Here is a 57,198-nt window from a genome sequence, read left to right as displayed (position 1 = left end):
GTCAGATTTACAGTCTGATCCCTTTGGCCACTCGGGAACCCCTCCACGATTTCACTTTCGTGTCTTTTAAATTGTAGGCAAATGGTGGAGGGAGAAGGATTCGAACCTTCGAAGGCGGAGCCGTCAGATTTACAGTCTGATCCCTTTGGCCACTCGGGAACCCCTCCTCAATTGCGGCCGCCATAGTAGTCAGAAACCTTTTTCATGTAAAGCCCGATTTTAAAAAAAGGGCTAAAGTTCGTGGTCATTTGGTCGATTAACTAACAACGAGTTGTTTTGTTGATGTTTTTTTATGCGCACTGATGTTTCCTTAATCAATGAACTGCAATTGGGCGAACGGCTTAATCTGGCTGTTGAGTCCCATCGCCGGGGGGAGTTTGCCCTGCTTTTGGCGTTGCTGTCTCAGGATGTGCGCGATTGGCCCCAGTTTCACCTGCATGACGATGTTGAAAAGGACACTGTCCTGCGGCAGCAATTTGATCTGCCTGCGCCTCAACCTTTGGTTGGGGACTTGAGTCAAGAACCTTCCCCGGTAGACAACAGTTATCATTTTATCAGTGAGGGCGAGCGCAGCTTTCAACTGGCCCAGGCCTTGATGCCCGAACCTTTGGTTATCAGGGGAAAGAGAGATAGCGGAATGCAGGTGGCGTTGGATAACTGCGATTGGCACACAAGGTTGCGCACGGAAGGCGCCCTAAACCAACCCAAGGTGGCGCTAATGGAGTTTGTAGACCAACTGTCTGAGCAACGCAGGTTGGCCGGTCTTTATCAAACTGCGTGAGTCTTGCCTCAGTCCGGGTCTTGTCTATGTCGTATAATGGTGAGTGCCTATCAGCATCGGAGACATATAGATGAAGAGTATTGAACAGGCTCAGGCCGCCAATGTGCAGGACACTTGTGCCGAGTGTGGCAGCTATGTGGATATAGGGACAGTGGTCGAAGAAGGAGACACCTTGCTTTCGTTGACTTTTCAAGGTGAGTCGGCAGTAGCCGATGCCGAGGCGCTAAAGCAATTGGCCGAAGGCCGCTTCGCCGATGTCAAGGCTGAGCTCTGCAACGATGAGCAGGCTGTCACCCTGGCGCTGACTTTTTCCTGTAGTGCCGAGAAAATGATTTTTCAGTTGGAAAACGGCTTGGCATAAGTGACTTAAGTAAATGGTCAAAGGTGGCCAGATCCGAAAGCTTGTGAGGCCGGCCATGGCAGGGTAAATGTAAGAAAGTATGAGTTATCTTGCTGGATATTATGTAAAAGTGTAATCTCGCGCAGAGAAGTGATAACAGGCCCGCGCATTCGGCGCGGGTTTCTTTAAGCCCGAAAGGGAACCTGAGGACATGTGTGAAGCGACGTAGGTATCAGCGATTGCTGGAGTTGTTGACCAACTCGGTTGCCAAGCAGCAGGGCGATTTCGCCAAGACGGCTGAACTGGCTACTGAGCTCTTGTGTCAGTACCTTGATGTGCAACACGCCAGTGTCTGGTCCTGGTCCAGGGATCAACATGTGCAGTTTGAAGTTGCCCGCTTTGGCTCAGGGCGACCTATTCAGACGCCCAGACCGCAACACCTCAGTCAAATACCCGCCTATATAGATCAACTCAAACAAAGACGCCACATTGACGCCAATGACGCGCTAGCAGATTGGCGGATGAGCGAGCTTGCCGAGGTCTACTTTAACGCCAACGGTATTGCCAGTGCCCTGGATATCGCTATCAGGATCAATGGCCACATTGAAGGCGTATTGAGCCTGGAGCGAACTATTGCCGGCGAACTCTGGAGCGATTTGGAAATCCACCTGGCATCGCAAGTCGCTGATCAACTGGCGCTGACTCTGGCGACTTATGATGCCTACCGTAAAGATGAACTACTGACGCTGTTTCAGTCGGCCGCGGAGCAGTCGGCCCAGGTCACCATGCTAATCAATCTGCACACAGAAGCGATTGAATACATCAACAGCGCCCATGAACAGATCACCGGTATCCCGAAAGAAAAAATGCTTGGTGCCAGCCTGAAGCAATTGGCCTTTTTTCATCAGCAACCCAAACAGGCTGAAATGACCCTGGCCAAAGTGCTGCGCGGTGAAGTGGCGACCGGTGAAGTGATGCTCAATCGTGAGCAGGGCCAGGAATACTGGCTAAGATACCATGCCAGTCAATTTATCACTCAGCGCGGTAACCATTATGTCTTGGTCTCCAGCGAAGATTGTACCGAGCAGCATAATTATCAGGCCGAACTTGAGCGCTTGGCCTGGCGTTGCAGCCTGACCGGACTATACAACCGCACCCATTTCAATCGTTTACTCGATAGAACCTATAGCGGGCAGTTGCTGTTGATCGATTTGATTGGTTTTAAACGCTTCAATGATACCTATGGGCATGAACAGGGTGATGCCTTGCTGATTGAAGTGGCCCGCCGTTTGAAACATTTTGCCTCTCTTTATCCCGGCTGCAATATTGCCAGGGTAGGCAGTGATGAGTTTGCCCTCCTGCTCGATGATAACAACGAGCTTGATATCGATGTTTGTTGTCATCGCCTCTATCAACAGTTGTGCAATCCCATCAATATCGGCCGTGAGCAAGTGGATCCCAAGCCGGCACTGGCGGCGGTGGACATTGCCGAAGTCGCCGAATTGGTAGCGCCGCTGACTTGTGCCGATATTGCGCTGCAATACGCCAAGAAGAAGCAGGGTACGGCAATCCAGTTTTTCAACAGCGCGTTGCTCAAGGCGTTCAAAGATGATGCCCAGATAGAAAGAGATCTGCACGCCGCCATTCGGGGCAGACAGTTTGAACTTTATTATCAGCCGCTTAAAGATTTGCAAAGCTGCAGTTACATAGGTGCCGAAGCACTGATCCGTTGGCACCATCCCAAGCGGGGAGTACTGTATCCCGGCGCCTTTATCGATATTGCCGAACAGTCTGGGCTTATCAATGCCATAGGTACCTGGGTGCTGGAGGCCGCCTGTCGCCAGCTTAATTTGTGGCAGCACCACAATATTAATATCGCCATGCATGTGAACGTGTCGGCGCGGCAGTTTTTCGGCAGCAATCTTTATGAGCAGGTGTGGCAACTGCTCAATCGTTACCGCTTGAAGCCAGGTACGCTTATTCTGGAGATCACCGAAACCGAGTTGATGGAAGATATACGCTATGCCACCAATCTATGCCAGGAGTTGGCAGATTTGGGGGTAGGGCTTGCCATTGATGATTTCGGTACGGGCTACAGTTCAATGCGCTATTTGAAACAGTTTCCCATCAGCAAGCTCAAGATAGACAGGTCTTTTATCTCAGATCTCAATATTAGCCGCGAGAGTCGCGAAATCGTCAGCGCGATTATCGCCATGGCCAAGGCGCTGAATATCTCTCTGACAGCAGAAGGAGTTGAAACCGCCGAGCAGGAACGTTTTCTCACATCCTGCATGTGTCATCAGGCCCAAGGGTTCCTGTACAGCCCGGCACTCAGAGAAGCTGAATTCAGCGCTTTCTTGCAGCAGAGTCAACCGCTGTTGCTGCACTGATTAGCCAGCCCAAGCTCACTCTGGCCAACTTGGGGCCGAACTTAAATAACTCCTAGCTAAATCCGTTTCAGACAGCAGTGTTTGAACTTGTGACCGCTGTTGCAAATGCAGGGTTCATTGCGTTTGGGATAGCTGACGGCGAACTGCTTGCCCTCGGTGTAAAACCAGTTGCCGGCCTCAAGTATAAATTTCGATTCTTCAAAAATAGCGTCCAACTGGCCATCGGCCAAATACCAGGCCTTGAAAGTGACTCTGGCCTGGGTTTGCCCCGGAGTCAAAGGTTCCCGCTCGACAATCTGCAGTCCCAGCCACTGAGTCTTTGGCATTTGTGCCAGGATTTGCGTCGTGAGTCCCTGTCGATAGTCCTGGTGATGGGTATCGATAAGATAGTCAAACTCCTGTTTGACAAAGGCGGCATAGCGGGAGCGCATCAACTGCTCTGGAGTAGCAGCTGTGTGCTGCTTAGTGTGCAGCGGCTGACAGCATTCGCAGTAGGGGAGCTTGGAGTGGCAAGGGCAAAGGGTATTGGTTGGCATCGGGATTTTCTGTTTCAATCTCTGTTTCAATCGTGAATGGTAAAAAGGCGCCGGCATCCCGGCTTGAGTTTCGCTCATAATAGCGCTTTGACGGCAGCCTTGCATTGAAAAGCGGCTATATTGCTAGGCCTTGGAAGCTTTGGTTAGTGGATGATGAAAATCATTACCAGATTGAGCATCAAAACACTGAACGCAAGCCCTATGGCAAAATGGATAAGGCGTCCTTTGGCAGGTAAAGCTTCTATCAGCTGCAGCGGGTAGTCAAAGAAAATGGCCAGATAAAGCAGGCTTCGTAAGGGATAGGCCGTACCCGAGAGCCGGTACTCCCGGCCGTTTTTCAGCTTAACTGTCACGGCGTGAGCTCGTTTGCGCTCAAGCTGATGATTGTCATGATAGCCCACCCAGTGGAACACCAGACTCGCAATATCCTCTTTGGCGACAGCGGTCGTTGCTCCCGTGAGATATTGAGGCAGGAGAATACAGGTTTGGTTTATCCTTATCTGCCGCTCGTCTTTGGCACTGCTTTTCACGCCTAACTGAGTCAGTATCCGGCCTTTGCGTACCTGGATATATATCAAAAACCAGATGACGCTACAGGCAGGGAGCAACAGCAACTGAACCTTTCCCATAAAAGGTGCCAGCAGTGTGGCCAGCACAATAACGGGAACTAGGCTCAAAAGCAGCGGCAGCTCTTTTCTCCAGGGCAAAGTAAAAAAGCTCAAAGAGATGGGCAAAGTGATTTCGCTCACCAAATCCAGGTTAGTGTATTTGCCGGTAAAGGTGCGATCGAACCATTTGCAATCGTTCAATAAGGCTTTGGATGGCGTCATCTGACTCATAATTCCTTTTATTTGTCGTGAACTTCAGCAAGAGAAGTGAACAAGGTAATCCGTCATTGTAATTGCAGCAAAAACGATAGCGCTCTTATATCCGTAGGGCACACTCTCAAGTACTGTCAACTACTTGGCATGAACGATTTCAATTTCAACACTGGGTGGGAGATCGCTGGCAGGGGGCACGGGGGCAAACTGCTCGCCATAATACAGGTTAGGTTGGGGTTTGGCGTTGAAATAATGCTCAGGCTCGGCGCGGTTGCTGGTATCAACATCCACTAACCAGTTACCTTTTTTATCTTTGTGGCTGACGATAACGATTTTACCGGCAAACTCGCTCATGGGTTCTTCAGTGTCTTTCGGCGGGTGAAAACGCACCAGATAATAGCCTATGTCAGTGGCGCTCTTGCCATGTGCCTGACGCTGAACAACCCTAAAATCCACATCTATTCTGGCTTGTTTATGGCGAATGCGGTCAAAGAACTTTTGATACAGTTTGAGTACGTTTTCACGCCCCTGAACTATGGCAAGGCTTTGCTGTTCAGGAATATAAGTGGCATCCTCGGCGTATATATCCTCCAAAGGAGCTGAGTCGAGTTCATTAAATGCCCGGTTGAACATGACATAGACACGATTAAGGGCTGCTTGGTCTTTATCCTGCAATTCGGCGGCCTTGAGGGGCTGAAGCACAGAAATCAGGCAAAAGAACAATAAGGTCAGGAATTTCATTAAAATCATCTAAGCAGGCTCATCTGACCTCACTATAATAGAAGCCCCTTGGTAACAGAAGATTGATTTCTTTACAAAGTGTGTAAACCTCGTCATAAGTTGGAGGAGTCGCATCATGAAAGCAGATGATCTGACACTTTTTATGCAAGAAATGGCCGATGTGGTGCCGCTCAAGCAACAAACCCAGGCCCAGACCAGAGCGAAACCTCTTTCCAGCGAGTCAAAACAGGCACGCAAAGCCGCCGCCGAGGCCCATGAGTACCTGCAGCGCCTGACCTTGGATTTAGCGCTGATCCCCAGAGTGAAACCCGATGATATGCTCAGCTACAAGCAGCAGGGGATCCAGGAGGCGGTATTCAAGAATTTACGTCTCGGCAAATACAAGATAGCCGCCGAGCTGGATATTCATGCCATGTCGGTGCGCCAGGCCAGAGATTATCTGCTCGGTTTCATTCAAGCTCAGGTGGCTTTGGGCCACCGCTGCGTGCTGGTGATCCATGGCAAAGGGCAGAATCGTAAGCCGTTTCCTGGGCTTATCAAAACCTGTGTCAACTTCTGGTTGTCGCAGATGGATGAAGTGCAAGCGTTTCACAGCGCTCAGCGCGAACACGGCGGCTATGGGGCCCTCTATGTGATGTTGCCTAAATCAGAAGCCAAACGGCTTGAATCCCGCGAGACCAACCACAAAGGAGCAGGCTTTCGCTGAGCTGTCTTTAACGGCGGTTTGCAGGCCTTGCAAGAGGCCGAGATTTAGTTTGACATAAGTGTAACCAATGTTTAATTTAAACGAGTGTTTTAAATTAACTAAGGTCACGGAATGGCAAGTCGATCTGATACCAAGACAAGAATTCTCGATGCCGCGGAGAAGCTGTTTGCCGAGCGGGGATTTTCAGAAACCTCCCTCAGGCTTATCACCAGCAAAGCAGAAGTGAATCTTGCATCTGTAAACTACCATTTTGGTTCCAAAAAAGAGCTCATTCGGGCGGTTTTGGCACGTTACCTGGACGTGTTTATGCCGTCGGCGTCCAACGCCATCAATGAGCTTATCGGCCGGGATAAACAAGCTTCTTTGGATGCCATTTTTTCCTCCCTGGTGGGACCGCTGCTTGAACTCAACAAAGTCCGCAACGAAGGAACCAGTATCTTCCTGCAACTGCTCGGTCGCGGTTACATCGAAAGCCAGGGGCACTTGCGCTGGTTTATTACCACCCACTATGGTGAGCATCTGGATCAGTTTGTTCAGGCTGTGTCCGGCAGTGCACCTCACATTCCGCCGGCAGAGATGTTCTGGCGCTTGCACTTTACCCTGGGAACCATAGTTTTCACCATGGCCTCGGCCGATGCGCTCAATGAGATAGCCGAAGCCGACTTTGGTGAACATAATGATATAGAGGCGGTCATCCGCAAGGTGATCCCCTACATGGCCGCCGGTGTGGCTGTGCCGCTGGTTTCTCAAGCAGAATAAAGGTCTGGTTATGAGTATTATCCTTCTAATAATTGTTGCCCTGATAGCGCTGTTCTTCGTGCGCAATATACGCCTGCAGTTCGTGACCCGGCCTGTATTGGCCTTCTTTCGTAAGGTGTTGCCGCCGCTTTCTGATACAGAGCGTGAAGCGATGGAGGCCGGTGATGTCTGGTGGGAAGCCGAACTGTTTCGTGGTAAACCCAACTGGGAAAGCCTGCACGCCTATGGCAAGCCGGCACTGAGCGCCGAAGAGAAAGACTTTATCGACCATCAGGTGATGACGGCGCTAAAAATGATTGATGACTATGACATAGTCAACAACCGCAAGGACTTACCGCCTGAGCTGTGGGAGTACTTCAAGAAAGAAGGCTTCTTTGCGCTGATCATCCCCAAAAAATACGGTGGCCGTGAGTTTTCTGCCTATGCCAACTCCACCATAGTCAGTAAGTTGGCGAGCCGCAGTGTCAGCGCCGCCGTGACTGTGATGGTACCCAACTCACTCGGTCCGGGTGAGCTGCTGACTCACTATGGTACCAAGGAGCAGAAAGAGCATTGGTTGCCGGCCTTGGCCAAAGGGGAAGAGATTCCTTGCTTTGCCCTGACCGGCCCCGAAGCCGGCTCAGATGCCGGTGCCATTCCCGATGAAGGGATAGTCTGCCGCGGTGAGTTCCAGGGCGAGGAAACTCTGGGGCTGAAGCTGAGCTGGAACAAGCGTTACATCACGCTGGCACCTGTGGCCACTGTGCTGGGGCTGGCATTTCAGATGCGTGACCCAGACGGGCTGTTGGGGGACAAGGTTAACTTGGGGATCACCTGCGCCCTGATCCCAACCGATCATCCCGGCGTGAAAATTGGCCGCCGTCACAATCCGCTCAATATGGCCTTTATGAATGGTACCACTCAAGGGGAAGAGGTGTTTATTCCGCTGGATTGGATCATAGGTGGCCCGCAATACGCCGGCCGCGGCTGGCGTATGCTGGTGGAGTGCCTCTCTGCCGGGCGTGGTATTTCACTGCCGGCGCTGGCGACGGCGTCAGGGCATATGGCGACCAAGACGACAACCGCCTACAGCTACGTGCGTAAACAGTTCGGCATGGCTATAGGCCAGTTTGAAGGGGTTCAGGAAGCGCTGGCAAGGATCATCGCCAACACCTATCAGCTGGAAGCGGCCCGTCGTCTGACAACCACAGGCATAGATCTCAAGGTTAAACCATCTGTGGTTACCGCGATTGCAAAATATCACATGACAGAGCTTGGCCGTCAGGTGATGAACGATGCCATGGATATTCAGTCCGGCAAGGGTATTCAGATGGGGCCAAAAAACTATCTGGCTCATGGCTATATGGCCAACCCTATCTCCATCACAGTGGAAGGGGCCAACATCCTGACCCGTAGTTTGATGATCTTCGGTCAGGGCGCGACCCGCTGTCATCCTTATGTGCTGGCCGAGATGGAAGCTGCCGGCATGGAAGACAACAGTGAAGCGCTGGAGCGTTTCGACTCCTTGCTGATGGGCCACATAGGTTATGCGCTGCGTAATGCCTTTGGCTCTTTGGGCAACGCCCTCAGCCGTAGCTATTTTGAGCGCTCACCCGTGAGTGGCGATACCCGCGACTATTACAAGCAGATGGCCCGTCTGTCCAAGGCGCTGGCGCTGGTGACTGACTTGTCGATGCTTATCTTGGGCGGCGATCTCAAGCGCAAGGAGATGATTTCGGCCAGACTCGGTGATGTGCTCAGTCAGCTGTATCTGGGCTCGGCCACATTGAAACTGTTTGAAGACAATGGCCGCCAGTTTGACGATCTGCCGATAGTCAAACATGTGATGGATACCCGATTGCAACTGGCTGCCAAGGCGCTTGAGCAGGCGATAGCCAACTTCCCCAATCGTCCGGTTGCCTGGGTCATGCGTGTGCTGGTATTCCCACTGGGGAACCACTTCAACGGCCCGAAAGACAGTCAGTCCATTGAGCTGGTCAAGAGCATGCTTAAACCGGGTCCGGCCCGTGACAGGCTGACCTTCCTCTGTCCTGAGTTTGACGGCGACACCAGTGGTATTGCCGAGGTGGAAGCGGCATTCAAGGCTCAATATCAGTGCCGTGAACTGCACGGCAAACTGAGAAAGGCACAAAAAGATGGCCGTTTGCCTGCCAAACTGGCGCCTTTATCTCTGTATCAGGCGGCATTGGACGCTGAGGTTATCAGTAAAGCCGAGTATGAGCAGTTGCTTGAGGCCGATAAGCTGCGGTTAGCGGCAATCAATGTCGATGACTTTGAAACTCTGTAATTGAGATTGATTGGTATGTGAATTTCAGTTTGGTAAGCCTGTCCCGGGCGGGCTTAGCTCTGATGTAAACAAAATCACCAAGCCTGAAACAGAACAAAAGCAGTAGAAATAAAAAAGGTACGCCTCGGCGTACCTTTTCTGTTTTGTTATCAGCTTAGCGCTATTGGCAAGCCATTAGGCTACGATCAACACCTTGCAGGTATTGGTGCCACCTACGGTTTCCATGGCATCACCCTTGGTCATGAGCACCATGTCACCACTCTCCAAGTATCCCTTGGCTTTGAGGCTTTCAAGGGCTTTTTTCGCCAGCTCATCGGCGGCATAAACGGTGGAGTCAAACTCAACCGGATAGACACCCCGATAGAGCGCCATCTTGGCCAAAGTAGGCTGATGACGGGCGAGGGCGAAGATAGGCAGCGCCGAGCTTATCCGTGACATCAACTTGGGCGTTGCACCGGATTCGGTCAGGGCGATAATCGCCTTCACACCCTGCATATGGTTGGCGGCATACATGGTAGACAGTGCTATGGTTTCTTCTATGGAGCTGAAGCTTTCATCCAGACGGTGCTTGGATACCCGCACACTGGGATGTGCTTCGGCGCCGAGACAAACCCTGGCCATGGCCTGAACCGTTTCTTCCGGATAATCCCCGGCAGCGGTCTCGGCAGAGAGCATCACTGCGTCTGTACCATCGAGTACGGCGTTGGCTACGTCCATGACTTCTGCGCGGGTAGGCATAGGACTGCTGATCATAGACTCCATCATCTGGGTCGCGGTGATCACCACCTTGTTGAGCTGACGCGAGCGGCTGATCAGTTTTTTCTGCACGGCAACCAGAGCCGGATCGCCGATTTCTACCCCCAGGTCACCGCGGGCAACCATGACGGCATCGGAGGCGAGGATCACATCGTCCATCGCTTCATCGGAAGCCACGGCTTCGGCGCGCTCTACCTTGGATACTATCAGGGCATTGCTGCCGGCCTTTTGCGCCAGTTCGCGGGCATAGTTAAGATCGGCGCCGCAGCGAGGGAAGGATACCGCCAGGTAATCGACCTGAATTTGTGCCGCAGTGACAATGTCCTGCTTGTCTTTATCTGTCAGCGCCGCGGCAGACAGACCACCGCCTTTCTTGTTGATCCCCTTGTTGTTGGACAGGGGACCGGCAACTGTCACGCTGGTATGTACCTTACGGCCTTCTACCTTTTCGACTTTCAGTTGTACCCGGCCATCGTCCAGCATCAGGATATCACCGACAACCACATCGTCCGGCAGTTCCTTGTAATCGATACCCACCTGGGTTTCATCGCCTTCGCCTTTACCCAGCTCGGCATCCAGAATGAATGGCTGGCCGAGATTGAGTTGGACTTTCTTATTGTCCTTGAAGGTGGAAACACGGATTTTCGGACCCTGAAGATCGCCGAGGATGGCAACGTGTACACCAAGCTCTTTCGCAATACTGCGAGCCTGGCTGGCGCGTTTTAGGTGATCTTCGGGGGAACCGTGGGAGAAGTTGAGGCGAACAACGTTGGCACCTGCTGCTATGATACGACGCAGGTTATCATCACGATCTGTGGCTGGGCCCAGCGTGGTAACGATCTTGGTTCTGCGGAACATAATATACTCCGTTTAAGTTTTAAAAAAATCTTACGCTATATTAACAGACATCGGCTCAATATGTAGGAAACTTACAGACAAAATGATCTAACTCAAAGTTTTATTTTTGTGAGTTACGGCTAATTTTAGGCGGGGCATGGGCAGTTGCCAATTTTGGTAACTGCCCTGGAGCTTACGGGAAAGGGGATTACAGCGGCTCGCTCTTATCGATGCGGGATTCTTTCAATACCTCTTTGACCCGCTTGAGACTTTCCCTGAAGCGTGGACCCCGGCGTAGCGTAAATCCGGTCGCCAGCACATCAATAATCACCAACTGAGCCAAACGTGACGCCATAGGCAGGTACATATCAGTGTCCTCTGGCACTTCCATGGTAACCGGCAGGGTACATTCCTGCGACAGCGGCGAGTGGCGCGCTGTTATCCCAATCACGGCAGCGCCGTTTTCTCTGGCCAATCTTGCTATATCGATCAAAGACTTGGTGCGGCCTGTGTGGGAAATCAGCACCACTACATCGCCTTCATCACTATTGATACAGCTCATGCGTTGCATCAACACATCATCGAAACATAAAACCGGTACATTAAAGCGGAAGAACTTGTTCTGGGCATCGTGTGCTACTGAGGCTGAGGCGCCAAGACCGAAGAAAGAGATCTTTTTCGCTTGAGTCAGTATGTCTACCGCCTTGTTGATGGCCGTGGTATCTATGCTCTGGCGTGCTGTATCCAGAGAAGCCATGGAAGATTCGAAGATCTTGGTGGTGTAAGACTCGGGTGTATCATCTTCCTCAACGTGACGACTGACGTAAGGGGTACCATTCGCGAGACTTTGGGCCAGATGTAATTTAAAATCCGGGAAACCTTTGGTATCCAAACGACGACAGAAGCGGTTGACTGTAGGCTCGCTGACATCCGCCATCTTGGCCAGAGTTGCTATGCTTGAGTGAATAGCTGTCTGGGGCGATGCCAGGATAACTTCGGCTACTTTGCGTTCTGACTTGCTGAAATGGGGGAGGTTTTTTTGAACCTTTTCTAGGGTATTCATACGCGTACGTCCGCTGGGTTGAAATTATGTAATTTTATTATTTCTTTGAGGCATGAGCACTACAAAGTAGGGTGCAAACCAATCTTGACGTAAGTCCTGTATATACCGGAATGAAAACAGGCTAACTTCAGAGATAAGAAGGTTTTAAGCAAGAAAAGCATACCAGATTATTGCCAAACCTGCCTAGACTGGCCTCATGGCTTTATTTGCAAATTATAGATGCATTTAATAAATACTGTTGTTATATTACAACAAAAGTGTGGAATTCTTCATCGCATAGCGGAACCACCACCGACAAAAGGAGAGCATTAAGCAATGGGCAAAACAACATCAGAGGCCAAAGCTTGTGATTTTGTACTCTTTGGTACCAAGGGCGACTTGGCAAGGCGCAAATTGTTGCCTTCGCTCTACCAGCTGGATAAGGCTGGTCTGCTCAATCGGGACACTAAGGTCATAGGTGTTGCCAAAGACGAATTCTCTGCCGAAGATTTTCGCGAACTGGTTAAAACAGCCCTGAGCACCTTTGTTAAAGAACCCCTGTGCGACACCACGCTTTCCCGCTTCCTCGAACGTTGCCATTATGTCGGCACCAATTTTACCGAATCTGAAGGATACAAAGCCTTCCACCAACTGCTCGAGCCTGCCAAGCGGGTGATGGTCAACTATTTTGCGACGCCTCCAGCCATCTTCGGTGATATCTGCCGTTGCCTGCATGAACAACAACTGATCCATCCCGATACCCGAGTGGTGCTGGAAAAGCCCATAGGCTCAGATCTGCAGTCATCAAGAGTGATCAATGACCAGGTTTCTGCCTACTTCAGTGAGAGTCAGGTCTATCGTATCGACCATTATCTGGGTAAAGAAACAGTACAGAACCTGATTGCTTTGCGTTTTGCCAATTCACTGTTTGCCTCCAAGTGGGATAACCGCACCATAGATCATGTACAGATCACAGTGGCCGAAGAGGTGGGCATTGAAGGGCGCTGGGGCTATTTCGACAAAGCCGGCCAGATGCGAGACATGATCCAGAACCACCTGTTGCAGGTGTTGACCTTGATTGCCATGGACCCCCCTGTGAACCTGGATGCCGATAGCATTCGCGATGAGAAAGTGAAGGTGCTCAAGTCGCTGCGTCCCATCAATCAGGACAATGTATTTGAAAACACTGTGCGCGGCCAGTATTCGGCCGGATTCCTCAAAGGATCGCCGGTTCCCGGTTACCTGGAGGAAGAGGGCGCCAACGTGGATTCCAACACAGAGACCTTTGTCGCCTTGCGCGTCGATATCGACAACTGGCGCTGGGCCGGGGTGCCTTTCTATCTGCGCAGCGGTAAACGTATGCCGTTCAAGAGTTCTGAAATTGTCATCTATTTCAAGAATCCACCCCATAACCTGTATCGTTCAAGCCATCGTAATCTGCCGCCCAATAAGCTGACCATTCGTCTGCAACCGCATGAGGGGGTCGAGATCCAGATGATGAACAAGGTGCCCGGGCTTGAGCAGAAACAGCGATTGCAAACCACCAAGCTGGATTTGAGCTTCTCCGACACCTTCAAGAACGAACGTATCGCCGATGCTTATGAACGTTTGTTGCTCGAAGCTATGCTGGGTAATCAGGCATTGTTTGTGCGCCGCGACGAAGTGGAGCAGGCTTGGACCTGGGTCGATGGCATTATTCAATCCTGGGAGATGAGCAACGAAAAGCCCAAGCCTTATCCTGCCGGCACCTGGGGGCCTGTGGCCTCAGTGGCCTTGATCACCAAAGACGGCCGCTCCTGGGATGAATAAGGAGACAGCATGATTAAAGAAACCGTATTCAAATCGTTCGATAACCCAACTGCGTTGGAAGCTCAGTTGGCCGAGCGTATTGCCGGCGCGCTGCAAAACGCGATAGATAGCCGCGGCAAGGCTAGCCTGGTGGTTTCCGGTGGTTCGACGCCACTGAAACTGTTTGCCGAGCTCAGCCACAAGATGATCGACTGGAGTGATGTTTACATTACGCTCGCCGACGAGCGCTGGGTGGATGCCGAAGACAAGGACTCCAACGAGCGGCTGGTGCGCGAGCATCTACTGCAAAATCGCGCCGCCAGCGCCAAGTTTCGTGGCCTGAAGAATATGTTTGCCAGCCCGGAAGCGGGTTTGAGTATGGCCACAGAGCAGTTGGCCAACTTCCCGCGGCCTTTTGATGTGGTGGTGCTGGGAATGGGCAATGATGGTCATACCTGCTCCTGGTTTCCCTGCGCCCCCGAAGCGCAACTGACCGAGGCGCTGGAAACCGATGCACTGCTGTGCGCCGTGCATCCGGGCAATGCGCCTCACGCTAGGATCAGCCTGAGCCGTAAAGCCGTGCTCGGCAGCCGCCAGATCTATCTGCATCTGGTCGGTGAAACCAAACTTTCCGTATATCACCAAGCTCTCGAGAGTGACGATCCCAGGGAAATGCCGATCCGCGCCGTGTTGGCGCAGCGCAAGACCCCGGTCGATGTGTTCTGGAGCGCTTAAGGAGGCAAGATGCACCCAAGAGTTCAAGCCGTAACAGACAGGATTATTGCCCGCAGCCAAGAGCACAGGGGCAAGTACCTGGCGGCATTGGCCGAAGCCAGGGCCAAGGGCGTGCACCGCAGCAGCTTGAGCTGCGGCAATCTGGCCCATGGGTTTGCCGCTTGTCAGCCGGCCGATAAAGACAGCCTGCGCCAGCTGACCAAGGCCAACATAGGCATAGTAACAGCATTCAATGACATGCTTTCGGCGCACCAACCCTATGAACACTATCCTGAATTGCTGAAACAGGCCTGCAATGAAGTGGGCAGCGTTGCTCAGGTGGCAGGCGGTGTACCGGCCATGTGTGACGGTGTTACCCAGGGCCAACCCGGAATGGAGCTCAGCCTGCTGAGCCGTGAAGTGATTGCCATGGCTACCGCTGTTGGCCTGTCCCACAATATGTTTGATGGTGCCTTGCTGCTGGGTATTTGTGACAAGATAGTCCCTGGGCTACTGATTGGCGCCCTGAGCTTTGGTCATCTGCCCATGTTGTTTGTGCCGGCGGGACCGATGAAGTCCGGGATCCCCAACAAGGAAAAAGCCCGTATTCGCCAACAGTTTGCTGAAGGCAAGGTCGATAGAGCCGCCTTGCTCGAAGCCGAGTCCAAGTCCTATCACAGCGCAGGAACCTGTACCTTCTACGGTACGGCCAACAGCAACCAGTTGATGCTGGAAGTCATGGGGCTGCAGTTACCCGGCTCCTCATTTGTTAATCCGGACGACCCTTTGCGTGAGGCGCTCAATAAAGCGGCCGCCAAACAGGTGTGCCGTCTGACCGAACTTGGCAGCCAATATAGCCCCATAGGCGAGCTGGTTTGTGAAAAGTCGATAGTCAACGGCATAGTGGCTCTGCTGGCCACCGGCGGTTCGACCAATCTCACCATGCACATAGTGGCGGCGGCCCGTGCGGCCGGCATCATAGTCAACTGGGACGATTTCTCCGAACTGTCGGATGTAGTGCCGCTGGTGGCCAGGGTTTATCCCAACGGCCATGCCGACATCAACCATTTTCATGCTGCCGGTGGGATGGCTTATCTGGTGCGGCAGTTGCTGGATGCCGGTTTACTGCATCAAGACGTCAACACAGTGGCCGGCTTTGGTCTTGAGCGTTACACCAAGGAGCCCAAGTTGCTCAATGGCGAGCTCAGCTGGGTGGATGGCCCGACCGAAAGTCTGGACAGCGAAGTGCTGACTTCAGTGGTCGAGCCGTTTCAGAGCAACGGCGGTCTTAAGCTGCTCAAGGGCAATCTGGGCCGGGCGGTTATCAAGGTTTCTGCGGTGCAGGAGCAACACAGAGTGGTGGAAGCACCTGCTGTGGTTATCGACGATCAGAACCAACTCAATGAGCTCTTTACCAGTGGTCAACTGGATAAGGACTGCGTGGTGGTGGTCAAGGGGCAAGGCCCCAAGGCCAACGGCATGCCTGAGCTGCATAAGCTGACGCCTATTCTCGGGACTTTGCAGGACAGGGGCTTTAAAGTTGCCCTGGTGACCGATGGCCGTATGTCAGGAGCCTCAGGCAAGGTGCCGGCGGCCATTCACCTGACGCCGGAAGCGCTCGATGGCGGTATGATAGCCAAGGTGCACAGCGGTGATTTGGTGCGGGTCGATGCCGAAAAGGGCGAACTCAGTCTGCTGGTCGATGAGCAGCAACTGGCCGCAAGAAGTGCCGATAAAGTGGAATTGAGAAGTGTGCGTTACGGCATGGGCCGTGAGCTGTTCAGTGCGCTGCGCGCCAATCTCAGCAGCCCTGAAACCGGTGCTCGCAGTACCAGTGCCATAGATGACTATTACTAATCATTAAGGAATAAAGTACATGCTTGAGAATAACTGGTCCTTGCAACCTCAGGACATATTTAAACTGAGCCCGATCATTCCGGTAATGGTTATCAACAAGATTGAACATGCGGTGCCCCTGGCCAAGGCCCTGGTTGCCGGTGGCATTCGGGTACTGGAAGTGACGCTGCGTACCGATTGTGCCCTCGAGGCCATAGGGCGGATAGCTGCCGAGGTACCGGAAGCCTTGGTCGGTGCCGGCACCATACTGAATGAAGCGCAATTGGCGCAGGCGGCAGAGGCCGGCGCTCAGTTTGCCATCACCCCGGGGGCGACTGTGGAACTGCTCAAGGCAGGTAAAGCCGGTAAGATCCCGCTTATTCCGGGGGTGGCCAGTATCTCCGAAGTCATGGTGGGGCTGGGTCTGGGCTATACCCACTTCAAGTTCTTCCCGGCAGAGGCTTCAGGCGGGGTCAATGCGCTCAAGGCTTTCAGTGGTCCACTGGCCGATGTCCGTTTCTGCCCAACCGGCGGGATCACCCCGAGCAGCTACAAAGACTACCTGGCGCTGGGGAATGTCGATTGTATCGGTGGCAGCTGGATTGCCCCGGTGGAAGCGATGGAGCAAGGCGACTGGGCCAGGATCACCAGGCTATGCCAGGAAGCCATCGCGGCGTTGTGAGCATCTGGCAGTGAATGAATAAGGCTACCCGAGGTAGCCTTTTCTTTGCTCCGGTGTTTTTATAGGCAACAAAATCAACAATTTTAGTCCTTTAGGCTGGCTTGCACTGTTATTGGCTTTAGGGTAGCTTGATTTGGAAAGGGTAGGCGATTGGTTTTTATTGGTCAGTTCTGTTGTTGCTGCAACGGCTGCCGATAAATAAGCTGTATGACTCAGGGAGGAGCCTTTTGTGAGACTTGAGCGCATCATCAAGCATTACAACGCCTGTCATTGTCCGGCATGTTCGTTTCAGCCCCAAGCCAACCATATCACTGAAGCCAAGATCATTTCTCATTTTGCCAGCAACTGGTTAGCAGTACCAGTTGGGCTCTGCATCATGGTTTTACTTGGATTTCAGCCGTTACCCATTAAAATGTCTTGCCCTGTCTGTGGAAACACCTTTTTCGCCAGCGGCTTTCGTCACTAATCGTTTCAGGATCTGATTAAAAGGAGTTTTGTCATGTACGACTCAGCGGTAATTCCTTCATCTGTTTACTCATCTAAAGCCAGCAAACTGAGCGGGCTATGTTCCGGTCTCAGATATATGCTGGTTTTGGCTTTTGCCTGGCTCCTTGGTGGTTGCGGCCAGCCCTTGCCGCTGGACAAGGCCGAGTATGCCGGAGAGTGGCAGAGTGCTGACATGTATCTGCTTATTCAGCACGATGGCTCTGTGGAGTATCAGCGTTATGATGGCAACAGCCGCACCTCGATAAGTGGTGGTATCCAGAAGTTTGATGGTAACGACTTTGAAGTGGGGATCGGTTTTATTTCCAGTCGTTTTGAAGTGTCAGAGCCGCCACACAGGGTCGGAAGCGACTGGCAGATGGTGGTTGATGGTGTCCGGTTGACCCGGGTTTCCGATGTGCAGTTTTATTGAGCCTAAGCCCTGTTCAAGTCTAGGTTTAAGTAGAGATGGAAAAGGCGCCAATGGCGCCTTTTTTGTGTCAGTCTTTGTTTTTGTCCTGATGTTTTCCATCAGCCTGGGAGCTCGGGGCTTTATCCGTGTTGCCAGCGGCTTCACCCTTACGCTTTATCTGCTTGTCTTTACTGTGCTGGCCAAATTGCGGCATTTTGAACTTGGCACTGTACTTGAGCACCGCCAGGTTGCTGGCAATAACGCCTATCACCAAAATGATGATCAACCAGACTTCCAAAGATGACATTTCCATCTCTTGCTACCTGCTTCAGTCTACGGCCAGACGCTGTTCACAGCGGCGGATATCTTCAGGTGTATCTACCTCTGGCGAGTCAAATGCGCTGATGGCCACCTTGATCTTGTGACCATATTCCAGGGCTCGCAGTTGCTCCAGTTTTTCCAGATCTTCCAGTCTGCCCAAAGGCAGCTTGGCAAAGGTTTCGACAAAACGACGGGTGTAGGCATAAACCCCAAGATGCTTATAGACAGGGTAGTCACTGACATCACGGCCGAATGGTATCCGAGCGCGGGAGAAATAAAGCGCATAGAATTCGTTGTCGAACACCATCTTCACATGCTTGGGATCGTCCAGCTCTTCCTCTTCGGTGATCTGATAGCCGAGGGTGGCCATTTCAAACTCACCGGGATGACGCTGGAACAGACTGATGATCTGCTCTATGGAGATGGGATCGATCAGGGGTTGATCCCCTTGCAGGTTGATCACCAGATCGTCATCCGCCAACCCCAATTGGGTAATGGCATCGTTAATCCTGTCGGTGCCGGAGGCCGCTTCGGCGCCGGTCATCACAACATTCCCGCCAAAGGCCTCTACAGCGTCCTTGATGCGTACATCATCGGTTGCCACATAGATGTTATCCAACCCTTTGGCCAGTCCGGCGCGCTCATAAACGTGCTGGATCATAGGTTTACCGTTAATCGGTGCCAGAGGTTTGCCGGGAAAGCGGCTGGAACCATAGCGTGCAGGGATCAACAGGGTGACTTTCATTCAATTTTCCTAGTATTCAAGAAGAAAGGGCTCATAAAGAGCCCTAATCATAGCAGTCATTTACCGGCTTAGATACGACGGAACAGCTTGGTCAGCATCTCATCGGTGACTTTTTCCTGCCAGCTGTCACCATAGACGTTGGCCCACAAAGGACCCATGCTCTTGGTGACTTTAACCATGGCGGCAATGGTTTCGTCCGGCAGATCTTTACAGATGTTTTTAGGCAACTGGATGTTGTGCTTCTTCATCATGGCGCGAAACTCTTCAACCCCTTCAGGGTAGAATTCTTCCAGTACGTCGAAGGCGATACAGTTACCAATACCGTGGTGATAACCCAGGATATAAGACAGACCGTAAGAAACCGCATGACAGGCACCTACCTGGCTATAGGCGATACTCATACCGCCCATGAAAGAGGCCATCATCAGCTTGTCGTCTTTCTCAGGGTGATCGCCCAGGAAGACTTCACGGCACATATCCATGGACTTCTCGGCGTAGGCGCGTGAGAACTCGTTCAGGAAGGTACCTTGCAGAGACTCAACACAGTGGATATAGCAGTCCATACCTGTGTAGAACCATTGGTCTGTGGGTACGCCGGCAATCAGCTCGGAGTCCATGATGATCTGATCGAATACTGTGTAGTCAGAGTTCAGACCCAGTTTACGCTCAGGGCCGCACAGCACCGCAGTACGTGAAGCTTCGGCACCTGTACCGGAAATGGTAGGGATACCGATATGGTGAATCGCAGGGTTCTTGATCAGATCCCAGCCTTGATACTTGGCAGAACCGCCTGGGTTGGTCAGCATCAAAGATACGGCTTTGGCCAGATCCATGGTGGCGCCGCCGCCAAGACCGACTACGCTCACAGGCAGTTTGCTGTTGAATGCCTGAACCTGTTCAGTAAGGCTGTCAACCTGCTCTGTGGTTGGCTCATCATCGACATTGACCCACAGCAAGAAATCTTGCTCTTTCAAAGGCAAACGGCCTTCCAGTGGTTTGCCCTTGTGAACGTCATCCACTACGAAAACCACGAAATCGTTGGCTTCTTTGCGCTCGGCGGCCAGCACTTCATCCAGTTGGACAAAAGAACCGCGACCAAAGATCATTTTGGGGACGACTTTAAAATTCTTGAAACTCATAGCAACCAGCTCCCTTTAGGTTATTGGGCAAATGCTTTCTTGATGTTGGCAATGCGCTCGGCAATCTGTTCTTCAGTCCAGGACAGCTTGATTAGCATGGAAATGGTCCGGCTCATGATAGCGTCAGATTTGGGCACAGAAACCTTAGTATAATCCGGACGATCTTCGATTAATGTGATCGGCAGGGCAGCAGGGCTCTTGAGCTGCTGAATGTGATGCCAGTTCTTCAGGTAGTGCCAGTTGTTGACATACCAGTAGAAGCAACCGTCTACACCGTTGGCGGAGAGCGCCTTGCTGACTTCCTGAGTGCGCTGCTCGGTTGGCAGCATAAAGCTGAGGAAACCGGCGCTGTCGCCTTCAGGATCCGGAATTTCGCGGAAAGTAACTTCTTCAATATCGGCCATGGCGTCTTTGATAAGCTTTTTGTTGCGACGCTGGATCTCCACTATGGTGTCCAGTTTGCGCAGCTGAGCCAGACCCAGGGCGGCGTTCATCTCGCTGATACGGAAGTTGAGGCCCATAATAGGGTGAGACTCGGCGCCGCGGTCATTACCTATATGATCATGGCCGTGGTCAGAGAACATGTGGGCGTGGTTGTAGATGGTTTCATCATTGGTGATCACAGCGCCACCTTCACCACAGGTGATGGTTTTAACCGAGTCGAAAGAGAAACAACCCACAGCACCTATGGTGCCCAGTGCCTGACCTTTGTAGCTGCCGCCGATAGCCTGACAGGCATCTTCCAGCAGTACCAGATTGTGTTTTTCACAGATGGCTTTGATTTCGTCCATCTTGGCCATGGAACCGCACATGTGTACCAGGTTTACTGCCTTGGTGCGAGGGGTTATAGCGGCTTCAATTCCTTCTGGAGACAGACACAGAGTCTCATCGATTTCGGCAAATACCGGAATGGCGCCGGCCATGAATACTGCCTCAACAGAAGCGACAAAGGTGAAAGGAGGAACAATCACTTCATCCCCGGCGCCGATACCGGCGGCGGCCAGCGCGGTTTGCAGGGCGGCAGTACCGCTGGAGAGCAGGTGAGCATGCTTGACATTCATCTTGTCACATAAGAGCTGCTCCATATCGCGGGTTTTCCAGCGATCATTACGCATGGCATCAAAGTTGTAACGGAAGGTGAATCCGTTCTCCATGACGTCTGCTACTTCCTGTTTTTCTTCAGGACCAAACAATTCAAAACCGGGCATGGAAGGTGTCTCCTTAGATAGTGTTGTGCTCTGGGAGGGTCACGCCAGAAAAGGCCTTATGCCATAAGGCTGTCACGCGAAATGCGCCGGGTGACCGGATGACTGAGCACCCGTGTTAACTGCAGAATTATAACGGGGTGGCCAACATACTGCGATGCTTTCTTTCGGAAAAAATCCAACTGCGTAAAATTTCACCGATAAAGCAAGGGGCGCTGCTGCGCCCCTTGTCTGTTTGGATCATTCCACCCTTTGATGTCCGCCATCCACTGTGACGTCAAGATCGGTCAAAAGCCCATTGTCTATTCCATATATCCAGCCGTGTATCGACAGATTTTGTCCCTTGGCCCAGGCTTCCTGGACTATGTTGCTGCTGGTGACATTGGCGACCTGCTCAATCACATTGAGCTCACAGAGGCGGTCAAACTTCTGCTTGTCATTGAGGTGTTCAAGCTCCTGATGGTGCAGGCGGTAGATATCCCTGAGATGCCCCAGCCAGTTGTCGATAAGCCCGAGTCTGTCGGTACCCATGGCGGCCCTGACGCCGCCGCAGCCGTAGTGGCCCACCACCATGATATGTTTCACCTTGAGGACATCGACCGCATATTGCAGAACAGACAAACAGTTGAGATCTGTGTGGATCACCATGTTGGCGATATTGCGATGTACAAATACTTCTCCCGGCATCAGATCTATGATCTGGTTGGAGGGTACCCGGCTGTCGGAACAACCTATCCAGAGATATTCGGGGTTTTGCTGTTTGGCCAGTTGCTCGAAAAACTGTGGGTTTTCTGTGCTTATTCTGGCTGCCCAGCGGCGGTTGTTTTCAAAAAGCGGTTTCAGTATTTTCATTCAGGCTCACAAAATAGCTTATGGGAACACCACAGTGTCCGGTTTATTTCCGGCAGTGTATCAGAAAATAAAGCCGCGCTGGTCTATCCATCGCGGCCGGATTTCAGTGATGCTTTTCAAGAAACGTCAGCAGGGCTTGGTTGATAAAATCGCCCTGTTCCAACACAGAAATATGGCCAGCCGCCGGTATCTGCACCATCTCGGCGCCGTCTATGGCATCGACCATTAAAAAGGATTCCAGTACAGTGCGCGCCGTGTCTTCTACTCCTGACATGATTAAACAGGGCAGGGTCAAGTTATCGGCATCTTCCATGGCGTCACGGCGATTGAAAATCAGTTTGCCCATGGCGACGGTATCAGGGATACGCTCTGGTGAAATACTTTGCAGGGCGCTGGCGAAATCACTCAGCAGTTGCGGCCGTAGACTTGCTGTGGTTACGGCAAAAAACATAGGTGCTATCTGCTCGGCCATGGGCGCAGGAATTTGCCCCAATTGGCTGATGCCATCCAACATGGCCATATATTTGTTGCGGGTAACTTCGGGCTCAAAGCCGAGGAAGCTGCCCATCATCACCAACGCCTTGACTCTTGAAGGCGCCTTCAGAACCAGCTCGGCCCCCCACATGGCGCCGACCGACAAGCCGATGACAGTGAATTCATCGACGCTGAGTTTATCCATCAAGGTCAACATATCGGTGGCGATATCCGCCAGCCTCTCGGTATGCGCTGGAATCGCGCCTGACTGCCCATGGCCCCAGAGATCCGGCACTATGCAGCGGTAGTGCTTCGCCAGTACAGGCAGTTGCTGTTGCCACATGGTGGCGTCCCAAAGGTAGCTGTGGCCGAGTAGCAGCACAGGGCCCTGGCCTATATCCAGATAGCTGAGGGGTTCGCCTCTGAGTTCGATTTGCTGCCGATATTGATTGAAGTCAGTCATTGTTGAAAGGTATCCCGGATTTATTGTTTGGGACACAGGATACCTCAAGTTTACCGGCTTAGGATCTGAGCGCGAAATCGCATGATGTTTATTTAAACTCGCTTTTTCAAACGTACTTCAAAGGTACTTATTTGAAACCATCCGGATAGGGGGCAACGCGCCTGACATAAGTCTCGACCAGTTCCGGCAAACGCCGAAGCAAACCTTGCTTGAGTGTGACGTCGCTGTGGTCGAGTATTTGCCGCAGACGCTCGCTATCAAACTGCTCGAGAAACCCTTTGGCCTTTGGCAGGAAACTCAAATGCCAACGCTCCGGGCTAACGCCACTGAGTCCCGCCTGAAAAGGGCGGTAGAAGCCAAAATCCAGGGCGCGCTCGTCCAGCCACAGGTCCAATTCATAGCAAGGGCCCTGGGGTTCATACTCGGCGTTAATTAACTTGAGTTCATGCTTGCTGATTTGGGCGCTGTCGAATAGATCCACGTCCGTCCCCCAGTGGTGGCGAGAGGCGCCAGGCAGCGCCGACCAAAGCAAAATAAGCGCCACTAACTCATCATCACTGAGCGCGCCGATGTCACCCACAGGGAGTGAGTCTTTATCCAGTAGAGTGCGCTTCCCTGAGGCTTTGGCATTCCAAATCGCGAGTTGACGCTCAAAGCTGCGATAACCCGAGCAGATGGCCAGGGCGATGCCATCTTGCTCGGCGGCGGCCTGCATCTCAAGAAAGGCCTTGGCCGTCTCGGCTTCCAGCCAAACTTCAGCGCCTGAACCGCTTTCACTGCCGCTTAGACTAACCAGTGTCCTTTGCGGCTCTGCTTCAGTCTCAAGGCCGTAGAGAAAATCGCCCCTTGCCATCACTTACTCCAACAACAGTTTTTCCAGGATACGCTGATAACACTGGGCCAACAGCTCGAGATCCGCGACTTTAACGCACTCATTAACCTTATGAATGGTGGCATTCACCGGACCCAGCTCTATTACCTGAGCACCGGTAGGGGCAATAAAGCGCCCATCTGAAGTGCCGCCCGAGGTTTGCGGGTCGGTATCTGAGCCTGTTACCTCTTTAATCGCTTGGCGGGTCGCTTCAAGCAGCGGGCCATCGCCGGTCAAAAATGGCAGGCCATTAAAGATCCAGCCAAGCTCATAATTCAGTCCATGGGCATCGAGGATATTCTCGACCCGCTTAATCAGCTCTTCGGCGGTGACTTCGGTGGAGTAACGGAAGTTGAACATTACCTTAAGCTCACCCGGGATCACGTTGGACGCCCCGGTGCCACCGTTGATATTGGCTATCTGAAAACTGGTCGGCGGGAAAAACTCATTGCCTTTGTCCCACTGCATGGCGGCAAGTTCGGCCAACGCCGGCGCAGCCTTGTGCACTGGGTTATCCGCCAGGTGAGGGTAGGCCACATGTCCTTGAATACCCTTGACGACGAGATTGCCGGTGAGGCTGCCGCGGCGGCCATTTTTGACCACATCGCCCAGTTTGAGGGTACTGGATGGCTCACCGACCAAGGCCCAGGTGATCTTTTCATTGCGCGCTTCCAGGGTGTCTATCACCCGGGTGGTGCCGTTGATAAAGGGGCCTTCTTCATCGCTGGTGATCAGAAAAGCGATAGAGCCTTGATGGTGCGGATGGGCGGTCACAAAACGCTCGGTGGCCACCACCATGGCCGCCAGCGAGCCTTTCATATCTGCGGCGCCGCGGCCGTGAAGATAGTCGTCGATAACCACTGGCTCGAAGGGCGGAGTATGCCAATTGGCCAAGTCCCCCGGCGGTACCACATCTGTATGGCCGGCAAAACAAAATACCGGTCCTTCAGTACCGCGGCGAGACCAGAGATTGGTGGTATCTTCAAACACCATGGACTCGTTGGCAAAGCCCAGTTTGGCGAGTCGCTCGGCCATCAATGCCTGACAGCCTTCATCCAGAGGGGTAACAGATGCCCTGGAGATCAACTCCTTGGCAAGCTCAAGCACTTGCTGACTCATAGGCCGAACCACGCTTGGTAGTCGGCTTCTTTAAAACCGGTCATCACATCTTGGCCCCGGGTCAATACAGGGCGTTTGATAAGGGTTGGATTGGCCAGCATCAGGGATATCGCCTTGGCACTATCAATATCCTGCTTATCGGCGTCATCCAGCGCACGGAAACTGGTGGAGCGTTTGTTCAGCACCGCCTCCCAGCCGATGCGCTCGACCCAGGCCTTGAGTGTGTCTTGTGAAAGTTCCTGCTCACGAAAATCTACAAAAGTCACTTGCTGGCCCTTGGCCTCCAACCATTTTCGTGCTTTTTTTACCGTGTCGCAGTTCTTAATCCCATAGAGTCTATCTGTCATGACGAGTCCGTTTCTCTGTATTGCTTATAGTTCGTGATTGTCAGCGAGTATAACAAAGGCAAAACCGATGAAAAGGGCTATCTTGATGGGGCAATTCATACGTCTCGCCGGCGCTTTGTGTGACCAAGGCATAGTGACCACCGGGGTCAGTGGAAGAGGTTTGGCTTTCCACAAAAGAGAAAAACCAACCTGATGTCTGTATGTCAACTGGATGACTTTGACCTTTCCCCCCGAATTCAGATCCCAAACCTGAGTCTGTCACCAATAAGCTGACTAGGCTGTCGTGGAAGCACCACTTGAAGCGGGCAGTTTAGGGTGAGAACCCTTCAGATAATAGAAACGTATCTATACAACTTATTCTTTTAAATTCTGCTTTAAATTAAATCAGTTTTTGGTCAATGGTAAACCAGATGAGTTATATCGCCAGTTGTAAACTTGCTACGAATCACGACATTTCCCATTCTATAGACCAATCGGAAGCTTTCTTATGTTTAACGTATTGCACTTCCTTAACGCTATTAAGCTTTTCCATTATTGATTTGTGAAAGAAAACAACAATAGCGCCCAAAGAAGGTTTAAAGACTAACCTTTTCTCTAACGGTATATTGGATAACTTGCTAAAATCGAAGCCTATACGTTCTTCTTCTATATTTATGATGTTGTAACAGTGAAGGTATATATAGTCTTTGTTGATAATTTTAGCCGGAACGAGAGAGGTCTGATATAGTTCCAACCCAGATAGAGTGGAAAGAAAGTCCAAGTCAAATAATATCTCTGTATTGACAGATACATCAAATGGAGCCGCAATGCTTTCAAAACTCTTTAAACTAACGCATTCAAAGTTCACTGGGGTAGATGTTGATATTTCCTTGTCCATCAACAAGCTAAACTCTCGATCATCTTCCATATTGACAACGAAGTTCACCTTTGAATAGTTATTTGATAAAACATAGTATTCTTCACTGATTGCTGTCATGTTCAAGTCCTAAACTGTCAATTTTACAGATAGTTGGCGGTCAAGTTTTGTACTGGGTATTGTGCTGAATTTGCAGGTGAGCCCGCAAATTTACGGTATATGGGATTCTAACCTGGGGGAGACAGGCTGCAATTCACTCGATAGCTAAAAGTCAACTCAGTACTTTATGGAATAATGCATTCAGTTCACCCATGGCCTGTTCACCTTTTTCTGTATTATTTGAGAAAGACTCCAATCGTTTCAGCTCAAATTCAATAAATTCATTTATCTCTGGTATAGGTGGTGCGAACTCTTTCTCTAAACTTCTCTTCTTTCTTTCAAGTAAGTGTAATATCTGGCTATTTAACTCAGTTCTGTCACTGACTATTTGTCGAAGTTTTTCAAATTCAATAGGCGCTGGCTTTTGGTACCTTTCCAACCACATAATCGAAAGCAATGGCCTCAATACATAGAAGTACTTTTTAATTGGCACCATTTCATCACGGAGATAACCTCGGTAATTCGCCTTAGCCATGCTCCGGTAATGGTATATCCCCTTATCAATAGAATAGATCTTTGAAAGCAGTGCTCGAGCTTCTTGAGCAAATACACCTCGTTCGATATATACGATGGGGGATTGCAGCCACTCCACAAATGCTGGATTAGATTTAGAAAAAAGTTTTAATGCCTTTCTTAGATCCCAGCCATTGATATCAATTTCATCGACAATGGGATATTCAATAACATCTCTCTTATCTTCCAAGTCAACAGCTAGGTACCAATCTTTAGGATGGACGTATATGAAACGCACATCATAATCACTGTTGGGGGACTCGAATCCCCAAGCTCGACTACCAGATTCAATGGCGTAAAGTACCCGAACCCCATGTTCTTTTTCAGCCCTTTTTATCCTGGAAAGGATTTCTTCTCTAACAGTTTTGTCAATCATGGTATTTTCTATGTCAATGCTCATATAGTCTGGAGAAAAGTGCTATGTCTAAATCGGCAACGAAGAGGTATAAAAAGCGCGTCCAGCCCCTTGTATGAAAACACGTTTTGTCACAGGAAAGGCTACGTACCAACATGGCTAACGTTCGGATGCAAAACTTCTTAAGCAATTTAAAACAGCATCAGCTCAAGCGTCCACCTTTGAATTTGTTATGTCTAACATACTGAGTTTTATAGACAATAAATAGCATTTTCGGGTTAATCAATCACTAAAAGGTGAGATAAGCGGAAAGATGATGCAATGTTGAGCCTTCAGGATTGGTTCGAATAAGTCTCATGGGTGCTCTACCATGGCTTGCAGACTTGGTTATCAGTACTGGAAGGGGCAGATGCGCTTTTGTGGCCTTGGAGAAGCTCAAATGCACTCGGACAAATAATGCACTTGAGCGTTATCCGTTTGCCAGCCATCTAAACCTGAACCGTAAATATCACATCTTTGCCGGCGCTGACGCTACCCTGGCGTTTTTCCAGATACTTAACGTCTTCCATATTCGCCAGCACCACAGGGGTGAGCAGGCTGTTGACCTGATCTTTGAGAAAATCGAGGTCAAACTCCAGTATAGGTTCGCCGGCTTTAACGTCCTGGCCTTCCTGGGCCAGGCGTTTGAAGCCTTTTCCTCTAAGTTCTATGGTACCAACGCCAAAGTGAACAAACAGCTCCAACCCTTGGGGCGACTCTATGCTGAAAGCATGGTTGGTCTCAAAAATTTTGCCTATAGTGCCGTCAATCGGCGCCAGCATAAACTGGCCTTTGGGCTCTATGGCGATGCCATCGCCGACAATCTTTTCGGCGAAGACCACATCCGGGACTTTTTCAATGGCAACAATATCGCCACTGATAGGGGCATAAACTTTTATGCCGCCTTCTATGTTGGGCTGCCCCGATACCATGCGGCGGATCCGGCTTAAAAATCCCATGGGTTGTTTTGTCCTTTTTGTTTTTGGTTTCCGGATGACTTCTGGTTTCCGGTTAAACAGTCCCTCGACAACGTTCAGGTTGGGGAAGGGGATTTTTGCTTAGCATACTGAATTAACAGCCTTAATGACAGAGGGAGATCAAGGATGTCAATTCAGACAATCGAGTGCAGGCGAGTGCTTTTTTGGCCTGGTCTGCAAATTGACTGAAGTTACCCTCGCACAGCGCCGCTTTGACTTCTAGCACAGAGCCGGGGTTGACCGACAACTCGTCCAGCCCCATGCCCATCAGTATTGGCGCAATGCGCGGATCACCTGCCAGCTCTCCGCACAAAGAGACCCTGATGTTGGCCGCTTTGGCGTCTGCTATTGTCATGGCAATCAGCCTGAGGATCGCCGGTGAAAATGAGGGATAATCCCGGGTTAATTCAGGGTTGGTCCTGTCCGCCGCCATGGCATATTGCGTCAAGTCATTGGTACCTATGCTGATAAAGTCCAGCTTTGGCAGCAGCGTTGGCAGGTTCATAACCGCGGCAGGGGTTTCCACCACTATGCCGAGGGTGATTTCTCCATAGCCTTTCTCGGCCTCGCTGAGCTGCTGTTTGCAGTGCTCCAGCATATCCAGTACGGCGTCCAACTCTTCAACCTGATTAACCATGGGCAGCATCAACCGAACCGGACCATGATTGGCGGCGCGCAATACGGCCCGTAGTTGTGTCTGCAGAATTTCATGATGTTTAAGGGTGTAGCGCACGCCGCGCATGCCAAGCGCAGGATTGTCTTCTATTGCCTGATCCAGGCAAGGCAGTTCCTTGTCTGCACCTATATCCAGAGTGCGTATGGTGAAGGGCTGGCCGTTGAGCAGCTGCAGGGCATCGCAATAAAGGTTGTACTGAGCCTTTTCATCTGGAATGCAACTGACATCCATCAGCATGAATTCGGTACGAAACAGACCTATTCCTTCTGCGCCGACCTGGGGCAGACGGGAGATCTCATTGAGGTTACCCACGTTGGCCATTAGGCTTATGCGTTTGCCGTCCAGGGTCTGGGTCTGTCTGTCCCGGTATTGCTCCAGTGCGCTGCGTCTTGCCTGCTCGCGCTCAAATCTCTGCTTAAGCTCTGTGACTTCGGTTTGCTCCGGGCGAACAAATAAGGCACCTTGGTTGGCATCCAGAATGAGCGGATCGCCGGCATTGATATTGCCTGTTTGATAGTTGCAGGAAAGCAGGGCGGGGATGCCGGCGGCACGGGCCAGGATAGCCGTGTGGCTGGTGAGGCCACCGGTCTTCAGTATGATGCCTTTGATATGTTCAAGGGGCAGCAGGGCAAATTCCGCCGGTGTCAGATCCTGGGCCAACAAGATGGAGTCATGTTTGAGTTTATCCAGGCCATCGGCATCGGCGCCGTTGATACTACTGATAAGTCGTCTGCCAAGGCAACGTACGTCCTGGGCCCGGTTTGCAAGGTAAGGGTCTTCCAACGCTTCAAGTTCACTGGCCTGGTGGGCAAAGACCCGCTCTACCGCTGCTGTGGCTGAAAACTGCAGCCCACTGATGGACTCGCGAATTTGTTGAATAAGTTCGGCATCTTCCAGTAGCAGCAGATCGGCTTCCACCAATTGGAAGTTGTCTGAATCTTCGGTCAGTTTATCCAGGCTGGTCTGTAACTGCTGGCACAAGCGCTGCAGTGCCTGGGTGAGCTTATTCAGCTCTTGAGGGATTTTGGCAAGTGGCAGCAGGCGGTAATCCATGCTGTTGTCAAAGGGGTTGTAAACTACCGCTTCTCCGAAGGCGATACCCGATGAGACTGCAATTCCGGCGAGGCGCATCAGTGTTCCTCTCAACTTAAGGTGATCAACAGTTCCGACACCCGTTCAACGGCTTCGCGAGCTTGTTCACCTTCGGCAAATACTCTGACAGACACGCCTTGATAGAGCCCCAGTGTCTGCAACTTGAACAGACTCTTGGCACTGGCTTGTTTGCCCTGGCACTCAACCATCACATCACAATCGTACTGTTTCGCCTCTTTTACCAGCAGTGCGGCAGGGCGGGTATGGATCCCGTGTTTGGCGGTAATAGTGACGGTTTTTTCGTACATAGACTTCTTTGACTCATGTAATTAACTGAATAATATCCGGTAACGGCTGACGTTTTGCAATACTCCGGCGACCAAGCCGTCAATTGCCATATTCAATAACCTGATATTGCTGCTTCCTGAGGGCGCGAATGGCGGTATCCAGCTTATCTTTCTTCAGCAGTATATAGTCGGTATCGAAGGTTGAAACAGTAAAAATACTCACATGGGCATCGGCGAGAGTCGCCGAGACTCTGGCCATGATACCCGTCATGGAAAAGCCGAGCGGCCCTAAAAGCTCAAGACAACGCCAGTCTTCTTCCTGCTCCAGGCTATCGAGCTCCAGTTTACAATCGACGACAACCGAGAGTTCCTCGCGGGTTTTGGCGATAAAAAACAGCGGCTGGCTGAGTACCTCGGCCGGAACCTGAGTATCTGAGCTGAAACTGTGGATAGTGAATAGCTGCGGATAGACCGCCAATGTCATGCGCAAAGCCAATACCTCTTTTCTCGCCCGGGCGACCTAATGGCCGCCGCTGCGGTATCACCTGCCGGGTACGGCAAACTCCGGGAAGGTGCGAACAAGTCCCATGTGTGCTCTGCGTCGGCTTACAGGCCTGGATGCAAGGCGTGGTTCGCCGCAAATGGCTCTAGTCCTTTGCAAGAAGCAAACACAGCAGGCAGGTCTGTAAGCCACGCCCTTCGGGGTTTTCACAGCAACCGGCTCTCTGCGTTATCCGACTTCGACAGGCCCCGGCATGCCTTCAGTCAGATGCCTTGAACGCCAAGTGCTGTGCAAACCAGAGTGCCACGAGGACTCATTTGCACCTTCCTTAGCTTATCACAATAAGAAAGGGGCAGAATACGTTCTGCCCCTCGAGATGTTAGATCTTGAATTGTCCCAGAGTGCGGCGCATGTTCTGGCTGATCTGCTCAAGCGACATCGCCGCGCTTTGGTTGCTGGCATTGGCTTGCACTGAAACTTGAGTCAGCTCAGAAATGGTGCTGACATTGCGATTGATCTCTTCGGTCACCAAAGATTGCTCTTCGGTAGCGCTGGCAAGTTGGGTATTCATATCGCTTATCTGCGCTACCAGGGAAAGGATTTGATCCATGGCAGAGCCTGCCGCTTCGGCCTGTTTTTGCAGCTCGGAGGATTGGCTCTGTGTTTGGCTGTTACTCTCCATAACGGCGCTGACACCGGATTGAATTTCACTGATCAGCTTGTGTATTTCGTTGGTGGAGTCCTGAGTGCGGTTGGCAAGGGCGCGCACTTCATCGGCCACTACCGCAAAGCCGCGGCCGTGAGTACCGGCGCGGGCGGCTTCGATGGCGGCGTTGAGTGCCAAAAGGTTGGTTTGTTCGGCAATGGTGCGGATAACGTCGAGAATGCCGCCAATTCTGCCTGAAGCCTGACCCAGGGTTTCGGTAAGATTTTCTGCAGCCTGCAGTTCGCGCACCAGCTCTTGGCAGTTTGCCAGTGTTGCATCCATGGTCTCTTTACCGCTGAGGGCTTGTTGTTTGACGCTGGAAGCGGCATCGGCAGCCTGCTGGGTATTGTTGGCCATCTCCTGTGTGGTTGCCAGCATCTGATTCACGGCGGTAGCCACGCTGGCGGTTTCTCTGTGGATGTTATCGGCGCTGTGGTTGGACTCTTTGACTGCGACTGTCAGGTGCTCGGCGTCCTCGCCCAGCGATGCACCAAGTGGTTGCAGTTCGCTGACGGTTCTACCTATCTTCTCTACAAAACTGTTAAAGGCACGGGCGAGTGCAGCCACTTCATCACGGCCTTGACCCTCGAGCCTTTTACTGAGGTCGCCTTCACCTTGGGCAATATCCTCCATTGCGGCGATGGCGGTCTTGAGCGGTGCGGTAATGGATTGATTGAGCACCAGGAAGAAGATGAAAATCGGCGCGGAAATCAACATCATAATGATCAGATAATCGATTGAGGCTGACTTCATGGTGGCGTTGACATCGCTGATATATGTGCCGGTCAGCAGGGTCCAGCCCCAATCTTTGTCATATCTGGATTCGGTGAGCTTTTCTTCGCTATTGCCACTGGCCGGGTTGCGGATCTCATAGCTGAGTTTGCCTGTGCCATTGGCCTTGGCTTGTTGTTGTAGTTGGGTCAGCGGATTGCTGCCGTCTTTGATGCGATAACCGGCAATGGCTTGACCCACCAGCGAAGGCTCGGCGCCGTGGGCGATGATCTTGCCCTGATCCGACAGCAGAATGAAGTAGCCTTCACGGCCATAACGCATCTGACCGATCAAGGCGGCCGACTCCTGTTGCGCCTCTTCGAGAGTCAGTTTACCCGCCTGTGCCTGAGTGCGATGTGCGGCAACTACAGACAGGGCCGTGTTCAACTGGGCATCATTTTGCAGCCATTTCTGGGTTATCAGATTGTCATACTGTTCTTTGATGGAAAAACTGGCGAAACACAGGGTGCCTATCGCGGCCAGAACCAACATAAGGATAAGGCGCTGAAGAATGGTGAGCTTCCTGAGTAATGCCATTTTGTACTCCTTTGTTATTTCTTATTAGGTAGTTGGCAGCGACTATAACGCGATGGAAAAACCAAGTGAAACCTTTTTACCTTGTGTGTATTGCTTTGTTGATCGCGCTCATTGTTCGCGCTAAATCTTGCCAACAGAGGGGAAAACAGGCCTCATGCCTTCGAGGCTGCATTCTGGATATCGGCTCTAATATCAAAAGCTTAAGATGTGTTGGATCACACATGTCATAAGTAAAGGGCTAATTTGTTGTTTTCACTTTGATTTTTAAACAAAATCGGCTCAGAATTAACCTTATGTCTATTATTGGTCTCTCTTCATGAATACACCTCAAGTCATTAGCTCGGACGATATTTTGCTGAAACTCTGTCACTCTGTGACCCATGTCTTGTCGGCTACCACCGCCAGCACTCTGTCCCACGCAGGTATAGTGCAAAAGATAACCCGTACCCGACTCAAGCCGGACGTTGGGTGTTTCTCTATTTTTGATGGTGGCTTCTCAGGCCTGGTGGTGATCAACTTTTCAGCGGCCGCCGCGTTGGAAATCTATCGCCGCTACATGCTGCATATGGGCATGCCGGAGGAGGAGTTGGCTTTCTCTCATACCTCAGACGAGGTGGGCAATGTGATGGGCGAATTGATGAACCAGATGCTGGGGGACTTTATCGGTAAGGTGTCCAAGGAGCTGCAAACGTCCATCAGTCAGAGCCAGCCAAAGATGTTGACCATCAACAAGGAGCTGACTATCTCTATCGATGCCAACCTGGATGATCCTATAGCCCGCCGGGTGTCGTTCAAGACAGAAAACAACCATATCTTCTATCTTGAGTTTGCCATGGACAAGACAGAGTTTATCCGCCTGGCCGAGTTTGAAACCGATGAAGAGTTTGATCCGGATTTGTTGTTGGCCCGCCACGGCAATCAACAGGCGCAGGGCAAAGCGCCGGAATCGCCTTGGGTTAAGGCCGCCAATGCCGATGATGACACTGACGATCTGTTCAAAGAGCTGGGCATCTGACCATTTTCAGGCGTGATGTTATCAATCCTTTTGTCAGCGGGCGGCGTTAGCTTGTCCGCGGCCCTGCTTTTGAACAGTGCAATAACGACTGCTCTCCACACCCTATAAGGCGCTCAGTCAAGGGCGCTTTCATTCTCGCTTTCCAGGTCAGTATTTCTCTATTAACTTTGTCCCTATAGCTACTCAATCTTTTGAGTTACTTATCATTTAAGCCATCAGGCGAATAGCGGAGCAGCCTGTCTTTGTGGGTGACGTTGCAATCACTAGCACAGACGTGGCACAAGCAGGGCTGCTATTCAGCAACACTGAGCCCTGCCGTTTACGACAATACAACAGATGTTGCACTCAAACTTGCCGCGGTTAACTTCAACCACTTTTATTGTTTTTATGACAGGACATGCCCTGATTGATTTAGTGTATCCATATGAATTGATGGATTTTTTATAAAAACTTCGACTTGTTAAAAATTGCTGAGTAGATCACGAAGTTGTAATTAGGGGTTAAATTCCGCTTGCCAGCCTCGGACATAGTGTTTATTGTGCAAACAAAAGTTTGTCACAAGAACAAATGTTTGCACAGGAAAGCGCCAATGACAGAACGTGAACTCGAAATTCTGGCCCTTATTAAAGCTGACCCTTTGATACCGCAGCAAAAACTTGCTGATCAGCTGGGCATAACCCGCTCTGCAGTCGCAGGTCATATCATGAACTTGACTCACAAAGGCGTGATCCGTGGCAAGGGGTATATCTTGGCGGAGAATCCCTTTGCGGTCGTGATAGGCGGCGCCAATATGGATATTCTTGGCCGGCCGGCTTCCAAGCTCAGGGTAGGGGATTCCAATCCCGGCAGCGTCAGTTGCTCACCCGGCGGTGTTGGGCGCAACATCGCTGAAAACCTGGCTCGTCTGGGTTCAGATACCCGACTGGTGACGGCGGTAGGCAAAGACGCCTATGGTGAAATGATCACCGCCCAGTGTCGTCAGGCCGGAGTCGATATGGGCAACAGTTTGCAGTTTGAAGACGCGGTGACCTCCACCTATCTTTCGGTACTGGATGGCGACGCTGATATGCATGTAGCCATCAACGACATGGCCATTTTGGAAAGATTGGGCCCTGAAGTGCTCAAGGGGCTGGAAGATATGCTGCGCCGCGCCGAACTTCTGGTGTTGGATACCAACCTTTCCGAAGCCGCCTTATCCTATCTGCTGAGCAACTTCCCTCAAGTTCCGGTATTTATTGACACGGTTTCCTGTGTCAAGGCGATGAAAATCAAGCCTTACCTCAACGCCATCCACACCCTCAAACCCAACCTCAAAGAAGCCGAGCACCTCTCCGGCATCGAAATGCGCAGCAAAGAAGACTTAAGCGCTATCGCTAACTGGTTCCATGACCAGGGCGTCAAGCGGATCTTCCTCAGTATGGGCAGTGAAGGTGTATTTGTCAGCGATAGCGGTGAGTCACAGATGGTGAGCGCCAAGCAGGTGGAAATGGTCAACGCCAATGGCGCCGGAGATGCCTTCCTGGCCGGATTGGCTCACGGTTGGCTCAAGCAGTGGCCATTGCTGGAAACCACAGAATTTGCGATGGCCGCGGCCCGGTTGGCGCTGTCTCATATCGCAACTATCAACCCCAATATGTCTGAAATCTCTGTAAACCGTATTATCAAGGAGTCGTTATGCTGAAGCAGTATCTGGATATTCATCCTGAAGTTCAAGCAGCCCTGGAACAAGGCAAGCCGGTGGTCGCGCTGGAATCGACCATTATTTCCCATGGTATGCCGTATCCGCAGAACGTTGAGACAGCGCTCAAGGTGGAGCAGATCATCCGTGATAATGGCGCTGTACCCGCAACCATCGCCATTCTCAAGGGCCGCCTCAAAGTGGGCATGAGCCAGGAAGAGATCAATTACCTGGGCAAGGCCGGTGAAGCCGTTATCAAAACCAGTCGCCGTGACATTCCCTTTATTGTTGCCAAAGGTGCAGACGGTGCCACCACAGTAGCTTCTACCATGATCCTGGCCGCAATGGCCGGTATTAAGGTGTTTGCTACCGGCGGTATCGGCGGTGTACACCGCGGCGCTCAGCAAACTTTCGATATCTCTGCTGATTTGCAGGAGCTGGCCAACACAGATGTGGCCGTGGTTTGCGCCGGTGCCAAGTCTATTTTGGATCTGGGCCTGACCCGTGAATATCTGGAAACGCAAGGCGTGCCTGTCGTTGGTTTCCAAACTGATAAACTGCCGGCTTTCTATACCCGCGAGAGTGACTTCGGTGTCGACTATCGCTTGGAGCAGCCGGTAGAAGTGGCTGCCGCCATGAAAGCCAAGTGGGACATGGGGCTCAAGGGCGGTATGGTGATTGCCAACCCAATTCCTCACGAGCATGCTTTGGATAAAGCACTGATCGATGGCGCCATCGCCCGCGCAGTGGCTGAAATGGATGAGAAAGGCATAGGCGGTAAGGCTTCAACGCCGTTCCTGTTGGCCAAAGTAGCCGAAATTACCGAAGGTCACAGCCTGACCGCCAACATAGAGCTGGTATATAACAATGCCAAGCTGGCGGCTGAGATTGCCCGCGAGTACGTGGCACGCTAATCAGCTGTCTTTGAACCATTAAGCTATCTCAAGAAACCCGACCCTCGTCGGGTTTCTTTTTGGAACTGAGGCACGGGAGCCATGGTATAGCGTGACGTCCAGGCTGAGTATCTTCCTTTGTCTTCGGGTTACGCTCAAATTCAGTCATCAAACAGCGCTAAACTTATGTGAATCAATTTCAATAAAAATCAGTTATCTGTGTGAGCTTTGCGATTTTAACATTTAAAAACATGTGGATAGTGAGCATTTTTAGATCAAATAATTTGATCTCATTGTTTGAAATGCTAGGTAACGAAAGCCTCAGGCTGACTCTGGTATGCTGGTTCCAAACCATTTCAGTTGTGCTTCTTTCCTTGGCTATCCCCTTCTACTCTGTAATTGTCCCGGCCCTTAGACTATCCATATAATTCAAAGCCAGCTCAATCGCCATCTCCTCATAGGGCAAGAGTTTCCCGCTTTTTTTCAATCCATTGTCTATGCTTATCCTAAATAGCTTGCAGTTGCCGCACGCCATAGTCTTTAAGGTCATTTTACCTTCAAGACTTTGCAATAGCGGCAATAGTGAGGGTTATTCAAAGCAGAAGGGGGATGTTCTGCTTCTGGCTCAATGCTCAAGGGATGGCTATGGCTGACTTCAAGGATGATCCGCTCAGTAGTTTCTGCCGGATTTTGTATTTGTACCAGGCTTATTGGTTATTACCTATTTCCAGGAACAGCGGGAGATGGGCGTGAGTCTGTTCAAACGGCAACTGCTGGCCGCGCTGCTGGCTTGTTTGGCTATGGCCGTAATTTTAATCCTCTACCAAAATGGGCAGCAGGAACGCCATCATTCCAATCAGTTTCAACAGCTCAAGCAGCAAACCTCTGCTACTGAATTGGAACTTGAATTATTGTTGGAGCGCGCCGCCTTAACTGCCCAAAGCCAGGCTGTGCAGTTATCGAGTTACTTAAACCATCCAGAAGCTGAAGAGAAAAAGCTGCCCCAATATCTCGACGAACAACTGCTGCTAACACCGGCCTTTACCCGTTTGGTGCTCCTGTCGGAACAAGGGCAAATATTTGCCCGTACCAGCATAGATAACCAGGGATACGCATTGTCATCCCAAGCGCTTTCAACTCCCATTTTTGCTTCCGCCAATAGGCAAACCGGCCAGGAACATGGAAATGCCCCTCCAGCCCTGAGGCAACTTCAGCGCGAACTGCAGCCACAGGCCGAACCTGTGTTGTCGCTGCTGCCTCAGGTGGCACTGCTGGCTCAGGACACGGTATTGGGCAGACAAGTATCCTTCCTTGCCCGGATTTCAGGCGATGGCTTGCGACTCGAAGAGCAGGAAGGCAATGCTCCAGCAGCCAAGGAAGCCGGTAACTATTACTGGCTGGCGACGCTGGATTACAAAGTTTTCGAGTCCTTGCTGGATACTACAGCCATGCGTTTACAAACAGCCGGTTTTACCCGGGTTGAAGTGATGCTTACGGACGCTCAAGGGAAGAGGCTTGCTCAGGTGGGCGAGGAAGCAGGCAACCAACCGGCCAGAGGGTATGAAACGCTAAAAACCTTGCAGTTAAGCCTTGCGGTCAATGCTGCGGGTCTTCATGGTCAGGACTGGCAACTGAGTATTGTTGCCACGCCGCCTCCTAGTGCCAATCCAGTGCTTTTGCCCGCCGCGCTGCTGACAACACTATTATTGCTCGCCCTTGCCTGGCTTTATATCGACCTTGTGAGACCGCTGGAAAAGCTGGCAAGAACACTGACTGCCCTTGGGCGCGAACAGGGAATGGAAAGCTTCAATCTTGTCGCTGTTTCATTGTCAGGCATGCGCCGCGAAATTAGCGAACTTCGTGAATATCTGGGTAATCGTTTGCAGCATTGGATGGTGATTGAGCGGCAAAATCAACAGTTGCAATTATGGCAATCCAGTCTTGAACAATTGCCAAGAACGCTTGTTATTACGGAACTGGACGATGCGGGTACCATTATTTATGCCAGTAAAAACCTGGCAGAAATCTGTGATTTTGACTCTGCGGAAACCGGGCTCACGATGGCTGCTGTTCTCGACAGGGCCGACAGCCCCGGCGGTTTTATGTCGCTGCCAAAATGGAGTCGGGGCGCGACTGTGGTACGAATGCCGGGGAGCCATGGCCGTTTTACCAGGGTTTGCAGTTATCCCATTAAGAATGACGCTGGGGAAGTGCGATTTCGCCTATTGGAACTTGAAGCGATAACAGTTGCAGGAGCCTTGGCGCCAAGGGTGTCATTGGACTCGGACAGTGGTTGCTTTATCGACAATATCCCAGGCATCAATGGCGTGGATACTGGCAATAATATAGAGCCTTACTCAGGGCTTTTCCTGTTACTCAAAGACGACCATCATATTCTTGAGGTGAGCCAGGCGCTTGCCGGGCTACTGGGCTATAGCCCTGAGGAATTGCTGCAACTGGGCTTTGGCTCTATCTCTCCGTTTTGGACTCCAGGACAACATTTGCCACAGCTTTTGATCCTCAAGCATCAAGATGGCCGCTTACTGGAGTTTCATCTGCAATGGCGTGCCAGCCATGGCCTGACGCCAAAGCTCTACTGGCTCTGGCCCAGTCCGTTAATCCAGCGGCCAGAGCATCGCACCTTGCAGGCACAGGAGCTGGGTTATAGGGCGGCCTTTTTGCAGGCTTCAGTGGGTTTTGCCCGCATAGGTATGAGTGGCGAGTGGCTTGAGGTCAACGACAAGTTCTGTGACATCTCAGGCTGTGACCGTGAGCAGATAGCGCGTATGGACCCTGAAGTGGCGCTCAATCTCAAGCAGTTTGATGGATGGCTGCGCTTCAGTGAAAAAATGCTCAACAATGAACTTAAGTTTCACGGCGATGAAAAACGCTATTTGCGCCTTGATGACAGTGTCCTTTGGTTGAATGTTTCCGTGTGCCTCATCCGCGACAGCCACGAGCAGCCCAGATATTTTTTAATGGCGTTTGAGGATATCAGTCAGCGCAAGCAGTTTGAAATCGGTCTGATGGAGGCCAAGCAACAAAGGGAGGAGTTGCTTAAGGGGCGGGATCTGGCTTCCGAGGCAGGTGGAATAGGTAACTGGTCCTGGGACATAGAGTCCGGAGAGCTTATCTGGGATAACAGGATGCGCAGCATCTATGGCCTGAATTCAGAGAAACTGACCTTCAGAGATTGGCGTGCCCGGGTACATCCCGAAGATATCGCCGACGCCGAGGCGAATGTCAATGCCTGCATCAATCACAAGGTGCCGTTTCGGGCCGAGTTTCGGGTTATCAATCAGCGCACCGGGGCGACCCATTGGGTTAAGGCTGCCGGTGACACCATACGTCGCAACGGTGTGGCGGTGAAACTCTTCGGTATTAATCAGGACATTAGCGATGAAAAAGCGCTGCAGCAGTCACTGGCGAGAGAGAGCGCCGAAGCTAATCAGGCGAGCCAGGCCAAGTCCCGCTTTCTGGCGGTGATGAGCCATGAGATCCGCACTCCCATGAATGGTGTCGTGGGCATGATAGATTTGCTGCGCGATACCGGTCTCAGTGCCGAGCAGCAGCGGATGATAGGCACCATCCGGGATTCGGCTTTCTCGCTGCTGGAGATCATCAACGACATTCTCGACTTCTCCAAGATAGAAGCCGGCAAGATGGAACTGGAGATAGAATCTGTCTCCTTGCTGTCTATTCTGGAGAAGACCATAGAAGTGCTCTGGTTCAATGCCGCCAGCAAGAACGTGTTTCTCAATATTCTGCCGGATCTGAATCTTCCGGCGCTTATCCGCCTGGATCCTGTGCGTATCCGCCAGATAGTGCTCAATTTGGTGGGCAACGCCATCAAGTTTACCCACAGCAATCGCCAGCAGGGACTGGTTATGTTGCGAACTGAGTGTCGTCAAAGCCATGACAACCACAGTGAGATGATCCTCGAGGTGATAGACAATGGGGTTGGAATGACCAAGGCCCAGCTCAGACAATTATTTGAGCCCTTTACCCAAGCAGATTCTTCAACCACCCGTAAATATGGCGGAACGGGACTTGGGCTCAGTATCACCAAGTCTTTTGTTGATTTGATGGGCGGCAAAATCGAGGTGGAAAGCCAACCGGATGCCGGCAGTACCTTCAGGCTCCGTCTTCCCTGTGAAGCGGCCGATGAATACCAGGAAACCGAGCTGCAGCGCTACAGTGAGCTTAATATCAAACTGCTTATCTGTATCGACAACAAACAACATCTGGTGGCCGTGTTGCATCTTGTTGAACAACTCGAACTGGAGTATCAGTGCCTCGATTCCGGGCAACTGGAAGGCAGCCTATTTGAACAAGCCTGCTTGGCAGAATCCGAGCTGCTTATCAGCGACAGTTACCAAGCTTACAAACAGTATCGCAATAGGGGGGAAAAGGGGCTGCCATGTACCTTGTTATTACTCGATGAAGACTCGATTACCTCTAAGGTTGAAGCGGATATGCGGGTCTGTATGCTTTCTTGTCATCCGCTCAAACCCACGGCTGTGCTTGCGGCTCTGGCGATGCTGAACGGGCAGAATCCAGCGTTATGGCAAATGTTTGCTCCCGGTGAAACCACGCGGATTGGCCGTAGCGTCTCAGAGACAGATATTGCGACCGACGCCGGTTTTACCATCTTGGTGGCCGAAGATCACCAGACCAACAGAGAAGTGATCTCGTTACAGTTGAAGAAGCTGGGCTGCCGTTTTGAATTGGCAGAAGATGGCCTCGAAGCATTGAAGATGTGGCAGAGTGGCGGCTTTAGTGTGCTGCTTACCGATTGCCATATGCCTGGAATGGACGGCTTTGAACTGACAGCCGAAATTCGCCGCCTTGAACAAGAGCAGGACTTGCCTCATACCCTGATCATCGCCGTCACTGCAGATGCCATGTCCGGCGAACTGCAAAATTGTCTGTCGGCTGGCATGGATGATTACCTGGCCAAGCCGGTGGAATTCAAGTCCCTCAAAAGCAAACTACTGGCCTGGCATGGCCAAAATCAGTTCCGCCAGAATGAAATGATCGGCGATTCTCCCTCGGCTCATACCGAGGCGCCTTTGGATCTCAACAAGTTAGCTGAGATCTTGGGGACAGAGGATGACGAGATAATCCAATCCATAGTGCAGTACTTTCTTACTTCACTTGAGCGGGAACTGCCGCCGCTGTTTGAGGCGCTGGAGAGCCTGGAAGCCCAGGAGCTGAGACGCCGGGCTCACGCGCTCAAGGGCGCCGCCAACTCATCCGGCGCAGTGCGTCTTGGCAAACTGTTTGCCGAGTTGGAGCAACAGGCCGCCGAAGGGCAATTGACATCTTCAACACAATATCGCCAGCAGATTGAGCACGAGGCGGCGTTGGTCAAGCGGGCCATGCCGCAATCACAAGCTACCCAGGCCTGAATGCCTGTATGTCGGGAGAACAAGGATGAGAGACAGCGTAACTAGCCTGATACTGTTTTTTGATGATCAGGATCTGGTCGAGCCCGTGGAAGCCATAGTCAATGTCTACTTCGAGCGGGTTCTCAGAGTGGATATCCGGGTGGAGAACAAGGAACTGGCGAGTCTTTCAAAAGAGAAACATACCCGAATGCTATTGGTCTATTGTTTTCAGGATGTGGCCCATGCCGAGAGTCTGAAGCGTTTTCTCCAGGGCAATGAACACTTCAATGCCCTGAGAACAGTGCCACAGGCGAGTATGTTGTTGTGTGAAAAAAGTTGTCGGGCTCAGGCGTTTGAACTGTGTCGCCGCGAAGCTTTTGACAGTTACGACACCATTCGGCCCATCTATGACAATAATAAAATCATCCTCACCCTATACAAGTTGCTTGAGATCATAGCGCTTAAATCCGAGCTCAAGCGTTTCGATCAACAGGATCTGGATATGCAGTATGAGCTGCAAAACACTGCCGATTGCCTGGAAGGACTCAACGAGTCAGTCAAAGTGGCCAGCAAGCAACAGTCGTCGCTGATCACCAGCATAATGCAAGATGTTGACGGAATACTCAGTTCCATCTCTGAAAGTGCTTTCATGCAGGCTTTCAGGCGGGTATTTCACTCGCTGCCGGATGAAGAGATCAACAAGTTTATTGAGGAGCTGAAACGTTACTCCATCAACCCGCAACTCAATCGCCTCAAGGAAAAGAGCGAGTCATTGTTCAACGAGCTCTCAAACCAGATGCTGCAGCAAAAGGCGGCATTGGAGAAAAAAGACAGCGGCAAGAAGGCTACCATAGTGGTGGCCGACGATCAGGATGTGGTGTTGAAAATCATAGTTACTATCCTGGAACAGCATGGTTATCGGGCTGAGAGGGCCACCAATGGGGTAGAAGTGCTGTTAAAGGCCAAGATCCTCAAGCCGGATCTCATCTTATTGGACATAGACATGCCGATACTTGACGGCATTGAAACCCTCAAAGTCTGCAAGAAAACCCCCATGCTGCAGGAAATCCCGCTGATCATGCTCACCAGCTATGCCGATGTGGATCATTTCCAAAACTCCCTATTGTTGGGCGCAGAGGATTACATTATCAAACCCACCAATGCCGACACCTTGCTGAAGAAAATTCGCAGCGTGCTTAATTGAGCTGGCTTTTTTACCTCGCCCTAGGGGAGCGCTACAGACGGTGCGCAAATACAGCAAACTTTCAGTTAAAAACCGATTAATCCCGCCAAAGCCACTCAAGCCCCTTGCAGAGCTGGGGGCGAACTCCTATGATCCAGCGGTTTTCCATCCTGAGGCCCAAATATGCTTAACTCCCCGCTTAGCGAACACGCCAGTGAGCTGGTCATTGCGATTCTCAATCAGGTACTGACCCAAGGTGCGCCGCTGGATCGCGCCTACTCAAAGCAGTTTGCACCTGAGCGCCTCAAGCCTTGGGAGCAAGCCAGAATTGCTCTGGTCACCGGTGATATTTTGCGCCGTTTAAGTTATTACAGCTTTCTGGCCGATGTTGCAGCGGATCAAATTGAGCGTGAAGGCACGAGACTCATCAACGCCTGGCATATGGCCAATGGCCTTGAGCTGCCGAAAATGCGCTACGCGCTGCAGATGGACAGTGAGCTGCTTGAGCAGCGGATGGCTGAGGCCCAGGCTATGCCTGCGCTGCTCGATGGTTGCCCACAGTGGCTCGAAGCGCTAGGGAGTGAACAACTGGGCGATAACTGGCCGGCCGAGCGCCATGCCTTGACTCAGGCCCCCAAACGTTATCTACGCACCAATTTGCTTAAGTGCAGCCGGGAAGAACTCAAGGCTCGTCTTGCCAAGGAAGGGGTCGAGACTTGTGAAGTCCCCGAGGTTGCCAGCGCTCTTGAAGTGATTTCAGATTCAGCGCTGTTTCGCACCGAATGCTTCAAGTCGGGCTGGTTCGAGCAGCAGGATGCCGGCTCGCAACATGTCGCCGAAGCTCTTGGGGTTGAACCAGGGATGCGGGTCATTGATGCCTGCGCCGGTGCCGGCGGCAAAACGCTGCACCTGGCCGCCAAAATGCAGGGCAAGGGACGACTGCTGGCGATGGATGTTGAGCAGTGGAAGCTGGATAACCTCAAACAGCGGGCTCGCCGCGCAGGCGCCCACAATGTGGAAACCCGGCTTATTGCATCCAGCAAGACCATCAAACGTTTGAAACTCAGTGCCGACAGGGTACTTTTGGATGTGCCTTGCTCAGGGCTTGGGGTGCTGAAACGCAACCCGGACACCAAATGGCGTGATACCCCTGAGCGCTTGCCGGTGCTGATGGAACTGCAGGAGCATATTCTCGGCAGTTACAGCCGCATGGTGAAGGTGGGCGGGATCCTGGTTTACGCCACTTGCTCGATCATGCCGCAGGAAAACGAGCAGCAGGTAGCGCGTTTTCTGAAGCAGCAAAGCCATTTCCGCTTACTCGATGAGGAAACCATCAGCCCGGCCAAAACCGGTTTCGATGGCTTCTATCTGGCAAGGCTTGAGCGGATAGCCGAGTAACAATCAGGCCTGTTTGAGTCATATTGACTTAAACAGGCGGTTTCACACCCGCTTCAAAAAGCATCTCAACAAAAGCATCTCAACAAAAACAGTGCCGCTCACTCTTACCGGTTTGCCAAGTATTGCCGCTTTATTCCCCCTGCAGGGTCAACAGCAGGCGGCGCCGACCGCCATTGTCTCTGTGCTCGCCAAGATAGATCCCTTGCCATGTGCCCAGTGCCAGCTGTCCGGCGCTGACAGGCAGCAGCAAACTGGTGCCCAGCAGGCTGGATTTAATATGGGCCGGCATATCATCGGCGCCCTCATAGGTGTGGCGAAAGTAAGGGGTATCTTCGGCCACTGCGCGATTGAACCAGGCCTCAAAATCCTGCCGCACTGTGGGATCGGCGTTTTCGTTGAGCGTCAGCGAGGCAGAGGTGTGCAGTAGTTGCAGGTGCAACAGGCCGCAACTGACGTAAGGCATATCACCGAGAGCCTTGGCAATATCATCGCTTATTAAATGAAAACCGCGCCGCTTGGCGTTTAAGGTCAGTTGTTGCTGATGCCACATAGATATTCCTTAATGTGGGTGAGACTGGCCGCCATCTGAAAGCTTGCCATTAAATCACCGCGAATTTAAAAGCCGGGCCTCTGATTTTTAGGTGAGCGCCCGGCGAAACATTCTATCGTCTTTATGGGGGCTCCCCAAGATGCAAGGCGGTACTTACCCAGCGGACAGCCCATCATTAGCTGAAGAGATAGTGGGCGATTCAATTATCAAGTTTGATGATAAAGCCTGCATCGCCGCCATGACCATCTCATTAGTGAGAGTGATGAATGAGGGGGATTAGAGAGAGTGATTGCAGATAAAACACAGATTGTTTGCTAAAATACCGGCCGCGAATTTACCCCTATAGACCCAGGAGAAACACCCCATGGCCAGAGCTTGCGCCAGACACATTTTGGTTAAAACCCGTGAAGAGGCGGAAAAACTCAAGGCCCGTATCGCCAAAGGGGAAGATTTTGGCAAGCTGGCGAAACAATACTCTCAGTGTCCTTCAAAAAAACGCGGCGGCGATCTCGGGGAGTTTGGCCCTGGGCAGATGGTCAAGGCGTTCGATCAAGTGGTGTTCAAAAAGCCGGTGCTCGAAGTGCATGGCCCGGTCAAAACCCAGTTTGGTTTTCATCTGATCCAGACTATTTATCGTAATTGAGCTAAAGCCTGCTGCGGTTTTCTGGCAAAGGCTCGATAGCATTGAGCCGGATCGCCGGCCAAAGTTCTACAGGCCGTGACTTCATCCTCCAGGTCGACAAAGTCTTCCAGCAGCTCCTGCAACTGCATGGGCGTGTGGTAACACATAGGAGTACCCAGCCCTGAGGTGAAACGTTTCGTCATGGGGGCGCAAAACTCACTCAGGTGGAACAAGCCTCCAGGCTTAAGCACGCGTTTAAGCTCCAATATGGCGGCTTTTTGCGCCATTTCAGATGGCATGCAGGTTAAAACGGCGCAGCTCAGCACCACATCGAATGTTTCATCGGCAAAAGGCAATGGAAGTTGTGGCAGCTGAATTAAATCGATGTCCGGGTACAGACTGAGGCCGCGCTTTATCATGGCGGCTGAGGGATCGACCCCCAGCACCTCAGGATAGCCTAACTGTTTCAGCTGCTTGGTTATCCGGCCATAACCGCATCCAAAGTCCAGTATTCTGGCATCGGGTTTCACCAACTGGCAGAAGCGCTGCACATCGATTTCCAGATTGAAATTGACCTGGTTGGCAACCTTATCCCAAAGCTGCACCGTCATTGCTTATCCTCATCAATAATGGAAACTTTATTGTTGAGGAACAAAGAGTTGGGAACCAGATGCGTCACGCCTTCATCCTTTACCGTGATATAACGCAGGTTGAGATCCACCACTGTCCCCTTGGAGCCGGTAATATCGATTTTATTGCCCAGCTTTATTGGTTTATAGAGCACTATCATAATGCCGGCAATCAGGTTGGATATGGCGTCTTTGAGGGCAAAACCCAGAGCAAAGCCGGTGAGCCCGAGTCCGGCAACCAAGGCGCCAACATCAAAGCCCAACTTGGATAAAGCCAAGACGGCACCAATAAATATCAGTACCACGCGCTGGGAGTTGGAGATCAAGCGAAACGATTCGCTGGCCGCCGAGTCAAAGCGGGCGGCCACTTGTTTCAGGAAACGGTCGATAATCAGGCTGACTACCACAAATGCGGCAAACACCAGGATTGCCTGAATGACATTTTCATTCATTTTCTGCTCCGAATAATAAAGTCTTAGTCGCTGAAATGTTCGGCTTGGCGCACAAAGGCATGCCAAACTCAAAGGCGCCCAAGTTAACCAAAGGTTGAGATAGAGACAAGAGTCAATCAATAAATTTCAGTGGCTTACCTAAATTGCCCAAGGCCGTTTTTGCCTACTCAGGCTGCAAAAGGTTTTGCCGCAGCGTAGGGTATTTGCTGCCTGTGTCATTGTATCTGGCGCTCTGGCTGGGTATAAGGGAAGTGACATTCTACAAGGACGATAATCATGAAGGCTGTATCCGAGAACAAACGGGTTTTGCTGCTGTTGCTGTTACCTATAGTTCTCTTGCTGTTGTCATCGGAGTTATTGCTAAGGCCAGTGACCTCAGTAATAGTCAAAAATCAGTTCAAACTCATGGAAGAGTATCTTAGCCAGAGACAGCGTTCCATCAATGACATTATTCTCCATCAAGTACCTGAGTTTCATTTTGATTGTGGCCCGCAAGACGCAAAATTATTGCGGGCACCTGAAAACTATAATCGCTATTTTCGGGTGATGGGGATAAAAACCAAAACCGGCATGGGCTGCAGTTCGCTTGGCTCGGATTTACTATTGCCGGATCTTCCCAGTGACACCCCCATAGGGCAGGGCTTTGGCCTAACCACTACAGGTGCCATGCATGACACCGAGCAGGAACTCTTGGTTTATTTCAGAAGTAATGGCAATACCGCTTACTGGATTTTGGACAGCAGTTGGATCCGTGAAATTATCAATCTTCCCTGCCGCGATTGTTTTTACATAGAGTTTCTGCATCATGCTCCAGGCTCCGAAGGGCTGGTATTTGAGCGCGGCAATCCCTCGGTACCCAAAGAATCCCATGTGCATTTTCTCAGTGTGATGGACACGCAGCATCAGGTGGAGCAAAAACTCTGGTTTGGAAAGAAACTCGATGATTACGCCAGAGAAAAGATCTTGGTTTACGGTTTACCCTTGAGCATTTTGCTCGGAGTGCTGCTGGCCGGGGCTTATTGGCTTTATCTGAGTTACCACAGTTCGCTCAAGAGTATGCTCCAAAGGGGAATTGCCCGGCAGGAGTTTATCCCTTTCTATCAACCCATAGTCGATATTAATCAGGGCAAAATTGTCGGTTATGAAGTCCTGGTGCGCTGGAAGAAGGGCAAGGAGTTTATCCCCCCGGCCGCCTTTGTAGAGCATGCCGAAGCCTGTGGCCTGATCATTCCCATTACCGAATCTTTGCTGCAGCAGGTACTGCAACAACTGCCGGAGCTTGAGAGCGGCACTTGGGTAAGTATCAACCTGGTGGCAGAACATCTGGAGCAGGCTCATGTCAGTCGTGTGCTGCAACAGCATAATTGGCCGGAGCCGGACAGACTTAAATTTGAGATCACCGAACGCTTGCCCATTGCAGACATTGACGCCGCCAAGCAGGAAATCGCCAAGCTGACAGAGAGGGGATACAGCTTTAAAATTGATGACTTCGGCACCGGATATGGCGGCTTTAAGTATATTCAAGCCTTGGGGATCGACAGCATCAAGATAGATAAGATGTTTACCGATACCATAGGCACCAATGATCTCAAGCGTGGTGTGCTGGATGCCATTATCGCCTTTGGTATGGAGTCAGAGCTTGAGATGATAGTCGAAGGCGTGGAGACCGCAGAGCAGGTGGAGTACCTCAAAAAGCGCGGTATATTCCTGCTGCAGGGATACTATTTCGCCCGCCCCATGCCGGTTGAAGAACTGAAAACCGTGAAATCAGACGAAGTTCCCTAATGGCAGAAACCTTAGCGGCAGAAACCTTAGCGGCAAAAACCTTAGCGGCAAAAACCTTAGTGAAACCGGCCACTCTTGAACTTGCAAGCGATTATTACCTGAGCAATTTTGAACTCTTGCTGGAGGGTAGCCGCCGCTATCTGGATATTTTGCCAAGCGAGCTTGCCAGGTTACGCGCGGCGTACCTTGCCTGCACCAAGCCTTCGCGGATGTTGCTGGTGCGTCTCTTGTCCCGCAAGGGCGAGTGGTTTCGCACCGATAAGCTTAACTACCCGGAAATAGGGGGCCTGGAGCCAGCGATAAAGGGGCTTGAGCAAGCGGAGCTCATCAGCACTTCATCATTGCCAAATACTGAAACCTGGCTCAAAGGGGTTACCCTCACAGAGCTGCGCCGGGCGCTTCTCAAACTGCAACAGAGTCGAGCCTCGGAGGGCGAGAATAGTCTTGGGGGGCTGGTCGATATTGCGCAGCATCTAGGTAAAAGCATAAATGGTGCCTCAAAGGAGACGCTGAAACGTACCTTGCTGGCGCTCGGGCCCCAAGACTCACAGTTATTGATTGGCGAACTGAACTCTGAGCTGGGCATAGAATGGATTGAGCTTAAATGCCAGCGGCTTCTCGATGGCCTATTGCTGCTCTATTTTGGCAACCGTTATCAGGATCTGAGCCAGTTTGTGCTCAGCGATCTGGGCTTGCAGCGCTTTGAAGTCACTGTGCTGGACAAGGCCCACCGCGCCTATGACAGCCCAGAGCAGCTTAACGCCGCGTTGGCATTTGGCCATATGAGTCAGCAGATAGAAGAGGCGATACTAGCCAAACAGCCGCTGGATATTCCATTGCTGCTTGAACAGCTTAATGCCATTTCAGCGATGCCCGAGGCTAACCCCTTACTCGAGCGGCGCCGGCAAAAACTACTGACTCTGATAGGCCGCGAAGCCGAAAGGCAAGGGCAAACTACTCTTGCCATCAGTGTCTATTCGCAGTGCGAACATTGGCTAGCAAGGGAACGCCTGTGCCGCTGCCTGGAAAAACAGGCTCAGTGGCGGGCTCTGACTCATGCGCTGCTGCACCTTTGCGACCTTGCCGGTAATGAGAGTCAGTGGCAAATCATAGAACGTATTGGCAAACGCCTGCTTAAAAAATTGCCAAATGGCAAAGACAGCAAGTTTGCCTCACCATCAGGCCATAGTGAAGCGCCTGATTCCTTGGCGCTTGATTCTTTGATGTTAAGACTGCAAGCGCTGAAAGAAAATGTACCGGGTAGACTGGGTGCGCTGCCAGCGATAGCTCTGCAACTCACTCCCAATGGTGAACGAGTTGAAATGCGTGTCGCTGCGCACTTTGAAGCGCTCGGTTACCGGGCGTTTTTTCTTGAGAATGCCTTGCTTTGTGGCCTCTTTGGACTCGCCTTTTGGGACATTATTTTTGCCCCCGTTAAGGCGGTATTCGATAATCCATTTCAGCGCAGCCCACGGGATATGTTCACCGAGGAGTTTGTTAGTCGGCGTCAAGAGGCCATCACGGCGCGTCTTGATGAAATCGCTCGGGAGCACGGCGCTGTTATTTGGCGCCATTTTCAGCAAAAGAAAGGACTGGCAAATGATTGGGTTTACTGGGAAAACCTGCCGCAACAGGCGCTGGAACTGACGCTGGCGGCACTTTCCGGCGCCAGGCTCGCTCAGGTATTTGAACGTATGCTTGGCGATCTCAAGCATTACCGCAGTGGCCATCCGGATCTTGTGTTATTTGACGCCGAAGGGCGCATCAGTTGGCTTGAAGTGAAAGGCCCGGGCGATAAGCTGGCCGATCATCAAATATACTGGCTCAACTTCCTCAGTGACTTGGGAGAGGCACGGGTTTGCTATGTCGACTGGGCAACGGCCGGCGAGTGTAAATAAGGTAAATAGCATTAAGGCAAGAATGATTGTTATTTAGTATTGGCCAATAACAGTCAATTAACAGGCAGCCCACTGGCGGCCTGCGCTATGTGGGAACCTTAATTGAAGTTCAGAGTCAGCAAGTCATCGCTCCATTTCGCCCGCGTCGTTCATATCTATGTTTCCATGGCACTGCTGCTGTTGATGCTGTTCTTTGCCTTTACCGGTATTACTCTCAATCATCCGGACTGGTTTATCCGCCAGGGCGGAGAAAGCCTGGCATCGGAAGAAGCCCTGCCGGGATTTTTGTTGCCGGTGAATAGTGAAGACCCGGATTGGCGCGAAGCCACTGCGCATTGGCTCAGTAGCCACTGGGGAGTGGATGGTCACAGTGCCGAGTTCAGTGAAGATGAAGTGGCGCTGGTGCACAAGGGGCCGGGGCGCTATCAGAGCATTACCCTGGATCTGCTGGACGGGAAAGCCTATGTCGAGCAGATAGATTATGGTCTTATCGCAGTACTCAATGATCTGCATAAGGGGCGTAACAGCGGCACCCTGTGGGTCTGGCTGCTGGATCTTTGTTCAATTCTCATCATCCTGTTTTCCCTGACCGGTGCTTTCCTGCTGTTGCCTCAGAGCCGTAGATTGAAAAAATCCTTACTGGCCATGGTCGGTGTCAGCAGTGCCTGTGCCCTTATCTATCTGCTGTTTGTTCCCTGAGTTCAAAGTGACAGACGGCAAAGCATGAATTAGTACCCCCTACCTTTGGTGTGTTGTGAATGGAGAATGTATGAGTGGCAAACCTTTGAAAACCAGATTGTCTCTGTCCTTGGCGGTATTACTGAGTAGCAGCTTAACCCTGGGGCAGGCCCAAGCCGATTCGCTGGAGATTAATCTGACACTGCCGGAAATCACCACGGGCCAATACCACAGGCCTTACACAGCCGTGTGGGTGGAAGATGCCAAAGGGCAGAGCGTGCGAACTTTGAGCCTTTGGGTTATGCAGGAAGGCGAGGGGTACAAGTGGCTGAAAGACATTCGTCGCTGGTGGCGCAAGGCCGGGCGGGATGACATGAACTTTGTCGATGCCATTGCGTCGGCAACACGGCCTGCGGGCAAGTATCCCATCAGCTGGGACCTCAAAGATGACCAAGGGGGCCAGGTTGCCAACGGTAAATATACCTTGCTGGTGGAGGTGGTACGTGAGCACGGTGGCCGGGATTTGGTACGACACAAATTTCAGCTCGACGGCAAGCCTTTCAAAGCTGAAATAGCGCCCACCATAGAAACCGGCACGATTAGCCTTCAATACCTAGTGGAGTAAAAGATGATGAAAACAAGCAAACTCTTGTTGGCCCTGGGGGCCTGTCTGTTGGCACAAACGGCGCAGGCCCATGACAGATTTATACTGCCCAGCCAGTTCAATGTCTCTGCCGATCCCGGCAAAGGTGTGTGGATCACTTCAGATGTCAGCGCCAGTAACGAAGTCTTCCTGTTTGATAAACCTTTTGGATCTGAAGATGTGCAAATCATCACGCCGTCCGGCACCAAGGAGCGACCATCCTCGAGCTACCGCGGCAGCCGTAAGTCTGTGTTTGACTATCGCCTGACCGAAGACGGTACCTACAGATTCGAGAAAGAGACCCAGCCAAGATATATGTCGCGCTATAAGCTCAAGGGCCAGCAAGACAGCGTCCGTAGCCGTACTGACAAGCAAACCACCAAGGCGATGATGCCCAAAGGGGCGTACGATCTCGAAGGGGCGCTGTATTTCTCACGAGTCGAGTCCTATGTCACCCTCAACAAGCCAAGTGACAAGGCTTTTGAAGTAAAAGGGGAATATCTGGAACTCAAACCCTTGACCCATCCGGCTGACATAGTCGAGCAGGAGCCCACTGAGCTGCAATTCTATTTCCAGGGTAAGGTGATTGCCGGTGTGGAAGTTGCGATTGTGAAAGAAGGCACGCTTTACCGTAACCAGAAACAGGAATTGACGCTGACCTCAGACAAAGAAGGCAAGGTGAGTTTTGAACTGCCCAGGGCCGGCCGCTATATGTTGCATGCATCATTCGAGCAACCTAACGCCGACACTCGTCTTGCGGATAAGACAGTCAGTGAAATTTTCCTCACTTTCGAGGCCGGTCTGCAATAACCTAAATAGTTCGAAGCAGGCACTTTCAAGGCCTATCACCTTGTGAGTGCCTGTCAGCATGGGGAGTTAAGCGCAAGCGTGCGCCGCTTGCCCAGGTTCGCATTTTGCTTGAATGCCAGGTGCAAGCCATTGCTTTTCATCGAATCATCCCCTAGGCTGCCAGCTTTCGATCATCAGGATAAGGAAACAGGGATGGCAGCCAAAACCTTTGTTTATGCTTCTGCGTTGTTAATGGCCAGCACCTGCGCCTATGCCAGTCAAGATGGCATGACCAAGCAAGAAAGCAGGCTTATGGCCGGTGTATGGCAGGGCACTTTGGGAAAGACGCAGATCCGCGCCTGCATTAACGAATATGGCGATTCAGGTAGCTATTATTATTTGAAATACTTGACGCCTATCAGCCTGGAATTCAAAGACAACCATTTCCAGGAGCAAGATGACAGCGGTCGTTGGCGACTCTCTCTTCAAGATGATCAGTTACAGGGCACTTGGTATCTGGCGCAAAGGGATAAAACCTTACCTATCAGCCTCAGCCGAGTCACTGCCGCCGATGGCGCAACAGACTGCAGCAGCGAAGCCTATAATCAGGCCTTGGAAACCCGGCCCCAAATAAAGCGCGGTGCCTGGCAAAGTTTCAATAACGCTTTGGAATTTCGTGAGCTTATATACGGTGGTGAGGTGGGGCTTGAGCTCCGGGGCGCGCAAGCCGGGCTGAATCAAATCAATCATTGGCTTAAACAACGCCTTACCAGCGCTGAGTTGCTTGAACTCTATTACGAAACTCGCAGAGACTTTCTCGGGCGCATGGGCACAGCTTTCAGCGACGAAACCGGTGTAGAGCTGAGTTTTGCTAACGACACCTGGCTCAGTGTCAGATTCTACCGTTGGGCCGCAGGGCATGGCGCCAGCGGAATATCGATTAACTTTACCAATTTTGATCTTAATACAGGTGAGCGTTTTCACCCTTGGCAATGGTTTTACGATACTGACCCCGATAAGCAGACACATCAGTTGCCATCTGGGCTGCAGGCCAAATGGTTCCCAACTGGTGCACAAGAGGAAGATCCCGAGTTCGATTGTGGTAGTACAGAATATGGTGCAAAGGGCTATTACCACTTAACTCTGGAAACCCAGGATGGGCTGGATGGGCTCAGATTCTGGGAATATCCTCGCGGTAACGGCTGCGAAAATGAATTCTTTTTACCTTTGAGTGACGTGGCGCCTTATCTCAATCAAACTGGTCGCCAGCAACTGGGATTGAAGTAACTGCGTGAGTCAACGCATAATTTCTCTGATGTTTTTTCAGGTATTGTTCAGGCCAGCTTTTCCATAGGCGGGCAAACTGTGCTGAGGTTTAACGTCGTCACTCACCTTGACTCTCACCATAGGGATAGATAAAAAATAGTAAAGGTTTACGGGTAGGGAAGCCATTTCATCGAAAACAAGGAGAGTGTGATGCAAGGATTAAAGGGATTTTTATTATCTTCTCTGTTGGCATTGCTGGTGGGTTGCAGTTGGGCTGGCTTGGCGGGCATTGTTGGATTACTCCTGTTGCCTTCCATGTTTCCATCCAAGGGTTGGTTGGATCTGACCTATATGGTGGTGGGGACTATTTTAATGCTACAAGCACTGATAGCCGGTTGCTGGGCAGGTTGGCTGAGGGGGAGTGGTGTACTGATTAGGCACACTCTTGCCAAAGACTCGTTCTGGAAAACCAATCTATTTAGTGCCGGAGCGATATTATTGTTGTTCCTGGTGCTGCATTAGAGGAGGTTAGAATCTCAGTAGCAATAGGTTGGCTTGATAGGATAGCTAGTAAGCACAACCTTTGACTTGATTTATCTTTATTAACTTACTGTTACGGCCAAAGAAACCCTGAAGGCAGGGTTATTGCCAGACGCAAGTATCGTCCAACTGGGATTCAGGGTCCATGTTGAATTCATAAACCTTATTTTTATTTTTCGGTTTATATTCAAAACGGTAAAAATTTGCCCCTTGAACAACAATGGTATAGTTTCCAGATGTTATTCCATCGATCTTTTCCAGGTATTTATAGGTATATTCATAGGGTCTCCCTTCGGTGATTTCTATACCTTCAAGACTCGTTTGCTCAAGCTTGATGACATCTGAGCCATTTTTATACCAAACCAGGGACTCTTTGCTCTCTTCATCGCCAAAGGAAAAAGCCAAGTATATTGGATGGGCTTCATCTTGAGACACGAAGCAATACCAATCAGTGGCATGTGCTTTGGTACAGAGAGTCGATATAAGGAGCATAAAAGGAACTAGCAGCTTCAGACCTTTGGGGAAGCCATTGCACTTGCTCGCTGGAGCTCTATACTTGTTGTTCATGTTGAGTTCGTTTCCAAGATGGATCTAATTGAGCCAAATAAACAATGGCTCTCTGCTTACTGATATGAACGCGCTTCTTTGACAATTGTCTAATGAGAAAATATTTGCGCCGCAGCCGGCATGTTCAAATCGATGAATATAGCTTGCATCTGCTCAAAATCTATATCCAGATTACTGTTTTTTATATCATTAAGAGCTGCAAGGTAGAGGCTTTCATAGTCTTCATCTTCCAGGTAGTTTTCAGAGATATATTCCCAATACTCTTGATCATAAATAACTGCTATATCAAAATCATCAGTGTAGAAGTATTTAGCTGCGGGAGGAACATTTTCGAAGCACTCTTGATATAACCAATCATGGTCGGATGTTCCTGGTAGATTGCAATTTACATTCAACATTTCTAGCAGGTACTTTATCAAGTAAATTTGAGTTGCATCTGTGCTGGATTCACCAAAAGAATCTGAGTTTATGATCTGATCTAGCGCTTGCTCCAAGATCTCATCAGTTACATTAAAATGCTGAGTGATAAATTCTAGATACTCTTTCTGATTATTTCGGCCGCCCATAAGTAGGAACATGTTGTGATCTAGCGGAAATTTATTCTCAACGAGTTTTTTTGAAAACATAAAAACTGTTCTCATACTGTGTTATTGTGAATATCCCTTCAGGGAAATCAACTTTGAGCTGTTCAGGGGGGGAAATGATTCAGGAATGCTCCAATGCAGTCTTCCTTTAAATAATGTTCTATATCACTCATCAACAGTTGAATAAAGATAACCTTCTTTTCTTCATTTTTTTAAACGGGTAGTTGTTTAGTAAATACTCAAAGTCAGCTGGTATTTGCATGGAAATAACATCGTACCACATGTCATCATAGCTATAGCACTTTAATTTATCAGCTTCTTTCTGATAGCGTTAATTAATTGTTTGTTATTCATGGTTTTTCTTTATGAGATATGGATAGTGAAATATAGCAGCATCTTTAACTTGGCAACTATTGGTGGCAATGCTAAATTATTCTAACTTTGGATTTCAATGATACAGTCATCTGTGCTTCTTAAAGCGCCTCGGGGCTCAAGCTTCATTCGCAGTAGGTACACTGACAACAAGCACAGGCTGTTAATAAGGTGTCCTCAATGTATCTCAATGAGAACACCTTAATTACTTTCAGTGCGGCTAGCTGGGCTGTTAACCGACTTGTGTCAAGAGTCAAATAAAGCCAGAGCTACCTATTACCACACTTCAATTCTAGTTGATATCCCGGCTTCGCCATCAGCTACAATGTCGATACTTTCCGGTATAAAACTATCTGCTTGATAATTCTGTGAGGCAGAGTAGTTACTTATGTTTCCTTGCTGGGCCAGCTCCATGACCTGTTGATCGAACACTTTTTTGCTCAGTGAGGCCATCTTTGGTAGATAGACCACATTCATTGGATCGTCCTGACCACCAAACTCCAATGGGAAGAGATAGGTTTTTCGTAACATACCTTGAGCTGCGAGCTCTTCTGCCTGTTCTCGATTGTCTATGTCCGAGTAGTTAATGGAAGCGGGATTTAACACCGAAGGTCTGTTAATGACACTGACTTGTTTATCGTTCGATGCAAGGAGTTTAGTTAACAGCTTGTCTCGACCGTTTTTCATTGACCAGGCCATCTCATCGTCAGTAATCACAGTCGCTATCAGTAGTTGGCCTTCACCATTAGGTAATGTGAAGCTACCTGGCAGCGGACTGTGTGCCTGGGTAATAAGTACATTGACGTAATCGCCGTCTCCCACCATGACATCTTCAATAGTTAGGCCGTTGTACTTTTTGACTCTTCCCAGAAGGTCTGCATCGTTAAGCATTTCCGCATTGACGGCCCATTGCAACAAACCTAGTGGCCAATCTGCCTCACCTTGGGTATAATTTCGTATCCATAACCCGGCCGCTCAGGATAGACAGGAACTGTTTCTTTCTTTGTCAGAGTCAGCTCAATGTTACCATCTGTTTGATTAATGTTTTGGGGCAAGTACTGGGTTGGCATATCCGGATTGGTTAGACCAAAAGTGGTGTAAAGCCATAGGTCTTCACCCAATTCGCTGGCTTTAGACTTAAACAAGCCACCACCTGGCCATACACCTGTCATATGACCCAGTTTAAGGATCTCATCTGGGAACAGACCGAATTTCTTTTCGAATACAGCCGTTCTAGCGTCATATACGTTATCCCATAATATCTCTTGGTTTACTTCTGTCACTATATTACCTCCTTTTAATAAATTTTGACTTCATTTGTTATGGAAAATATCAGTCCAAAAAATGTA

54 protein-coding genes and 2 tRNA genes (1 of these 56 cut by a window edge) are annotated in these 57,198 nt (G+C 50.9%); 26 read left to right on the top strand and 30 right to left on the bottom strand.

The window, feature by feature from the left end:
- Both ACWAU4_RS12100 and ACWAU4_RS12095 read right to left on the bottom strand, forming a co-directional pair.
- A tRNA-Tyr gene (locus ACWAU4_RS12100) sits at positions 1-45 on the bottom strand (it extends 40 nt beyond the left edge of the window).
- Between the two features lie 37 nt (positions 46-82).
- A tRNA-Tyr gene (locus tag ACWAU4_RS12095) sits at positions 83-167 on the bottom strand.
- 125 nt (positions 168-292) lie between these two features.
- Here ACWAU4_RS12095 and ACWAU4_RS12090 point away from each other — a divergent pair.
- The 3 genes from ACWAU4_RS12090 to ACWAU4_RS12080 all read left to right on the top strand — a co-directional run bounded on the left by ACWAU4_RS12090 (position 293) and on the right by ACWAU4_RS12080 (position 3,511).
- A complete protein-coding gene (locus ACWAU4_RS12090) occupies positions 293-781 on the top strand; it encodes a VC2046/SO_2500 family protein (RefSeq protein ID WP_028781498.1) in 489 nt (162 codons plus the stop codon).
- A 70-nt stretch (positions 782-851) separates the two neighbouring features.
- Positions 852-1,142: a DUF406 family protein gene (locus tag ACWAU4_RS12085; RefSeq protein WP_028781499.1), complete on the top strand. Its 291-nt coding sequence runs from the start codon at positions 852-854 to the stop codon at positions 1,140-1,142.
- Positions 1,143-1,336: 194 nt separating this feature from the next.
- Positions 1,337-3,511 carry a putative bifunctional diguanylate cyclase/phosphodiesterase gene (locus ACWAU4_RS12080; protein WP_028781500.1) on the top strand — a complete coding sequence of 725 codons (2,175 nt, stop codon included), beginning with the start codon at positions 1,337-1,339 and terminating at the stop codon, positions 3,509-3,511.
- A 56-nt stretch (positions 3,512-3,567) separates the two neighbouring features.
- Here ACWAU4_RS12080 and ACWAU4_RS12075 read toward each other — a convergent pair whose 3' ends face one another.
- The 3 genes from ACWAU4_RS12075 to ACWAU4_RS12065 all read right to left on the bottom strand — a co-directional run bounded on the left by ACWAU4_RS12075 (position 3,568) and on the right by ACWAU4_RS12065 (position 5,609).
- Entirely contained in the window at positions 3,568-4,047 is a 480-nt protein-coding gene (locus tag ACWAU4_RS12075) for a YchJ family protein (RefSeq protein WP_025010240.1), read from the bottom strand.
- 143 nt (positions 4,048-4,190) lie between these two features.
- A complete protein-coding gene (locus ACWAU4_RS12070; protein WP_208124781.1) occupies positions 4,191-4,877 on the bottom strand; it encodes a hypothetical protein in 687 nt (228 codons plus the stop codon).
- A 129-nt stretch (positions 4,878-5,006) separates the two neighbouring features.
- On the bottom strand, positions 5,007-5,609 hold the full coding sequence (locus ACWAU4_RS12065) for a YybH family protein (protein ID WP_025010242.1): 603 nt from the start codon (positions 5,607-5,609) through the stop codon (positions 5,007-5,009).
- A 115-nt stretch (positions 5,610-5,724) separates the two neighbouring features.
- Here ACWAU4_RS12065 and smrA point away from each other — a divergent pair, with 115 nt between their 5' ends.
- The 3 genes from smrA to ACWAU4_RS12050 all read left to right on the top strand — a co-directional run bounded on the left by smrA (position 5,725) and on the right by ACWAU4_RS12050 (position 9,361).
- Entirely contained in the window at positions 5,725-6,315 is a 591-nt protein-coding gene (gene smrA, locus ACWAU4_RS12060; protein ID WP_071237432.1) for a DNA endonuclease SmrA, read from the top strand.
- 111 nt (positions 6,316-6,426) lie between these two features.
- Positions 6,427-7,074: a TetR/AcrR family transcriptional regulator gene (locus ACWAU4_RS12055; protein WP_025010244.1), complete on the top strand. Its 648-nt coding sequence runs from the start codon at positions 6,427-6,429 to the stop codon at positions 7,072-7,074.
- A 10-nt stretch (positions 7,075-7,084) separates the two neighbouring features.
- On the top strand, positions 7,085-9,361 hold the full coding sequence (locus ACWAU4_RS12050) for an acyl-CoA dehydrogenase (protein WP_107004885.1): 2,277 nt from the start codon (positions 7,085-7,087) through the stop codon (positions 9,359-9,361).
- Positions 9,362-9,535: 174 nt separating this feature from the next.
- Here ACWAU4_RS12050 and pyk read toward each other — a convergent pair whose 3' ends face one another.
- Positions 9,536-10,975: a pyruvate kinase gene (gene pyk, locus ACWAU4_RS12045; protein WP_044734565.1), complete on the bottom strand. Its 1,440-nt coding sequence runs from the start codon at positions 10,973-10,975 to the stop codon at positions 9,536-9,538.
- A gap of 187 nt (positions 10,976-11,162) precedes the next feature.
- Entirely contained in the window at positions 11,163-12,017 is an 855-nt protein-coding gene (locus tag ACWAU4_RS12040) for a MurR/RpiR family transcriptional regulator (protein ID WP_028781506.1), read from the bottom strand.
- A 315-nt stretch (positions 12,018-12,332) separates the two neighbouring features.
- Between ACWAU4_RS12040 and zwf the strand changes: the two genes are divergently transcribed.
- The 6 genes from zwf to ACWAU4_RS12010 all read left to right on the top strand — a co-directional run bounded on the left by zwf (position 12,333) and on the right by ACWAU4_RS12010 (position 17,932).
- Positions 12,333-13,805 (top strand): glucose-6-phosphate dehydrogenase, encoded by a 1,473-nt coding sequence (zwf, locus tag ACWAU4_RS12035; protein WP_025010246.1) that lies wholly within the window; start codon positions 12,333-12,335, stop codon positions 13,803-13,805.
- Between the two features lie 9 nt (positions 13,806-13,814).
- Positions 13,815-14,519 (top strand): 6-phosphogluconolactonase, encoded by a 705-nt coding sequence (gene pgl / locus ACWAU4_RS12030; protein WP_044734564.1) that lies wholly within the window; start codon positions 13,815-13,817, stop codon positions 14,517-14,519.
- A 9-nt stretch (positions 14,520-14,528) separates the two neighbouring features.
- On the top strand, positions 14,529-16,355 hold the full coding sequence (gene edd / locus ACWAU4_RS12025; protein ID WP_208124779.1) for a phosphogluconate dehydratase: 1,827 nt from the start codon (positions 14,529-14,531) through the stop codon (positions 16,353-16,355).
- 19 nt (positions 16,356-16,374) lie between these two features.
- Positions 16,375-17,016 carry a bifunctional 4-hydroxy-2-oxoglutarate aldolase/2-dehydro-3-deoxy-phosphogluconate aldolase gene (locus ACWAU4_RS12020; protein WP_096141904.1) on the top strand — a complete coding sequence of 214 codons (642 nt, stop codon included), beginning with the start codon at positions 16,375-16,377 and terminating at the stop codon, positions 17,014-17,016.
- A gap of 229 nt (positions 17,017-17,245) precedes the next feature.
- Positions 17,246-17,482 (top strand): hypothetical protein, encoded by a 237-nt coding sequence (locus tag ACWAU4_RS12015; RefSeq protein ID WP_208124778.1) that lies wholly within the window; start codon positions 17,246-17,248, stop codon positions 17,480-17,482.
- A gap of 33 nt (positions 17,483-17,515) precedes the next feature.
- Positions 17,516-17,932, top strand: coding sequence for a hypothetical protein (locus ACWAU4_RS12010; protein WP_025010249.1), 417 nt, complete (start codon positions 17,516-17,518; stop codon positions 17,930-17,932).
- A gap of 67 nt (positions 17,933-17,999) precedes the next feature.
- Here the strand turns inward: ACWAU4_RS12010 and ACWAU4_RS12005 are convergent, their stop codons facing one another.
- From ACWAU4_RS12005 to ACWAU4_RS11930, 16 genes are all read right to left on the bottom strand, one after another.
- Positions 18,000-18,218: a DUF2897 family protein gene (locus ACWAU4_RS12005; protein WP_025010250.1), complete on the bottom strand. Its 219-nt coding sequence runs from the start codon at positions 18,216-18,218 to the stop codon at positions 18,000-18,002.
- A gap of 21 nt (positions 18,219-18,239) precedes the next feature.
- Positions 18,240-18,977 (bottom strand): 8-amino-3,8-dideoxy-manno-octulosonate cytidylyltransferase KdsB, encoded by a 738-nt coding sequence (gene kdsB, locus ACWAU4_RS12000; protein ID WP_025010251.1) that lies wholly within the window; start codon positions 18,975-18,977, stop codon positions 18,240-18,242.
- 68 nt (positions 18,978-19,045) lie between these two features.
- Positions 19,046-20,116 carry a 3-deoxy-alpha-D-manno-octulosonate 8-oxidase KdnB gene (kdnB, locus tag ACWAU4_RS11995; RefSeq protein ID WP_025890026.1) on the bottom strand — a complete coding sequence of 357 codons (1,071 nt, stop codon included), beginning with the start codon at positions 20,114-20,116 and terminating at the stop codon, positions 19,046-19,048.
- 20 nt (positions 20,117-20,136) lie between these two features.
- The gene (kdnA, locus tag ACWAU4_RS11990; RefSeq protein WP_025890027.1) at positions 20,137-21,324 is read right to left on the bottom strand and encodes an 8-amino-3,8-dideoxy-alpha-D-manno-octulosonate transaminase KdnA; all 1,188 of its coding nucleotides are present in this window, start codon (positions 21,322-21,324) and stop codon (positions 20,137-20,139) included.
- Positions 21,325-21,561: 237 nt separating this feature from the next.
- Positions 21,562-22,173: a carbonate dehydratase gene (gene can, locus ACWAU4_RS11985; protein ID WP_044734561.1), complete on the bottom strand. Its 612-nt coding sequence runs from the start codon at positions 22,171-22,173 to the stop codon at positions 21,562-21,564.
- A 103-nt stretch (positions 22,174-22,276) separates the two neighbouring features.
- Positions 22,277-23,110, bottom strand: coding sequence for an alpha/beta fold hydrolase (locus tag ACWAU4_RS11980; RefSeq protein ID WP_208124777.1), 834 nt, complete (start codon positions 23,108-23,110; stop codon positions 22,277-22,279).
- Between the two features lie 127 nt (positions 23,111-23,237).
- Entirely contained in the window at positions 23,238-23,963 is a 726-nt protein-coding gene (locus ACWAU4_RS11975) for a M15 family metallopeptidase (protein ID WP_208124776.1), read from the bottom strand.
- A 3-nt stretch (positions 23,964-23,966) separates the two neighbouring features.
- Positions 23,967-25,100 (bottom strand): succinyl-diaminopimelate desuccinylase, encoded by a 1,134-nt coding sequence (dapE, locus tag ACWAU4_RS11970; protein ID WP_045282876.1) that lies wholly within the window; start codon positions 25,098-25,100, stop codon positions 23,967-23,969.
- The gene (locus tag ACWAU4_RS11965; protein ID WP_025010255.1) at positions 25,097-25,447 is read right to left on the bottom strand and encodes an ArsC family reductase; all 351 of its coding nucleotides are present in this window, start codon (positions 25,445-25,447) and stop codon (positions 25,097-25,099) included. Before ACWAU4_RS11965 ends, dapE begins: the two co-directional genes overlap by 4 nt.
- A gap of 445 nt (positions 25,448-25,892) precedes the next feature.
- The gene (locus ACWAU4_RS11960) at positions 25,893-26,423 is read right to left on the bottom strand and encodes a hypothetical protein (protein WP_107004880.1); all 531 of its coding nucleotides are present in this window, start codon (positions 26,421-26,423) and stop codon (positions 25,893-25,895) included.
- A 151-nt stretch (positions 26,424-26,574) separates the two neighbouring features.
- On the bottom strand, positions 26,575-27,351 hold the full coding sequence (locus ACWAU4_RS11955) for a nucleotidyltransferase domain-containing protein (RefSeq protein ID WP_045282874.1): 777 nt from the start codon (positions 27,349-27,351) through the stop codon (positions 26,575-26,577).
- Positions 27,352-27,818: 467 nt separating this feature from the next.
- On the bottom strand, positions 27,819-28,328 hold the full coding sequence (gene crr / locus ACWAU4_RS11950) for a PTS glucose transporter subunit IIA (RefSeq protein ID WP_025010257.1): 510 nt from the start codon (positions 28,326-28,328) through the stop codon (positions 27,819-27,821).
- A 121-nt stretch (positions 28,329-28,449) separates the two neighbouring features.
- On the bottom strand, positions 28,450-30,153 hold the full coding sequence (gene ptsP, locus ACWAU4_RS11945; RefSeq protein WP_208124775.1) for a phosphoenolpyruvate--protein phosphotransferase: 1,704 nt from the start codon (positions 30,151-30,153) through the stop codon (positions 28,450-28,452).
- Between the two features lie 11 nt (positions 30,154-30,164).
- Positions 30,165-30,422: an HPr family phosphocarrier protein gene (locus ACWAU4_RS11940; RefSeq protein ID WP_028779985.1), complete on the bottom strand. Its 258-nt coding sequence runs from the start codon at positions 30,420-30,422 to the stop codon at positions 30,165-30,167.
- Between the two features lie 79 nt (positions 30,423-30,501).
- Positions 30,502-30,891 (bottom strand): ACT domain-containing protein, encoded by a 390-nt coding sequence (locus ACWAU4_RS11935; protein WP_025010258.1) that lies wholly within the window; start codon positions 30,889-30,891, stop codon positions 30,502-30,504.
- A gap of 391 nt (positions 30,892-31,282) precedes the next feature.
- A complete protein-coding gene (locus ACWAU4_RS11930) occupies positions 31,283-32,917 on the bottom strand; it encodes a methyl-accepting chemotaxis protein (RefSeq protein WP_208124774.1) in 1,635 nt (544 codons plus the stop codon).
- A gap of 316 nt (positions 32,918-33,233) precedes the next feature.
- Between ACWAU4_RS11930 and ACWAU4_RS11925 the strand changes: the two genes are divergently transcribed.
- The 6 genes from ACWAU4_RS11925 (at position 33,234) to ACWAU4_RS11900 (ending at position 44,474) form a co-directional block, all read left to right on the top strand.
- Positions 33,234-33,932, top strand: coding sequence for a DUF3334 family protein (locus tag ACWAU4_RS11925; RefSeq protein WP_025010259.1), 699 nt, complete (start codon positions 33,234-33,236; stop codon positions 33,930-33,932).
- A gap of 589 nt (positions 33,933-34,521) precedes the next feature.
- Positions 34,522-35,613 carry a PfkB family carbohydrate kinase gene (locus ACWAU4_RS11920; RefSeq protein ID WP_101058727.1) on the top strand — a complete coding sequence of 364 codons (1,092 nt, stop codon included), beginning with the start codon at positions 34,522-34,524 and terminating at the stop codon, positions 35,611-35,613.
- A complete protein-coding gene (locus ACWAU4_RS11915) occupies positions 35,607-36,524 on the top strand; it encodes a pseudouridine-5'-phosphate glycosidase (RefSeq protein ID WP_025010261.1) in 918 nt (305 codons plus the stop codon). Before ACWAU4_RS11920 ends, ACWAU4_RS11915 begins: the two co-directional genes overlap by 7 nt.
- 728 nt (positions 36,525-37,252) lie before the next feature.
- A complete protein-coding gene (locus tag ACWAU4_RS11910) occupies positions 37,253-41,914 on the top strand; it encodes an ATP-binding protein (protein ID WP_208124773.1) in 4,662 nt (1,553 codons plus the stop codon).
- Between the two features lie 25 nt (positions 41,915-41,939).
- Entirely contained in the window at positions 41,940-43,097 is a 1,158-nt protein-coding gene (locus ACWAU4_RS11905; protein ID WP_051472708.1) for a response regulator, read from the top strand.
- Positions 43,098-43,259: 162 nt separating this feature from the next.
- Entirely contained in the window at positions 43,260-44,474 is a 1,215-nt protein-coding gene (locus ACWAU4_RS11900) for an RsmB/NOP family class I SAM-dependent RNA methyltransferase (RefSeq protein ID WP_028779980.1), read from the top strand.
- A 130-nt stretch (positions 44,475-44,604) separates the two neighbouring features.
- Here the strand turns inward: ACWAU4_RS11900 and ACWAU4_RS11895 are convergent, their stop codons facing one another.
- Positions 44,605-45,024, bottom strand: coding sequence for a secondary thiamine-phosphate synthase enzyme YjbQ (locus ACWAU4_RS11895; protein WP_208124772.1), 420 nt, complete (start codon positions 45,022-45,024; stop codon positions 44,605-44,607).
- A 364-nt stretch (positions 45,025-45,388) separates the two neighbouring features.
- Here ACWAU4_RS11895 and ACWAU4_RS11890 point away from each other — a divergent pair, with 364 nt between their 5' ends.
- Positions 45,389-45,667, top strand: coding sequence for a peptidylprolyl isomerase (locus ACWAU4_RS11890; RefSeq protein ID WP_025010268.1), 279 nt, complete (start codon positions 45,389-45,391; stop codon positions 45,665-45,667).
- Here ACWAU4_RS11890 and ACWAU4_RS11885 read toward each other — a convergent pair.
- Both ACWAU4_RS11885 and ACWAU4_RS11880 read right to left on the bottom strand, forming a co-directional pair.
- Positions 45,655-46,257, bottom strand: a complete 603-nt coding sequence (locus ACWAU4_RS11885) for a class I SAM-dependent methyltransferase (RefSeq protein WP_028779978.1) — start codon at positions 46,255-46,257, stop codon at positions 45,655-45,657. The genes ACWAU4_RS11890 and ACWAU4_RS11885 overlap by 13 nt on opposite strands.
- On the bottom strand, positions 46,254-46,727 hold the full coding sequence (locus ACWAU4_RS11880) for a mechanosensitive ion channel family protein (protein ID WP_025887287.1): 474 nt from the start codon (positions 46,725-46,727) through the stop codon (positions 46,254-46,256). The genes ACWAU4_RS11885 and ACWAU4_RS11880 overlap by 4 nt, the downstream gene beginning before the upstream one ends.
- Positions 46,728-47,003: 276 nt before the next feature.
- Between ACWAU4_RS11880 and ACWAU4_RS11875 the strand changes: the two genes are divergently transcribed.
- The 7 genes from ACWAU4_RS11875 to ACWAU4_RS11845 all read left to right on the top strand — a co-directional run bounded on the left by ACWAU4_RS11875 (position 47,004) and on the right by ACWAU4_RS11845 (position 54,308).
- Positions 47,004-48,512, top strand: a complete 1,509-nt coding sequence (locus ACWAU4_RS11875) for an EAL domain-containing protein (protein WP_170946726.1) — start codon at positions 47,004-47,006, stop codon at positions 48,510-48,512.
- Positions 48,512-50,410: a VRR-NUC domain-containing protein gene (locus ACWAU4_RS11870; protein ID WP_454290280.1), complete on the top strand. Its 1,899-nt coding sequence runs from the start codon at positions 48,512-48,514 to the stop codon at positions 50,408-50,410. The genes ACWAU4_RS11875 and ACWAU4_RS11870 overlap by 1 nt, the downstream gene beginning before the upstream one ends.
- 165 nt (positions 50,411-50,575) lie before the next feature.
- On the top strand, positions 50,576-51,109 hold the full coding sequence (locus ACWAU4_RS11865) for a PepSY-associated TM helix domain-containing protein (protein WP_371872579.1): 534 nt from the start codon (positions 50,576-50,578) through the stop codon (positions 51,107-51,109).
- A 70-nt stretch (positions 51,110-51,179) separates the two neighbouring features.
- Positions 51,180-51,713, top strand: a complete 534-nt coding sequence (locus tag ACWAU4_RS11860; protein ID WP_025010275.1) for a DUF2271 domain-containing protein — start codon at positions 51,180-51,182, stop codon at positions 51,711-51,713.
- 3 nt (positions 51,714-51,716) lie between these two features.
- Positions 51,717-52,541, top strand: a complete 825-nt coding sequence (locus ACWAU4_RS11855; RefSeq protein WP_232785993.1) for a DUF4198 domain-containing protein — start codon at positions 51,717-51,719, stop codon at positions 52,539-52,541.
- A 192-nt stretch (positions 52,542-52,733) separates the two neighbouring features.
- The gene (locus ACWAU4_RS11850) at positions 52,734-53,807 is read left to right on the top strand and encodes a hypothetical protein (protein ID WP_208124769.1); all 1,074 of its coding nucleotides are present in this window, start codon (positions 52,734-52,736) and stop codon (positions 53,805-53,807) included.
- Between the two features lie 189 nt (positions 53,808-53,996).
- Complete coding sequence (locus ACWAU4_RS11845; RefSeq protein WP_144167378.1) at positions 53,997-54,308, top strand: hypothetical protein; 312 nt, start codon at positions 53,997-53,999, stop codon at positions 54,306-54,308.
- Positions 54,309-54,428: 120 nt separating this feature from the next.
- On the opposite strand, the gene ACWAU4_RS11840 is transcribed toward ACWAU4_RS11845, so the two are convergent.
- The 4 genes from ACWAU4_RS11840 to ACWAU4_RS11825 form a co-directional block, all read right to left on the bottom strand.
- Positions 54,429-54,761 (bottom strand): hypothetical protein, encoded by a 333-nt coding sequence (locus ACWAU4_RS11840; RefSeq protein ID WP_129979239.1) that lies wholly within the window; start codon positions 54,759-54,761, stop codon positions 54,429-54,431.
- Between the two features lie 221 nt (positions 54,762-54,982).
- Positions 54,983-55,519: a hypothetical protein gene (locus ACWAU4_RS11835; protein ID WP_208124768.1), complete on the bottom strand. Its 537-nt coding sequence runs from the start codon at positions 55,517-55,519 to the stop codon at positions 54,983-54,985.
- 606 nt (positions 55,520-56,125) lie between these two features.
- Positions 56,126-56,767 carry a suppressor of fused domain protein gene (locus ACWAU4_RS11830; RefSeq protein WP_208124767.1) on the bottom strand — a complete coding sequence of 214 codons (642 nt, stop codon included), beginning with the start codon at positions 56,765-56,767 and terminating at the stop codon, positions 56,126-56,128.
- A 2-nt stretch (positions 56,768-56,769) separates the two neighbouring features.
- Positions 56,770-57,132: a hypothetical protein gene (locus ACWAU4_RS11825; protein ID WP_208124766.1), complete on the bottom strand. Its 363-nt coding sequence runs from the start codon at positions 57,130-57,132 to the stop codon at positions 56,770-56,772.
- Positions 57,133-57,198 lie beyond the last annotated feature (66 nt).

Source organism: Shewanella sp. FeAMO (assembly GCF_053653955.1).
The sequence above is the reverse complement of the archived record's forward strand: the minus strand, read 5'-3'. Positions and strand labels throughout refer to the sequence as shown.

Excerpts from the sequence above, each read along its gene's own strand:
- ACWAU4_RS12090 (WP_028781498.1), top strand. The coding sequence starts at position 293 with ATGCGCACTGATGTTTCCTTAATCAATGAACTGCAATTGGGCGAACGG.
- ACWAU4_RS12085 (WP_028781499.1), top strand. The coding sequence starts at position 852 with ATGAAGAGTATTGAACAGGCTCAGGCCGCCAATGTGCAGGACACTTGT.
- ACWAU4_RS12075 (WP_025010240.1), bottom strand. The coding sequence starts at position 4,047 with ATGCCAACCAATACCCTTTGCCCTTGCCACTCCAAGCTCCCCTACTGC.
- ACWAU4_RS12070 (WP_208124781.1), bottom strand. The coding sequence starts at position 4,877 with ATGACGCCATCCAAAGCCTTATTGAACGATTGCAAATGGTTCGATCGC.
- ACWAU4_RS12065 (WP_025010242.1), bottom strand. The coding sequence starts at position 5,609 with ATGAAATTCCTGACCTTATTGTTCTTTTGCCTGATTTCTGTGCTTCAG.
- smrA (WP_071237432.1), top strand. The coding sequence starts at position 5,725 with ATGAAAGCAGATGATCTGACACTTTTTATGCAAGAAATGGCCGATGTG.
- ACWAU4_RS12055 (WP_025010244.1), top strand. The coding sequence starts at position 6,427 with ATGGCAAGTCGATCTGATACCAAGACAAGAATTCTCGATGCCGCGGAG.
- ACWAU4_RS12050 (WP_107004885.1), top strand. The coding sequence starts at position 7,085 with ATGAGTATTATCCTTCTAATAATTGTTGCCCTGATAGCGCTGTTCTTC.
- pyk (WP_044734565.1), bottom strand. The coding sequence starts at position 10,975 with ATGTTCCGCAGAACCAAGATCGTTACCACGCTGGGCCCAGCCACAGAT.
- ACWAU4_RS12040 (WP_028781506.1), bottom strand. The coding sequence starts at position 12,017 with ATGAATACCCTAGAAAAGGTTCAAAAAAACCTCCCCCATTTCAGCAAG.
- zwf (WP_025010246.1), top strand. The coding sequence starts at position 12,333 with ATGGGCAAAACAACATCAGAGGCCAAAGCTTGTGATTTTGTACTCTTT.
- pgl (WP_044734564.1), top strand. The coding sequence starts at position 13,815 with ATGATTAAAGAAACCGTATTCAAATCGTTCGATAACCCAACTGCGTTG.
- edd (WP_208124779.1), top strand. The coding sequence starts at position 14,529 with ATGCACCCAAGAGTTCAAGCCGTAACAGACAGGATTATTGCCCGCAGC.
- ACWAU4_RS12020 (WP_096141904.1), top strand. The coding sequence starts at position 16,375 with ATGCTTGAGAATAACTGGTCCTTGCAACCTCAGGACATATTTAAACTG.
- ACWAU4_RS12010 (WP_025010249.1), top strand. The coding sequence starts at position 17,516 with ATGTACGACTCAGCGGTAATTCCTTCATCTGTTTACTCATCTAAAGCC.
- ACWAU4_RS12005 (WP_025010250.1), bottom strand. The coding sequence starts at position 18,218 with ATGTCATCTTTGGAAGTCTGGTTGATCATCATTTTGGTGATAGGCGTT.
- kdsB (WP_025010251.1), bottom strand. The coding sequence starts at position 18,977 with ATGAAAGTCACCCTGTTGATCCCTGCACGCTATGGTTCCAGCCGCTTT.
- kdnB (WP_025890026.1), bottom strand. The coding sequence starts at position 20,116 with ATGAGTTTCAAGAATTTTAAAGTCGTCCCCAAAATGATCTTTGGTCGC.
- kdnA (WP_025890027.1), bottom strand. The coding sequence starts at position 21,324 with ATGCCCGGTTTTGAATTGTTTGGTCCTGAAGAAAAACAGGAAGTAGCA.
- can (WP_044734561.1), bottom strand. The coding sequence starts at position 22,173 with ATGAAAATACTGAAACCGCTTTTTGAAAACAACCGCCGCTGGGCAGCC.
- ACWAU4_RS11980 (WP_208124777.1), bottom strand. The coding sequence starts at position 23,110 with ATGACTGACTTCAATCAATATCGGCAGCAAATCGAACTCAGAGGCGAA.
- ACWAU4_RS11975 (WP_208124776.1), bottom strand. The coding sequence starts at position 23,963 with ATGGCAAGGGGCGATTTTCTCTACGGCCTTGAGACTGAAGCAGAGCCG.
- dapE (WP_045282876.1), bottom strand. The coding sequence starts at position 25,100 with ATGAGTCAGCAAGTGCTTGAGCTTGCCAAGGAGTTGATCTCCAGGGCA.
- ACWAU4_RS11965 (WP_025010255.1), bottom strand. The coding sequence starts at position 25,447 with ATGACAGATAGACTCTATGGGATTAAGAACTGCGACACGGTAAAAAAA.
- ACWAU4_RS11960 (WP_107004880.1), bottom strand. The coding sequence starts at position 26,423 with ATGACAGCAATCAGTGAAGAATACTATGTTTTATCAAATAACTATTCA.
- ACWAU4_RS11955 (WP_045282874.1), bottom strand. The coding sequence starts at position 27,351 with ATGATTGACAAAACTGTTAGAGAAGAAATCCTTTCCAGGATAAAAAGG.
- crr (WP_025010257.1), bottom strand. The coding sequence starts at position 28,328 with ATGGGATTTTTAAGCCGGATCCGCCGCATGGTATCGGGGCAGCCCAAC.
- ptsP (WP_208124775.1), bottom strand. The coding sequence starts at position 30,153 with ATGCGCCTCGCCGGAATTGCAGTCTCATCGGGTATCGCCTTCGGAGAA.
- ACWAU4_RS11940 (WP_028779985.1), bottom strand. The coding sequence starts at position 30,422 with ATGTACGAAAAAACCGTCACTATTACCGCCAAACACGGGATCCATACC.
- ACWAU4_RS11930 (WP_208124774.1), bottom strand. The coding sequence starts at position 32,917 with ATGGCATTACTCAGGAAGCTCACCATTCTTCAGCGCCTTATCCTTATG.
- ACWAU4_RS11925 (WP_025010259.1), top strand. The coding sequence starts at position 33,234 with ATGAATACACCTCAAGTCATTAGCTCGGACGATATTTTGCTGAAACTC.
- ACWAU4_RS11920 (WP_101058727.1), top strand. The coding sequence starts at position 34,522 with ATGACAGAACGTGAACTCGAAATTCTGGCCCTTATTAAAGCTGACCCT.
- ACWAU4_RS11915 (WP_025010261.1), top strand. The coding sequence starts at position 35,607 with ATGCTGAAGCAGTATCTGGATATTCATCCTGAAGTTCAAGCAGCCCTG.
- ACWAU4_RS11905 (WP_051472708.1), top strand. The coding sequence starts at position 41,940 with ATGAGAGACAGCGTAACTAGCCTGATACTGTTTTTTGATGATCAGGAT.
- ACWAU4_RS11900 (WP_028779980.1), top strand. The coding sequence starts at position 43,260 with ATGCTTAACTCCCCGCTTAGCGAACACGCCAGTGAGCTGGTCATTGCG.
- ACWAU4_RS11895 (WP_208124772.1), bottom strand. The coding sequence starts at position 45,024 with ATGTGGCATCAGCAACAACTGACCTTAAACGCCAAGCGGCGCGGTTTT.
- ACWAU4_RS11890 (WP_025010268.1), top strand. The coding sequence starts at position 45,389 with ATGGCCAGAGCTTGCGCCAGACACATTTTGGTTAAAACCCGTGAAGAG.
- ACWAU4_RS11885 (WP_028779978.1), bottom strand. The coding sequence starts at position 46,257 with ATGACGGTGCAGCTTTGGGATAAGGTTGCCAACCAGGTCAATTTCAAT.
- ACWAU4_RS11880 (WP_025887287.1), bottom strand. The coding sequence starts at position 46,727 with ATGAATGAAAATGTCATTCAGGCAATCCTGGTGTTTGCCGCATTTGTG.
- ACWAU4_RS11875 (WP_170946726.1), top strand. The coding sequence starts at position 47,004 with ATGAAGGCTGTATCCGAGAACAAACGGGTTTTGCTGCTGTTGCTGTTA.
- ACWAU4_RS11870 (WP_454290280.1), top strand. The coding sequence starts at position 48,512 with ATGGCAGAAACCTTAGCGGCAGAAACCTTAGCGGCAAAAACCTTAGCG.
- ACWAU4_RS11865 (WP_371872579.1), top strand. The coding sequence starts at position 50,576 with ATGGCACTGCTGCTGTTGATGCTGTTCTTTGCCTTTACCGGTATTACT.
- ACWAU4_RS11860 (WP_025010275.1), top strand. The coding sequence starts at position 51,180 with ATGAGTGGCAAACCTTTGAAAACCAGATTGTCTCTGTCCTTGGCGGTA.
- ACWAU4_RS11855 (WP_232785993.1), top strand. The coding sequence starts at position 51,717 with ATGATGAAAACAAGCAAACTCTTGTTGGCCCTGGGGGCCTGTCTGTTG.
- ACWAU4_RS11850 (WP_208124769.1), top strand. The coding sequence starts at position 52,734 with ATGGCAGCCAAAACCTTTGTTTATGCTTCTGCGTTGTTAATGGCCAGC.
- ACWAU4_RS11845 (WP_144167378.1), top strand. The coding sequence starts at position 53,997 with ATGCAAGGATTAAAGGGATTTTTATTATCTTCTCTGTTGGCATTGCTG.
- ACWAU4_RS11835 (WP_208124768.1), bottom strand. The coding sequence starts at position 55,519 with ATGTTTTCAAAAAAACTCGTTGAGAATAAATTTCCGCTAGATCACAAC.